A 55239-nucleotide genomic window follows, 5' to 3' on the forward strand; every position below is an offset into this window, starting at 1 on the left:
AGCAGCATCGGCAAAGTGGTGCTGGCGGGATTTTGAGCGGTGGCCCACGGACTGACTTTCGTACGTGAGTGGACGGCTCATGGGGAGGCCGGGGGCCGGGAAACCCAGGTCATTGAATGGGGAGTTCGGCAACTTCAACCTTTTCAACGCCTGGGTATTCGCGCGCGGCTGCCTGCCCTCAGTCCCACCTGAACGCGTAAGTCACCAGCTTGCCCTTTTTGGAGAACAGTTTGCAGCGGCCCTGCGCGATGAGGTGGGGGATGATCTCGCCGTAGAGGCGGGAGGCCGTGAGGGCTCCGGGGCGGCCAGGATTGGCGGCAAAGCGGCGGGTGAGCTCCGTCTTGGTGTACACGGCGCAGTGCGGTACGGGGCTGGCGTGGTGGTCGCTGGAAATCTGCGCCATCAGCCATTCGCCCGTGTCGTCCACCTGGGAGCGCCTGCCGACGCCTTCGATGTACACCATGGCATCCAGGCAGGAGTCCTGATGAGCCTCCGCCATGGCGAGGATGTCATCGGTGATGACAAAGGGGTCTTTGATGCTGCCCCTGGCCCACCTGCAGGCCTGGAAGATCACGGCCAGCTTCAGGCAGCGCACAGGGGATTCATTCAGGCTGGAGAGCAGGCTTTCATCCCCGTCGGTATATCCTGGTATGCTTTTGCAGCGGTGGCGGTTGCGCTTTTGCAGCATGACCCAGTAGCTCATGGCGTCACGCGTGAGGCTGGCCCTGCCCACGCTGCCTTTGAGCAGCGTCAGCTCCTGGAAAAGGTCGGCCAGGCGGTCGAGCTCCGCCCCCTGCAGGGTTTCCGGCCACCAGATGTCCCGTGCCTGCTCGGTGGCCACGTAAAAGCCAAAACGGCGGCGCAGCCCGCAGCCGGACTCCAGTTGCGAAAGCCTGGCCACCCCAAAGGTGGAGCCGATGCAGAGGCTCAGCGTGGCCTGCGGCAAGGAGCGCTCGGCCTTGCCGTCCTCATGGCCCTTGCATTCACGCCGGAAGTTCTGGTGCCATGGCGCACCATCATAAAGTTTCAGGTAGCGGGCGGAGACCTCGCGCCCGTAGGCGCTGGTTTCCCAGCTTCGCAGGATGGTGTTCCCCTCGTCCTCAAACTGCAGCCGGTGCGGCTGGCTTTCAAAGGTGTCAAACAGCGCGGAGTCGCTGGCATTTCCCGCGATGAGATCGTCACTCATGAGGATCTTCTGGGCGATCTTCTCCGCCGGCGCAAAAGTGGTGCTCTTGCGCAGCCCGGCGGGCGTGGCGATGTAGTTGTAAATCGTCAGCGGCTTCTGGCTGCCAAAATCCAGCGTGACATGCGGCGTCAGCAGCTTGCCGCACAGCGCCAGCGCGGGGGCCACGATCAGCGCATCCGGCAGCTCCGAGACCCCGCGCACAAAGTCGCGGTAGTCCGCCAGGATGGAATCCTGCGGGATGGGGTGCTCGCGCGAATACCCAGGCGTTGAAATAGTTGAACTTGTTGAAGCTGGCTCGCTGGGTGGCGGCGAGGCGGCCTGGTGGTGCTCAGGGGCGCTGCCGCCGGGGTTCGTGTCGTTGGAATTCATGTGAATAGATGGTAAGTTGTGGTATTCGGACTCGTTTGAGCGCAGGCGGTGGCGCAGGGGCGCGGAAAGGCGCGGCGGCGTGCCGGATGCGGGCGCAGGAACCGGCCGTCAGCAGTGCGCGGGCGGCGGTGGTGGTGTTGTTTGCAGATGATTACCAGACCGCCGGGCGTGCTGCCGGGGTGTCCTGCTGGTTGCAAAGGTCAGAGTTCTTCACTGCCTGCTTCGCTGTCCCTCCCAGGCTGACGAGTTCTCCACTGCGAACCACCCGGGGATGTCACCATAAGTGGCGAGAATTGGCGGAGAGTCAATACCAATTGCTGGTATGAAATTGTGGCCGGGGCTGCCTCGCCGGCGCGAGCGCGGAGCGTTTTGGAACCATAGCGAAGCGAAGGCAGACAGCCGTAGGCTGCCCGAAGGAGGAGCGCAGCTACCGCTTTCGCAGGCCGGACGGCGTGCGTGAACCAAGGGCCTGCCCAAAAGCACCCGCCCACATTCCGGACGGCAGCATAGGGCCGAAGATCATCCGACACCCCACGAAAGCGGTAGCTCCGATGCAGGCCTGCGCCCCGCATCTGCGCGACCGCAGTCCAAAAGCTGGCGAGCCAGTGAATGCGCCATAGGCACCTCGGCCCCAGCCTCTGAAGCGCCAACGGCGCGGCCTATCGCAGCCCAGGGCAACGCCCTGGGTATGGCCCGCAGTCCCGAACGACACCCAAGGTCGAGCCCTGAAAGGGCGGCCTAATTCATGCACATCCGACACCACCCGCGCGGGCCGCGTCAATCCCACACATACCGTTCATCAAACGGCATCTTGTGCCTCGCTAAAAACTCGCGGTACTCCTCCTGAAACGTCTTCACGCGGTGGTGTTCCTCCTGGTTGCGGATGTAGTTCGCCACCTTGGGAACGTTGGATTCGCTCACCGAGAACGCCCCGTATCCCGCCTGCCACGCAAATCCGGCCTGTGTCGCATCCTGCGTCTTGATCCATTTGGAGGACGACTTTTTCACGTCTTCCACCACCTGGGCCAGAGTGACGGTGCGGCCCATGTTGAAGAGCAGGTGCACGTGGTCGGCCACCGAGTTGATGAGCACCGCCGGGGAGTGCAGGTTGGCCAGCACCGTGGCCATGTAGGCATGGAGATCCGGGCGCACGGAAGGGGAGATGCAGGGAATCCGTTCTTTCGTGGAGAAGATCAGGTGGATGTAGAGGTTCGCGAGCGATTGCGGCATGGGCGGTGTCCGTGGCGATTGCGGGTGGAGGCGTGGCGGGAATGGAATGGCAGGCGTTAGGCCGCCCCTTCAGGGCTCCCGAATAAGAATCGGGAAACGGGGGCTGGCAAACCCAGGGCGCTGCCCTGGGCTGCGATAGGCCGCACCTTTGGTGCTGAAGAAGGGAGGCAACCGGTCTGTAATAGTGAAAAATGAGTGGCCATGACGCCCCCCTGAAACACGAAAAAACACCTTCCCGGTTTCGGAGAGGGCGTTTGTTGATTCCAGGTGTTGGTGTTTCAGATGAGCACGAAGAGGCAAATGCCCGGTGTCTTTTTTGTGTTTGGCAGCTGTTACTTTGCAGGATAGAGCAGAGCATCGCGAAGTGAAACGATGGAGTCGTCTGCGTGGGCACGCGGGAATGAGAGATCGACAAAATGCTTCCAGCGGTGGTGGAGCTGGTTATACGGTGTGCAGTCCCAAAGAAACTCGGGCGTGGCGTATCCAGGATGTTCGCAAGCTTCCGAAATAAGCTGTTCGCTGAGGCGGATGACATCAATGCCAGGAGCAGACCCCAGAAAGGCAAGCACGAGCTGTCCGAGTAACAGCAAGGGCGCCTCACCCGCAAACCACTCGGTTTTGACGGCCTGCTGATGCAGCTCGGCAAACACAGGCGGCAGGAGCTGGAGCAGATGAGAGTCCTGCAATGCATGCGCGTCATCGAGAAGGCTGATGCCGAAGTAGTTTGCGGGCATGTTTTCGTCCGGACCTTCGGGAAGGGCGGTCATGGCAACGCCAACGGAATTGGTAAACGTACGAAATCGGCGGAAGCGCATTGGATCTGACTCCCGATCTGGATCATGCCACCGGGTCAGGCCGATGGTTTCGGTGATGTCGAAATGCGCTGTGAGCGGAGGAGATCCGGAAGCGAGGATCTCCGTGAATTCTCGCACATAGTCTGCATAGCCCGGGTCGCTGGGACAGTAGTCTGAAATAGCCTCGGGCGTCACGTGTCGTGATGCGTAGTCAAAGAGGGCACGACAGGCGGGTGTCATGGATGGCGCTTTCGGTGACTTAAGCGGGTTGATGAGAAGTTGGGAGTCGTGGACCAGCGGTAACGATTCTGTGCTGGCGATGATCCCCTGCAACGCAAAAACGCCATCTCCCTCACAGGAGATGGCGTTTCCAAATCAGCTATGCGCAGTCCTCACAGCCCGGCAATCGGATGCAGGTTCTCCTTGCACCACTGGCCGTTCTGCTTGGTGACGCCATCGGGATCGTCCACGGCGCCGTGGGCTTCGTCTTCGCAGATGATCCAGCCGGAGTAGTTGCGGGCGACGAGCCACTCGGTGATCTTGTGGAAGTCGAGCTTGCCGGTGCCCATCTGGGCCCAGGGCTCGGCGCCGTTGCCGGAGAAGTCCTTGTAGTGAATGTGGTTCACCAGGTGCTGCCACTTGTTGAGGGTGGCGATGACGTCCATGCCGCCGCGGATGATGTGGCCGACGTCGGGGGTCCAGCCGGTGACTTTGGGGTCGAGGCTGCTGAGGACGACGTCGTAGTCTTCCTGGGTGCGGACGAGGGAGGCGGGCGGGGAGTTTGGGTGGTAGGAGCAGATGAGGCCGGCATCGTGCGCGCGCTGGGAGACGGCGTTGACGTTTTTGGCGACGTTGAGGCGGCGCTTCTGCAGGTCCTTGGTGCGGCCGGAGGGCAGGGTGACGGTGCCGAGCATGGCGCCGGGGAAGTGCTTCAGGTAGTTGATGGTGAAGTCAGCGGCTTCTTTTTCGTTGGGGGCTTCGGTTTCGCCGTCCCAGGCGCAGACGAGGGCCAGGCCGCAGAGCTTCATGTTGTGCTGCTGCAGGGTGTCCTTCATCTTGATGGGGTCGACCTGGGGGCCGAGCCAGTATTTGGAGCAGCCGAGGGCGCTCTGGGAGATCTCGAGCACCATGGGCTCGATGCCGGTGAAGCCTGCTTCTGCGGCGACCTTGATCATGTGGTCGAGCTTGTTGTCGTAACCTTTGCCGGTGCCCTGCATGAACCAGGTGTAGACCTCGGAGCCGAATTGGATTTTGCCCATGGATGGAGTGTGGTTGAACGTTTGCGTGTGGTAGAAAGCGCCCGCGGATGTGTGAGAGAGCCGTGGGCGCGGCATTGGAGACGAACGAGTGCGAACTGTCCAGCGGCAAAGTGCCGCGAAGGAGGAGGTTATGGCGCCTCCGGTGCAGGCGGGAGGCCGGCGGGGATGACGGGCTTGTCGCGATTCCGGATGTCGCGGGCGATCTCGGCGATGACGTTGGTGCTTTCGCGACGCCGGGTCTTGGTGAGAGCCAGCGGGATGCGGACGGTGCCGCGGGCGGGCCCGCTCCGGCGCATCACGGAGACCTCGGCCTCCAGGACAATGTGGCGCTGCTTTTTGGCATCGAGGGTGATGTGGGGGCCGAGGAGGAGGCTGGCGCGAGTGCGGCCGGGAGTTTGGGTGGGCTTGAACTCGGCGCGGCCTGTGAAGCCGCGGGCCTCCATGGGGGCCGCGACTTGGTTTGCTCCGCTGAGGCGGAGGCTTTTGATTTCAAACCACTCCTGGTCGTCCGGCTGGCCGAAGGCATGCAGGCGCATCTGGTAGGGCCCCACCTCGGACACCAGGGCTCCGCCCACCACCATGGCGCTGAGGGCGAAGCCTGATTCAGTGCCTTTGGGGATGAACTCCGCACGGAAGGCCGCGCCACCCACGGAGGGAGCGGGGGCGGTGGCCTGGTAATCGTAATGCGTGGTGAAGGTGTGGACACAGGAGGGCAGGCAGAGGAGAGCCAGCAGGGAAAGGAGGGGACGCATGGAAGGGAGAGTGGGGGGGAGGCGGGGGGAAGCGAGCGTGAAGTGAAGAGGAGGAAAAGCTTCAGGGAAGGAAAACAATCGCTTTCGTTGACAGTATCTATTATATTTAATATAATTACAATAACATGCCGCTTTCCCGTTTTTTCATCCTGCTTGCCGCCTTGGTCCTGCCGTTTGGCACGGTGCAGGGGCTGACGTGGGATGAATCGGTGAACGGAGATCTGTCGGATGACGGGGCGGCGCCGACGCTGCTGGGGACTTTGTCTTTGGGGAGCAATCTGATCTCGGGGACGATGGGCTCTCTCGGGGGAACGGGGCCGCTGGATGCGGACGTGTGGAATTTTACGGTGGACTCGGGGTATTACCTCACGGGGATCAATCTGGTGGGGTACTCGTCCACAAACACGGGGAATCAGTCGTTCATGGCGATCGCCAACGGCGGATCGATCGACATGAGCGACCCGTCGCTGCATCTGAGCAATGCGCTTTGGGGTTATGCGCAGGATGGTTTTGGCAACACGTACAATGACCTGCTGGGGCTGCTGGATGCGGGGCCGGAGTTTGGCGGCATCGGCTTTGACGGGCCGCTGCCAGCGGGGAACTACACCTTCTGGATTCAGGAGGGGTCAGATCAGATCGGGTACAGCATTGATTTTGTGACCTCGCCCACGACACCGGTGCCGGAGCCGGGCGGGCTGGTGCTGCTGGGGGTGGCCGGGCTGTGGCTGCTGCGCCGGCGGCGGTGAGAGGGGGGGATGCTAGATGCTAGATGCTGGATGCTAGATGCTGGATGCTGGATGCTGGATGCTGGATCCAGAATGACGAAACCAGAATGAGGAATGACGAAGGTGGGGCGGGGGATGGAGAGATGAGGGAGATGGGGAGAGGGTTTGCAATGGGGGGGAGGCGCGGCTAAGGCGGCGGGCACATGATTCGGAATCTTTTGCTCGACTGGTCCGGGACGCTGGTGGATGACCTGCCAGGAGTGCTGCGCGCAGTGAACGGGATGCTGCGCACCGCGGGCGTGGCGGAGCTGACACGCGCGGAGTTTCAGGCGCGCTTCCGCCTGCCGTACACGGAGTTTTTTGAAGAGATGCTGCCCGGGCTGGCGCTGGAGCGGGTGCAGGAGCTCTACCTGGAGCATTTTCCCAGGGAGCCGGAGGTGGTGACGCTGCTGCCGCATGCGCGGGAGTTCCTGCAGTCTGCCCTGGCCACGGGCCGGCGCCTGGTGGTGCTGAGCAGCGCGCCGCTGGCGCATGTGACGGCGCAGGCGGAGGCGCTGGGGGTGCGGGATGCCTTTGAGGTCATGCGCTGCGGCGTCATCGACAAACGCAGGGAGATTCATGGGCTGCTGGCGGAGCTGGACATGGCGGCTGGGGAGACGGCGTTCATCGGCGACATGCGGCATGACATCGAGGCAGGGCATGCCGCCGGGGTGGTGACGGTGGCCACATGCACGGGCTACGAGAGCGCCGAGACGCTGCTGACGGCAAAGCCGGACGTGATGGTGAGGGATCTGGCGCGGCTGCCGGCGATGCTGGGGCCGCTGAGCGGGGGAGACGGGGCCTATCCGGTGGCCACGGTGGGGGCGCTGATTTTAAACGCCAGGAATGAGATGCTCATCATCCGCACGCACAAGTGGAGCCACCGCTGGGGCATCCCGGGGGGGAAGATCAAACGCGGGGAGACCTGCGAGGAGGCTCTGGTGCGGGAGATCGCGGAGGAAACGGCGCTCACGCTGCGGGACATCGAATTTGTGATGGTGCAGGACTGCATCGAGCCGGTGGAGTTTCAGCGTTCCGCGCACTTTCTGCTGCTGAACTACACCGCCCGCTGTGTGGAGGAGCCGCCGCAGGTGGTGCTGAACGAGGAGGCGCAGGCCTTTCAATGGCTGCCGCTGGCGGAGGTGCGGCAGATGGAGCTGAACATTCCCACCCAAATCCTGCTGGACGAATGCGTGCGGCGGGGGCTTGTGTCCTGAACTGCCCATGAACCCGCCCGACGAAATCCGCATCTCCGCGCTGCGCCTGACCACGCACATCGGCGTGCCTGAGGAGGAGCGGGCGGAGAGCCAGGTGCTGGAGGCGGACATCACGCTGCGGATCGCGGCGCGCTTTGAGGAGATGGAGGATGAACTGGCGGCCACGATCGACTACGCGGCGGTGGCGGCGCGGCTGCAGGCGCTGGCGGCAGAGCGGCCGAGGAGGCTCATCGAGACGCTGGCGGCGGAGATGGCGGCGTGCGTGCTGGGGGAGTTTAAGGCGGCGGGGGTGAGCATCGAACTGCGGAAGCGGATTCTGCCGGACACGGACCATGTGGCGGTGCGTCTGGAACGCGGAGAGTGAACGAAACGGAAGCGGGGAGGTCGAAGGCCTCCGACTTTCGCGCACCCGGGATTGTCCCCCCTGTGCCGCGAACGGTCCAAATTCCAATTCATTGAGTCCCACCATGAGAACTCTACGCCACCTCCTCCTCGCCGTTGTGCCAGTCTCCGCCCTGCTCGTTTCCTGCGAGCCCTATGCTGACTCCCGCCGGCCCACGGTATCCCAGCAGGATGCGTATGATGTGAGCTGGGGCCTGCCCCCGCGCAAAGTGCGGGGCAACCCGAAGATGCGCTATCAGTACAATTCGAGGGCGGAGCAGACCGCCGCGCCTGTGAGTCCGGAGCCGGAGGCTGCTGCTGCAACTCCTGCGCCGGTGCTGGCAACTGAGCCGGCACGGGCGGCAGCGCCCAGGGCCACCACGGTGCCGCCGGCTCTGCGGTAGCGGAAGCTGGCGCAAGAGGGTGATGGAGGCCTTGAGCGGGGTCTGGGTGTGGACGAACGCCCTGAACCGCACTCGGAGGAGAGTGCGGTCCCCTTCGCGATGGGCCTTGAGTCATTGTCGCCTGGTCGCTGAACAAAGATGGAGGGGAGGCGTCGAAGACTTTCGATCTTGCCAGTGACAGCCACCGCGCCTAGTATCGTTACTCATTAAGAATTCAATTTTGCTGAACAATGACATCCCTGCGTTTCATCTTTGCCACTCTGCTTGCCTCGACCCTGCTGACCTCGTGCGGTTCCTTTGAGCATTTTGACTCCAAGTACCCGACGGTGTCCCAGCAGGACGCGTATGACGTGAGCTGGGGCCTGCCGCCGCGCAAAGTGCGGGGCAACCCGAAGATGCGCTATCAGTACAATGCGCGGGCGGAGCAGCAGCAGTCCGCGGCTCCGATGAGCCTGGAGCCGGCAGCACCCGCGGCCGCTCCGAGCCTGCCACCTGCCGCCGCACCCAGCCGTGCCCCCAGCAGCCCGACGATCCCCAGCAATCTGCGCTAGCCAGAGCTGATTTTTTTATTTCCTGTTTTAACTGCACGCCACGTGAAGACCCCGTTTCTGACCTGCCTGCTGGCCTTTGGCTGCCATGCCGCACTGACCGCCCAGCAGCCGAAGGCTCCTGAGACACTCCGGCCCAGCCTGGCCCCGGTGGAGACTCCGGCGGCGGCGCCTGCGAAGACGCCCGCCAAGACACCGTCCACCACGGAAATCGACAAGCTGGCTGAGGAAGCGCAGAAGGCGCTGTTTCAATCCGTGGACAAAGCCGGAGGCGGAAAGGCGGGCACAACGAAAACGACGGAAGGTGGTTATGCCCCTTATGCCTCATCATCCGCGCCGATGCGGCTGCCGGCGCAGCGGATGGAGGATCCTTCGCAGTGGGCCAAAGACTCCGTGCGCAAGCTGGCGGTGATGGAGGTGGCGTTTGGCGGAGCGCGTGAGACGGTGATGATCGAGCTGTTTCCGAATGATGCGCCGCAGACGGTGAACAATTTCATCGACCACTGTGACAGCGGCTTTTACAACGGTCTGGCGTTTCACCGGGCGATCGAAGGGTTCCTGGTCCAGACGGGTGATCCGCTGACTTCGGATGAGTCGGCGCGTCTGAAATGGGGGACGGGAGGCGAGGACAAAACGATTCCGGCGGAGATCAAGCTGCCGCACCGCGTGGGAGCCGTGGCGATGGCGCGGCGTTCCGACAAGGTGAACCCTGAGCGCCGCTCCAATGGTTCGCAGTTTTACATCACCCTGGGGAACTACGGCTCGATCGACGGCAAGTACACCGTGTTTGGGCAGGTGGTGTCCGGGCTGGAGACGATCAAGCGCATCTCCATCATGCCGGTGGATGCCAACGACTGCCCTGTGGCGCGCATTGAGATCAAATCCATGAAGGTCATCACGCAGAAGGGGCCGATGCAACTGCCTTCGATGTCCAGCGGCGGCGGGCTGCGCTACATCAAGCCGGATGCGGCGCGGAGTTTTGTGGGGCGGGTGTTCCGCCATATCTGGTGAGGAGGGCGGCCGGGGGGATGAGAGGTATTTCTGCGCGCTCAGAGACGGGTGGAGTTTTCCAGCGTGGAACGGTGTGAGGGGGAGAGGGTGAGTGCTGGGGGACGTTCGAGGGCGGCGCTGAAGCGCCGCAGTCCGGGGACGCTGGCGCGCTTGCGATGAATCCCTTTTACTTGTCGGAGAGTTCGAAGCAGATGGCTTCGTGGTCGTTGCGGACGAGGAGCATGCGTCCGGCGAGGGTGGGCGGGTTCCAGGTTTTGGTGTGGAGGGCTTCGATGCGGGATACTTCCTCGAGGTGCTGCGGATTGTCTCTGACGAGGGCGACGAAGCCTTTTTCTGCCTGGATGAGCATGAGGTGCTCGCCCAGGCGCACCTGCTGGCCGAAGCCGTAGCGGCCTTCGCGCCAGACGCGCTCGCCGGTGGTGAGGTCGGCACAGCAGAAGGTGCCCTCATCCATGGCGTAGGCGTGCGTGCCGAAGACGCTGGCGCTGCTGAATTTCGTGCGTGGCGCGCTGGCGGCCACGATGGAGGTGACGGCCATCTTGCCATCGGGCCCTGCTTTGACCTCCAGGACATGGCTCTTCAGGCCGTAGCTGGTGGTGACGAGAAAACGGTCCGCCGTGACCTGGACGGGCTGGCAGACCTTGGGAAACATACCGGGCCAGTCGAACTTCCACAGCAGGGTGCCGCTGGCGGGATCGTGACCGGTCACGGAGTTGTTGTTCACGCTGAGGAGCTGCTCACGCCCTGCCAGGGTCATGAGAACGGGGGAGCTGTAGCTGCCGCCATCGTCGCCTGCCTTCCAGGCCATCTGGCCGTCGCCGCAGCGGTAGGCGATGAGGGAGGCGCCGTTTTCGCCGCCGCTGCAGACGATGTTTTCACCGACGACCAGCGGGGATGAGCTCTTGCCCCACTGGGGGCTTTTGGAGGCGCCGCCGTCCTTCAGCACGTCCTTGCTCCAGCGGAGTTTTCCGGTGGTGAGGTCCAGGCAGTTGAGGAGGCCTTTGGCTCCCATGGTGAAGACGGTGTTCTGCGCCGCATCAATCGTCGGCGTGGCACGCGGGCCGATGCCGCCCATGGCTTCATCGAAGCGGGTCTCGTCGGCATGGGACCAGAGCAGCTTGCCGGTGGCGAGGTCGTAGCAGGTGACGTATTCCTCGGCGCCGCGCTGCTCCTGGGTGAGGGCACGGCCGCCAGCGACGGCAAAGCCAGACCAGCCGTCTCCCACAGGGATGCGCCAGACTTCGCGTGGCGGGTGGGCTTTCCAGTCGGTCTGCCAGGTGGGTTCGGGGAGGATGCCGTCGCCTTTCACGCCGAGGAAGCGCGGCATGTCCGAGGCTCCTGGCGGCGGGGGCGAGGGGGCGGCGGCGGTGTCCGGTGTGGGGCGAAGCGGGGGAAGAGAGTGCGGCTTCTGCCAGCGCCAGGAAAAGCTGGGGAGGGCCGAGCCATCGGCGGAGCCTTCGTAGCGGAGCAAGGAGCGAAACGCCATCACGATGGCGGCAACGCCGAGCACAAAGAGGCCGAGCCGTTTCAGCCGCACACCGCGGCGATGCAGCGCCCACCAGAGGCCGAGGAGCAGCAGCCAGAGAGGGATGAGAAACATCACGCCGGCGGCGCGGAAGGTGTGGGCCGTGGCCCAGAGCCCGGCCAGCAAACCGCCGGCCAGCAAGGTGAGGATGAGGGGGAACTTCGGGATCATGGGCGCGTCATTCTACGTCTGGTGCGGGGCAAAGGAAATGGCTGGCGTTATTCTGCGTATGTCTCATCCTCGCCCGTTTTCACCCAACCATCATGAAACATTTGCTTCTCTCCCTGCTTGCCGCGTCCAGCCTGTGCGCCGCCGACCATGTCGTGTATGAACCCGCCGGTGCGGCCAAAGGAAAGCACATCGTGCTGCTTTCGGGCGACGAGGAGTACCGCAGCGAGGAGTCGATGCCGATGCTGGGGAAGATCCTCAGCCAGCGCCACGGCTTCAAATGCACCGTGCTCTTCAGCCTGGGAACGGACGGGACGATTGACCCCACGGCAGGGGGCAGCCTGAGCCACCCGGAGGCGCTGGATTCCGCCGACGCCATCGTGATGCTGCTGCGCTTCCGCCACTGGGACGAGGCGACGACGAGGAAGTTTGAAGCGGCGGTGAAGCGCGGCGTGCCGATCGTGGCGCTGCGCACGAGCACGCATGCGTTTGCCGGATATGCCAAGGGCAGCCCGTTTGAATCATGGAACTGGAACAAAGACGGCGGCTGGGGCCGCAAGGTGCTGGGAGAGACGTGGGTGAGCCACTGGGGCAAGCACAAGGTGGAGGCGACGAAGGGGATCATCGAAGCCGCGAACGCGAACCACCCGGTGCTGCGCGGGGTGAGCGATCTGTTTGGAAACACGGATGTGTATGAGGCCGCTCCGCCGGCGGATGCGGTCGTGCTGGTGCGCGGCCAGGTGCTGCAGGGCATGACGGTGGACACCGCCCCGGCCAGCTACACAAAGCCCACCGCCGCCAAGGTGGAGCAGGACGTGAACACGCCCATGATGCCCGTGGCCTGGGTGCGCGTGGTGAAGAACGACGCGGGAAGTGAAAACAAGATCCTGGCCACGACGATGGGAGCGGCGACCGACCTGACCAATGAAGGCCTGCGCCGCATGGTGGTAAACGGTGTGTTCTGGGGCCTCGGCCTGGAGGTGCCGGAGAAGGCGGATGTGAGCATCGTGGGAGAGTATCAGCCGACGATGTATGGCTTTGGCGGGTTTCAGAAGGGGCTGAAACCGGAGGGGTTTGAGCTGAAAAAATAAGATCACACTTTCCTTCGCGCCTTCCGTGCCACGAAAAATTCGTCAGCTTATCAGTGACCTGAGGCAGGCTGGTTTTGAACTGGACCGGCAGAAAGGGTCACACAGGCAGTTCAAACATTCTGCATTCGCGGGAGTGCTTTCTTTGAGCGGAGCCGAGGGCGATGATGCGCAGCGTTATCAGGAGAAACAGGTGGCGCAGGCGATTGCGCAAACCCTTAAAAAGTGATTTATTACGCCTCATGAGAGCCGAAGACCGCTATCATCATTTCGTCCGCTGGTCGGAAGAGGATCAGCTTTATGTGGGCTACTGCCCAGATTTGTATGTAGGCGGCGTCTGCCACGGTGCCAATGACGAGCAGGTCTATGCCGAGCTGTGTGGAATCCTGCGTGATGAAGTGGCGCACCGGCAGGCGCGTGGGGAGATTTTGCCCACGCCTTCGGTTCGCGTTACGCGGGATGTGGAGCTGGTTTCAGTTTGATTGCGGCGTTTGCTCCCGGCACTACTTTTTCAGCTCAAACACAAACGGCAGGTTCTGCGCGGTCATCATGGCTTTTTCTTTGGCCATGAAGCGGTCGGCGAGTTTGGTGAAGCTGCCGTCGGTCTGCATGCGGGAGATGACGGCGTTGACCTTGGTCCTGAGCTCATCGCTGCCCTGCTTCAGGCCGATGGCCCAGACCTCCTCACGCAGAGGTGCGAGAAGGGCGCGGGTCTTTTCAGGGTGCCTGGCGTGGTGGTTCATGATGGAGACCTGGTCGTAGATCCAGGCATCGACGCTGGCATTCACCACTTCCATCACGCAGGAGACGTCGGCATCCAGGGCGATGATTTTGGCGTCCTTGAGGTTTTCGCGGGCCCAGCTTTCGCCGGTGGTGCCGAGGCGCACGACGACTTTGCGGCCGGGGGCCTTGAGATCGGCGGCGCTTTGCACGGTGGAGTCTTTGGAGACGAGCACCGCGAGACCGGTTTTCACATAGGGCTCGGAGAAGTCGATGGATTTGCGGCGTTCGGGCGTGATGGACAGGGCGGAGATGACGAGGTCGATGGAGCCGGTGCGCAGCGCGGTGATGAGGCCGTCGAAGTTGATGTTGCGGAACTCCACCTCCTTTCCGAGGGACCTGGCGATCTCGCGGCCCACCTCGATGTCCACGCCGGTGATCTGGCCGTGTTCGTCCTTGAACTCAAAGGGCGGGTAGGTGGCGTCTGTGCCGATGATGAGCTTGTTGCTGCGGGAGCAGCCGCACAGAAGGAGAAGCAGGGTGAGGGCGAGATGGCGGAGCATGGATGAAGGAAGGGTCAGGAGTTTAAATCACCGGCGTAGTCGCTGGGCATGCGCCAGTCGCCACGCGGAGAGAGGGCGACGGAGCCGACCTTCGGGCCGTCGGGGACGCTGGAGCGCTTGAACTGGTTTTGGGCGAAGCGTTTGAAGAAAAGGCCCAGCCAGCGGGCGATGGTCTCGTCATCGTAGCTGCCGGCGAAGGCCTGGGCGGCGAGCCAGCGGATTTTTTCCGCGCTGCTGCCGTGGCGTACAAAGTGGAAGAGGAAGAAGTCGTGCAGCTCGTAGGGGCCCACGGTGTCCTCGGTCTTTTGCTGGAGCGACTCGTCCGCGGCGAGAGGGAGGAGCTCCGGAGTGATGGGAGTGTCCGCGATATCGAGGAGAATGGGGCCGGCCTTTTCAGCAAAGGGGCCGGCGGCACACCATTCGATGAGGTAGCGCACGAGGGTCTTGGGCACGCCGGAGTTCACATGGTACATGGACATGTGGTCACCGTTGAAGGTGCACCAGCCGAGGGCGGCCTCGGAGAGGTCTCCGGTGCCCACGAGGATGCCGCCGGTTTTGTTGGCGATGTCCATGAGGATCTGGGTGCGCTCCCGTGCCTGCGAGTTTTCATAGGTGGTGTCGTGCTGATGCTCGGAGTGGCCGATGTCCGCGAAGTGCTGGTGCACGGCATCATGGATGGAGATGGTGCGCAGCTCCACGTTCAGGGCCTCGGCGAGTTTTTCGGCATTGCCGCGGGTGCGGGTGGTGGTGCCGAAGCCGGGCATGGTGATGGTGAGCGCGGCAGAAGGCGGCATGCCCGCACGTTTGAGCGCCTCCAGCATGACCAGCAGCGCCAGGGTGGAGTCCAGCCCGCCGGAAAGGCCGAGCACGGCGGTTTTCGCACGAGCCTGCTTCAGGCGGCGGGCGAGGCCGGTGGCCTGGATGGCGAAGATTTCCTCGCAGACGGCGGCGCGGTCCACCTTGGCCGAAGGCACGAAGGGATGGGGGGAAAGAGGGCGCAGCAGCTTGTCATCGCCCACAGGGGCGCAGCCGAGACTGAAGGCGACGCGACGAACGCCGATGCTGCCGGCCTCATCGCGGAAGGCGGAGCTTTTGATGCGATCATGCGCGAGCTGCTGCAGATCCACATCGGTGAGCACGGCGCGGGTGTCGAAGCAGAAGCGTTCGGTTTCGCCGAGGAGGACGCCGTTTTCCGCGACGAGGCCGTGGCCGGAGTACACGACATCGGTGCTGGATTCGCCGGGGCCCGCACCGGCGTAGATGTAGGCGGCGAGGCAGCGCGCGGCCTGCTGGGCCACGAGGTGGCGGCGGTAGGGGGCTTTGCCGAGGACTTCGGTGCTGGCGGAGGGATTGGCGAGGAGGAGAGCACCCGCGAGGGCGAGATGGCAGGAGGGAGGAATGACCGTCCAGAGGTCCTCACAAATCTCCACGCCGAGGACGAAGCCGGGGATATCCAGGGCCTCGAACAGGAGATCCGTGCCGACGGGCACGTCCTGATCATTCAGGCGCAGCATGGAGACATTCAGGGTATGCGCTGGGGAGAACCAGCGGCGCTCGTAAAATTCGGCGGAGTTTGGCAGAAAGCTCTTCGGCACCAGGCCGAGCAGGCGGCCCTTGGCGAGGACGGCAGCCATGTTGTAGAGGCGGTCCTGAATACGGAGTGGCAGGCCGACGACGAGCACGCAGGTGAGGTCCTGCGTGGCGTCCACCAGCGCGGCGAGACCTCTGACAGCGGCATCCAGCAGGGCGGTGGTGTGAAACAGGTCCGCGCAGGAGTAGCCGGTGAGACTGAGCTCTGGAAACACCGCCAGGCGGCAGCCGCGCTGCGCGAGGGTGCGCGCCTCGCGGCCGATGATGGCGACGTTTTTGGCCACATCCCCAAGGACCAATTCCGGAGACACGGCGGCGACCCGAACAAAACCCAGACGTTCACGAACGGCGGCGGCGGTGGTCGGGGTGGGGGCTGCTTGCGGCATGGGAGAACCTAGCACGCGGAGGCTGGGATGCGCGAGGAGTAAGTACGCCGGCACTGCGAGGGCGTCATCCGCGATGAGGGCGCTGATCGACGGTCAGGAGTGACCATCTTACGACTCAATCACGCGTGCCTTCAATTCTTTCGTCGGCATCATGCACGCATCATCCTTGCCAAACCAGCGATAGCGGTTCCGGGCGATGAAATAGTAAGCGGTGTCGCGTAGCGCGCGGGGCAGGGGTTTGAAGATGAGGGCGAGCTTCCAGAAACCGCCGAGGGTGCGGGCGATTTCGAGGGCGGCATCGCTGGCCTGGAAGGCTCCGCGGGGAGTGATGAAGAGCATGGCATTGGGGGCGGCGGGATCGAGGCCATGCTGGGTGTAGAGCCGGCTGCCGAGAGGGCTCTGGATGGGGGCGAATTTGATTTTGCCCATGGGATCGTGCCGGATGATGAAGCGCACGCTGGCATCGCAGAGATGGCAGACGCCATCAAAGAGCAGCAGGTGATCATGGCTGGGATTGTAGGCGGGCATGGGGGGAGTGACGAGGGGCAGGGCTCCTTGGCAATCTTTCTCCTCCTCTTACTCCTACTCCTCCTCCCGGAAGTCCGGAACCAGAAGGGGGAGGAAGAGGAGGAGTAGGAGGAAGAGGAAGATTTACTCGGACTTACGGCTCTCGGCTGCGGCAGGTGCGGAGGAAAACCAGAAGAGGTAGGCGAGGATGAGCAGGGTGCCGAAGCCGAGGGTGAAGCCCCAGGTGCGGGTGTGGGCGAGGGGATGGAGGATGTAAGAGGCGATGCGGCTGAGCAGTGAGACAGGACGATGGACGAGGTCCCAACTGTTCCAGCGGTCAAAGCGGCCGAGGTAAACGCCGAAGCCGCTGAGGCCGAGCGAGCCGAGGGAGACGCACCAGGCGGTGGTGTGGGAGAACTTCCGCGCGAACCAGTGCTGCACGATGTGCAGGGACTGAAAGCCATACCAGAGCGAGACCAGGGCAAAGGAGAGCAGCATGAGGAGGTCCAGCCACACGGGGCCCCAGGGATTTTTGTGAAGGTGCATGAGGTCCGTGAGGACGTAGGGGGCATTGGGGAAGAAGAGCAGCCACATGCCCAGCAGGGGCAGGGCGGGCAGCAGCCGGTTCATCCGCCGCAGGGCGAGGCTGAGGCCCAGAGGAATGGCGGCGAGAAAAAGATTCCACACCATGAAGGTGTAGTAGTCGTGGCCTACGATGAAACTGCGCATTTTCAGCACGAGGAAGCACCACAGGCAGGCGAGGAGGTTCAGCAGGAAAACGCGGCTCTTCATAACAGAGATAGAATACGCCTGCGAGAGGGGGGAGGCAAGCCTCCGGCGGGTGCGTGAAGATGAATTCACGCGGGGTTCATGGGGAGTTCATGGAGGAGTAAGGAGTGACGGAAGGGGCAAAAACGAGTTGATGCTGCCAAGGATGGGAGGCTTACTAGCGGACATGGTTCCCATGCAGGACATCAAGCGCTATTGCGATGCCATTGCTGCGGCGTTCAAGCCGAGGCGGATCATTTTGTTTGGTTCCCATGCGTATGGCAGGCCCAACGAAGACTCAGATGTGGACGTGCTGGTGGTGATGCCAAAATCACGCCGGGCAGGGACACAGACAGCCATCAAAATTCGTGAACAGGTAGGGGCGGATTTTCCTGTGGATGTGCTCGTGCGCGGAGAAAACGAGGTGGAGCGACGCGTGCGCGAAAGCGACCTCTTCATGACCCAGATCACCCGTGAAGGACGAATCATGTATGAAGCCGTCAACGCGTGAGTGGATCAAAAAGGCGGAATCCGACTATCTGGCGGCGCAGGCCTTGTCGAGGCGGCGTAAAACCCCGTTTCACGACGAGGTGTGCTTCCACTTCCAGCAGTGTGCCGAAAAATACCTGAAAGCCCGGCTCGAAGAGGCGGGCATTGCCTCTCCCAAAACGCATGATCTGATACGGCTGCTCAATCTGGCGCTGGCAGTGGAACCTCTTTGGTCGGCGCTGCGGCATGCGGTGGCCAGCCTGAGTGTTTATGCTGTCGAATTTCGTTATCCAGGAAATGAAGCAACAGCCCAGAATGCCCTGGATGCCAAGCTGCATGCAAAGGCTGTTCGAAAAGAAGCGCGTCTGGCATTGGGGCTGAAGGCCTGAAAGTGAAGGTCATCACGCCGCTTTGCGCCGCTCTCTCTTCGCTGCTTTGAGCTGGCCGCAGCCGGCGGCGACGTCGATGCCGCGGCGCTGGCGGATGGTGCAGGGGAATCCGGCGTCCTGGAGGATGCGGTGGAAGGCGTCTGCGGCGGCGTCGCTGCTCTCGGTGCCGCTGTAGCCGTCGGTGCGGTTGAGGGGGATGAGATTGATGTGGGCGTCGAGGCCGTGGAGGAGCTCTGCGATGCGGCGTGCGTGCTCCGGGGTGTCATTCACGCCTTCGATCAAGGTCCAGGCGAAGAAGATGCGGCGTCCGGTCTGCGCATTGTAGCTGCGGCAGGCGGCCATGAGATCGGTGAGCGGCCAGCGCTGATTGGCGGGGATGAGCTTTGCGCGCTCCTCCTCCGTGGCGGCGTGCAGGCTGACGGCGAGATTGTAGGGGCGGTTTTCCGCCGCCATGCGCAGGATGCCGGGGACGACGCCCACGGTGGAAACGCTGATCTTGCTGGGGCCGATGTTCAGGCCGCGGGTGTCGCAGATGATGTCCAGCGCGGTCATCACGGAGTCGTAGTTGTGGAGGGGCTCGCCCATGCCCATGAAGACGAGATTGCGCAGGCCTTTTTCGCCTTTCGCCCGCACAGCGCGCTGGGCGTGGAGGACCTGGGCGACGATCTCGCCGGGGCGGAGGTGGCGCACGAAACCCATCTGGCCGGTGGCGCAGAAGACGCAGCCCATGGCGCAGCCGGCCTGGGTGCTGATGCAGGCGGTGTGGCGGCCGGTGTAGCCCATGATGACGGTCTCTATCTCCTGCGCATCGGCCATGCGGAGGAGGAACTTGTGCGTGAGGCCGTCGCTGCTCGGGGTGTCCACGGAGACTGGGGGGACATCGAGGGCCCAGGAGCCATCACCGAGCACCTGGGCGAGCCATTTGCGCAGGGGCGGTGCCAGGTCCTCACGTGCGAGGGGATCCGGCATGGCGCGGAAGTGCAGGGTGTTCCACAGGGTGCCGGCATGAGCCGGACGCAGACCGGCGGCCACGATCACCTCGCGGAGCTGGTCAAAGGTCAGGTCATGGAAGGATCGTGGCATCAGGGAGCGGTCAGTGGAAGCAGGGATTTTCGCGGCGTTCGCGGCCGATGGTGGTGTCATCGCCGTGGCCGGGAAATACGCGGGTGGCATCCGGCAGGACGAAGAGCTTTTCCTCGATGCCGCTGAGGAGCTGGCGCAGGGAGCAGCCGGGGAAGTCGGTGCGGCAGACGCCGTCCAGGAGAAGCACATCGCCGTCAAAGAGGAGGTTTTGGCCAGGAAGGTGGAAGCAGAGACTGTCAGGGGAATGGCCGGGAACGTGGTAGAGCTTCCAGGTCTCGCCGAGGGCATCGATCTGGCTTTTGCCTTCGAGAACTTCATCGACGGTGAAGGGGGGGACGGAAAAGGGGCTGCCCATGACGGCGCCGAAGAGGATCTCCAGCGTGAGATCGCGGGAATAGGGGGCAAAGGCATAGACCCGGCAGCCGTGCTCCGCCTGGATCTCTGCGGCATCCAGGACGTGGTCAAAGTGCTGATGGGTCAGGAAGAGGGCGTCCACCTTAAGATTTTGCTGTCTCAGCCAGGCGGCGACGCCCTCCGGGGCGTCCACCAGGAGGTTCCCGCCGGGAAGGGAGAGGAGGTAGCCGTTGGTGACGGCGATGCCGCCGGTGTAGATCAGGGGTTCAGGCATGGGGGGGGAATGGCGAAAGACGGGAAAGAGTTGGACTTTTCAACATGGAAAAGGCAAAATCTCCAAGCAATTCCAGCCCCGAGGCTCGTTATAGATCAGGACACCCCCATGAATCGATTCCTTCTCACCCCCGTCGCGGCAGCGGCCACCGCCCTCGCGCTCCTCGTTCCATCAGCGCAAGCGGAAACCAACTTTGGTCAGGTGGCCATGCATGTGGCCTACATGCTGCAGAACCACCATTACTCGAAGCAGGACTTTGATGACAAGGTGTCCGGGGAGATGCTGCACAACTACCTGAACATGCTGGACTTCAAGCACATCTTCTTCACGGAGCAGGATGTCTCGACCTTCAAGGACAAGTACGAAACCACCCTGGATGACCATGTGCTGATGCGGAACATCAGCCCGGCGATCGAGATCTACGACATCTACAAGGAGCGGGTGAAGGAGCGGGTGAACTTCCTGAAGAAGGCGCTGGACACCCACAAGTTCACCTTTGAGTCGCACCGGACGATCGAGATCAAGCGTGACAAGGCCCCATGGCCGAAGGACAAGGCCGCGCAGGACAAGCTGTGGCTCGACATCATTGAAGACAACCTGCTGGCGGAACGCATCGCCGATGAAACGCGTGAGCGTGATGAGAAGAAGAAGGCGGAAAAGGCCGCCGCCAAGAAAGCCAGCGGTGCCGACGCCACCAAGCCAGACGCCACCAAGCCCGACCCCGCCACGGCGGATGGAACGACCGCGCCAGACGAGAGAAAAGTGATTGAAGCCCCCAAGCCGACCGGCAATGACACCGGAGCCACGCCGAAGGTCGCGGTCAAAAAGGAAAAGGGGGACAAGGAAAAGGAGCTGACGCCGAAGGAGCGCGTGCTGAAGGACTACACCCGGCTGCTGGAAAGCATCGAGGAGAACGACACGAAGGACGTGGTGAACTTCTTCCTCTCCAGCCTGGCCACCGCGTATGACCCGCACACGGAGTACATGAGCACGGACGAGAGCGACAACTTCAAGATCCACATGCAGCATCAGCTTGTGGGCATCGGCGCGCTGCTGGGGCAGAAGGACGACGGTGCGGAGATCCAGGGCATCGTGGTGGGCGGCCCGGCGGACAAGCAGGGGGAGCTGAAGCTCAATGACCGCATCATCGCCGTGGCGCAGGGAGACGACGAGTTTGTGGATGTGAAGTATCTGAAGCTGCAGAAGATCGTGGACATGATCCGCGGCGAGGTGAACACCACCGTGCGCATCAAGATCGTGCCGGCGGATGATCCTTCCGGGAACAAGATCATCTCCATCGTGCGCGATAAGGTGCCGCTGAAGGAGAAGCTGGCGAACGCGGAGCTGCTGGTGACGCCGCCAGACCTGGGCAAGACGCTCAAGGTGGGCTGGATCAACCTTTCCAACTTCTACGCCGACATGGAAAACGGCACGGTGAGCACGAGCGTGGACGTGGAGCGCCTGCTGCGCCGTTTGATGAAGGAGAAGATCGACGGACTGGTGCTGGATCTGCGCGACAACGGCGGCGGCTCCCTGGATGAGGCCATCAAGCTCACGGGCCTGTTCATTCCCGCCGGCCCGGTGGTGCAGGCGAAGGACTGGCGCGGCAGCATCACCTGGCGCGACTGCGAAAACGAGAAGCCGGTGTATGACGGCCCGATGATTGTCCTCATCAACAAGGCCAGCGCCTCGGCCTCTGAAATTCTCGCCGCCGCGCTGCAGGACTACCGCCGCGCGCTGATCGTGGGAGACAAGGCGAGCTTTGGCAAGGGCACGGTGCAGACCATCCTGCCGGTGGAGCGCTACATGCCCTTTTTCAGCGACAAGAAAGGCGCCGGCGAGCTGAAGGTGACGATCCAGAAGTTCTACCGCATCGCCGGTGGGTCCACCCAGCTCAAGGGGGTGGAGTCTGACATTCCGCTGCCTTCGATCCGCGACGTGCTCGACATCGGCGAAGCCTCCGCTGAGAATCCGCTGCCGTATGACACCATCCCGGCGCGCAAGTACCCGCTCTTCCGCAAGGATCCCTTCCCGACTGACGAAATCAATGCACGGGTGAAGAGCCGCATCGCTGCGAATCCCGAATTCCAGAACATCGTGGAAGAGTCCAAGCGGCTGAAGGACAAGATCGACCGTAACACGGTGTCCCTGAACCTGCAGGATCGTGAGAAGGAGCGCCTGGACACGGAGGCGCGCCGAGACAAGCAGATCGAGGAACGTGCCAAACGCGCCAAGGAAGTGGCGGACCGCATCAAGGACAACGGCTTCAAGACCTACCATCTGACGCTGGACAACGTGGACAAGCCCGAGCTGGTGCCGGAGTCCGCCTTCAGCAAGGAAATGAACACGGGCATGCGCACGGCCTCCAAGGATGACGACGGCGGCAGTGACGAGTCCAAGTTCCCGTATGGGGTGGAGCCGGTGAAGATGGAGACCATTCACATCCTGCGTGATCTGCTGGAGCTGGACCACAAGCCGACGACGGCATCCAAAACGGGTGACAAGTCCCAGGCCAGCACGAAGCCGCAGGGACAGCAGTAAGCCGGGTCTGGCTGGAACTGGAAATTCACTTTCTCATCTCATTCTTTAACTGGCACGGCGCTCGAATGCAGGTCGGCATCATCACTGTTTCGGACCGTGCCAGCGAGGGCGTGTACCAGGATCTGGGCGGGCCCGCGCTGAGGCAGGCGGCGGAGGGCTACGGCTGGGTGGTGGCCGCGGAGGCGATCGTGCCCGATGATCTGGAGCGAATCCAGGAGGCGGTGCGCTCGTTTTCAGCCCAGGGCTGCGCGCTGATTTTGACCACGGGGGGGACGGGCATCGCCGATCGCGATGTGACGCCAGAGGCGATACGCGGGATCATGCGGGTGGAAATTCCAGGCTTTGGGGAGCTGATGCGGATGAAGTCGCTGGACCTGACACCCAATGCGATCCTCTCGCGCAGTCTTGCGGCGGTGGTGGAGCGCAGCCTGGTCATCGCCCTGCCTGGCAAACCTCAAGGCGCTGTGGATTGCCTCGGTTTCGTCATCGGCGCCATTCCCCACACGGTGAAGCTGGCGCAGCGGGTGCCGACGAGCTGCTGAAAGTACGATGGGGGCTCTCTCCCGCCGCCCAGCGTTCCCGCTGGGTAGATGCCCTCACTCAGTGGTCGATGAAACGAGGGCGATGGAGGTGGCGGAAGCGCTGATCGGCATACAGGAGTTCCATCGTACCTGGCTGTGAAGGGGCGGGTGTGCATTTGCGGCTGGACTTGAGGATGCACCCTCGGTTACAAGTCTGCGGTCAGCCCATCACCACCATGAAACGCATCCCTGTTTCCTCCCGCCGTCAGTTCCTCGCGAAATCTGCCACCGCCATCGGCTTTCCCACCATCATTCCGGCCAGCGTGCTGGGACAGAATGCGCCCTCCAGCAAGATCACCATGGCGGTCTTCGGCTGGGGCATGATGGGGCCGGGCAACACGAACAAATTTCTGCAGGAGCAGGACTGCCAGATCGTGGCTGCATGCGATGTGGATCAAAAGCATCTGGAGTCCGCGCTGAACACCATCAACGGGGCTTACAAGAACAAGGACTGCAAGCCCTACAAAGACTACCGCGAGGTGATGGCGCGCAAGGACATCGACACAGTGATGCTGGCGCTGCCGGACAACTGGCATGCGCTGACGGCCATCGAGGCGGCGAAAAACGGCAAGGACATCTACGGTGAAAAGCCGCTGGCGCGCACCATTGCCGAACAACAGGCGATTGTGAAGGCGGTGCAGAAGCACGGGCGCATCTGGCAGACGGGCTCGTGGCAGCGCAGCGAGGACAACTTCCGCATCGGCGCGGAAGTCGTGCGCAACGGCCTGATCGGGAAACTGAAGGAGGTGCATGTGGGCCTGCCCAGCGGGCACAATGACTTTGCGGGCACCAAGGACAAGCGCAGCGTGACCCCGCCGCCCGCGGAACTGGATTACGACCTGTGGATCGGCCCGGCGACGATGCAGGACTACATCGAATGCCGTGTGCACAAGAACTGGCGCTGGGACTACAACATCGGCGGCGGGCAGCTTCTGGACTGGATCGGTCACCACTGCGACATCGCGCACTGGGGCATGGGCATGGACCACAGCGGGCCGAACGAAGTGAGCCCGATTCAGGTGGACATGCCGCCGCGCACGGACATCTGGAACACGGCCACGAGGTACCGTGCCGAGGCGAAGTATGCGGGCGATATTGTGATGACCATCGCGGGCGGCCATGATGACATCAAGATGGGCACGAAGTGGATCGGCACGGACGGCTGGGTCTATGTCAACCGTGGCGGGGCCTACGACTGCTCCAATCCGGCCTTGAAGCAGATGGTCAAAAAGCGGAAGGACGAAAAGGACCCGAAGAGCGAGATCATCGAAGTGGCCAAGGCGCCGAAGCTGGGGGACGACGTGATCAAGACGCGCCTTTATGAGACGAAGGGGCATCATCGCAACTTCCTCGACTGCGTGAAGAGCCGACAGCCCACGGTGACGCCGGTGGAAACCGCGCACCACAGCGCCACTCCCGGCCACCTCGCCCTCATCTCCTTCCTCGTGAACCGTTCTATCAAGTGGGACCCCGTGAAAGAAGAAATCCTGGGTGATGCGGATGCCGCGAAGCTGCTGGGGCGTGAGTATCGCGGTCCTTGGAAGCTGGAAGTATAAACGAACGCGGAACGCAGGCAAAACCCGGCGGGAGGGGCGGTGCATCTCGATACGCCGCTCCTGCCTCTCTTTTCAGGCGGCGCGGGCTCAGCGTGTGATGATGTGCTGTCCCAGCGGCAGCACCTCTCCGAGCTGCTCTGCCTGCGCAACTGTCACGACCTATTTGGTGCTGATGAAGGCCAGGACGTCGGCCACATCCTGCGCGCTGAGCACGCTTTCCAGGCCTTCGGGCATGATGGAGGTGGTGAGGGTCTTGAGCTCGCGGATGTCGCTGCGCAGCACCACGATCTCCGCGCCACCGGGCATGCGGAGGGTGATGTTGCCAGGGGTTTCGGCGGCGAGCTGGCCCATGAGGAGAGACTGGTCCTTCTTCGTCACCTGCGTGGCGGCATTGCGCTGCTCCACGGCGCGGTTTGGATCAAAGATGGCCTCGATGAGCTGCTCGCGCGGCTTGGTGGCCACGGTGGTCAGGTCGGGGCCCACCTCAACGCCGAGCTCACGCACCTTGTGGCAGACCATGCAGACTTTCTGAAACACGGCGGCGCCGCGTCTGGCATCGCCACTCAGTCCGGCGGCATCCGCCACGTATTTGGCCACGACTTTCTGCCGGTTGGGATTGTTGTTGGTGATGGCGGGCATCGCGACCACGGGCGTTTTAGCAGGGGCTTTCTGAGCGGCCTGCTTCAGCAGCGCTCTTTCCGCCTCGCTGAAGACGCCCTCAGATTGCGAGCCCGAGGCCGTCAGGGCGGTGGCACGTACCTGGGGCGAAAGAGGACGGATGAGGGCGAACACGTCATCCGCGCTCATGCCGCCGAGCTGCATGAGTGTAAACGCTGCCTGGATGCGTACGGCGGGCGCCGCGCCCAGGAGCTTCTTCAATTCAGGGACTGCAGCGGTTTCATTTCGCTCGATCAACAAGCGCTGTGCTGTGTCGCGCATCCAGCCGTTGGATGAGGCCATCGCTTCAGTCGGATTGGGTATTGCAGCTCCGCTTTTAGGCGATCCGGTTTTTGCAATGCGATAAATCCGTCCGAGATCTTCACCCGCCCGCAGATCAAGTCCGTGGGCGATCTCCGCAGGGATCCATTCCGGGTGCTCGAGCACGAGGCGGTACATGTCCACGACATAAAGCGCGCCGTCCGGACCAGTGCGCGCCATGCTGGGGCGGAACCAGTTGTCCTCGCTGGCGATGAACTCGCTCTCCGCATCGCCGGGATGGCGTTTGCTGGTGATGGTGCCGCCGCTGTAGTCCAGCACTTCGCGGTGCACGAGGTTGTTGGCAGGTTCGCAGATGAACATGACGTTTTCGCCATCGCTGCCGAAGGTGGTATCGCGAAAAGGCATGGGGGAGCAGCCGGAGGTGAGGGTATTGACGGCGCTGCCCTGATTGAAGCGGCGCACGGGCGGGCTGGCGGGGAAGACGCGCTTTTCACCATTCATGTCGCTGCGCACCGACTTTGCCACCACCTCGGGATGGCGCTCCAGGTAGCGAAAGGGCAGCCAGTAGTGCCAGCCGATGGTGCTGTTGTTGTTGCCGAACCAGTTGCCGTAGTCATCGCGCCATTTGCCGTACTGGCTGCGGCCGCCTTCCAGGGCGAACCCGCCGGTGCGCGGATCAAAGCGGAAGTCACTGGTGCCGAGCGCGATCTTCTTTCCGTCCTTCACACAGGTGATGTCGCCGCCGCTGTCGCCATTCGCGCCGTAGAGCCAGCCGTCCAGGCCCCAGCAGAAGCCATTCACGAGGTGCTGCGGATTGCCGGCGGTGAAGCCGGTGTACCAGGTCTCGCGCTTGTCGCATCTGCCGTCGCCATCGGTGTCTTCCGCGTAGAAGATGTCGGGGATGTTGGCAATGAAGACGCCGTTTTTCCAGAAGGCGAGGCCAGTGGGATGCTTCAGGCCGTCGAGGAACAAGGAGGCCTTGTCGTAGATGCCGTCGCCATTGGTGTCTTCCAGGATCTTCACGCGGCCTGCCTGCAGTTCGGAAACCTTCTCCTGTCCCACGCTGCCGTCCTTCGTCTTTTCACCGGGAGCAAAGGGGTAGTCGCCCATTTCGACGACCCACATGCGGCCCTTTGCATCCCAGTCGATGAAGACGGGGTCCTGCACCAGGGGCTCGGCGGCCACCAGCGTGGCTTGGTAGCCGGGTTTCAGATGCAAAGCTTTGAGCGAATCCTGCGGCGACTTCGGCGCAGGGCCGGGGACTTTGAGCAACTCCGCGAAAGGAATGCGCTGATTGCTGGAGGCGGCCCACATGGCGCCGTCGTGAAAGGTGACGCCGTTGTCGCTGCCATCGGCGCGGACGATGAGAGGGAGGCTGTTGGCATCGCCGGCCCTGCCCTCGCGCATCACCTGGGACCAGCCCTCATCCCACTGCAGGTTTTTTTTGGCCCGCTCTTTGGGAACGAAAAGGAAGACGCCGTACTCGCGCGCATTGGAGAGCACGATGTCTTCATGGCCGTCGCCATTGAGATCCACAAAACGCACGCCGTTGTCATGGCCCTGGGCATCCTGAAGTTTGGCGGCGTCTGGCAGGGGGTGGCCGCGCAGCGCGGGCGGCACTTCGGCGGCCTTCAGAAGGCTGCAAAGGAGGAGAGGCAGGATGAATCTGGGCATGGAAGGTGAAGTGAGAAACCAACGCTGATGGCGGGCTCGTTCCTTTGCCGCGGGTGCGAATTTGTGGAATGCGTTTTCACCATCATTTCATCCCTGGTTCATCAAGGTTTCATGGCGCTTTTGAGCTTGGGCGGCGTGAAACCACTTCTCATCCTCTTGCTGTCCGCCAGCGGTTTGCTGGCTCAATCCTCCAAGGCTGTCACCACCGCCACGCTTGATGAAAGCGAGGTGCGCATCACCTACGGCGAACTCAAGCGCCTGGTGGCCGCCACGCTGCCGAAGGAGCCGCCTGCGCCACCTCCGCCCGCAGCCAAAGCGCCTCCACCTATGCCGGCGGCGCTGCTGTCCGCGCTTTATCATCTCGATCCGCAGGCCGGCGTGATCACCGCGGACATGCAGGTGGAGAATTTCGATGGCGAGTGGCATACGGTGCCGCTCGCAGGCGCTGGTGCCGGAGTGCTCACCGTGGAGCCGAAGAATGCGCGCCTCATTGTGGCGGAGAACCAGCTCTGCCTCATCACCGACAAGGAGGGCGCGCAGACGATCAAGCTGACCTTTGCACTCGGGAAGGGAGGGCAGGGGACCACGCTGCACCTCGCGGCCTCACCCGTCGCATCGCTTGAGGTCGAAGAACTTCCCGCGGGCAAGGTGCTGCGGCTGCAACATGCGGCCACCACGCAGATGCTCACGGGCGCGGGGCTGGCCGCGCTGCCGGCCACGGGCGGCGATGTCACGTTCACGCTTGAAGACGAGCGCAAGGCGGCCCAGGCACCGCTGGCCACCCTCACGGATGATGCCGTCGTCTCGATGGCGACCTATACCACGCAGGTCGTGCGTGATGGCTCCGCGCTGACGGAAGGTGTGGTGACCGTACGGCATGATCATCCGGCCAGGCTCATCCTGCAGCTTCCTGAGGCGGGCAAGCTGCTGCAGTGTCATGTGAACGGGGAGCCCGTGCGGCCCGCCGTGGGTGAGACGAACCGGGTGGAGATACCGCTGGATGACCCAGCCACTGATGGCGCGGAGTCAGAGGTGAAGCTTTCCTTCACCGCCGCACTCGCCGCTTTGCAGGCGGCCGAGGGGGAGTTGGAGCTCGCGCTGCCGCAGATGCCGCTCTTTGCGAAGCAGATCGACTGGAATGTGCAGCTTCCGGCCGCCTATGACCTCAGCTTCAGCGGGAACGTGGATCCAGTGACGGACGAGACCACCGCTCCCGGACTGCACCTGCGGAAATCTCTCTGCCGCGACCAGCAGCCGCAGGCCCGCATCATCTACCGCAAGCGCAGCAGCAACTGATCCCCTCGTCATTCCACACAACAACACAACCGCATCTCAATACCGCCATGAAACTCACGCATCTCACCACCATCGCCATCATCTTTGTCTGCACCACCATTGCCTGGTGGCTGCTGGGCGGCGTCATCACCCAGCGCACGGCCCAGGTGGGCTATCAAACCGGGGACGATGTCAGCGGGCGCTGGGGGCCGCAGTTGATCCAAAAGCATCCGGTGGCGCGCTACACCTCCTCCAATGGATCGAGCATGGTGCTGCAGCCGGCGAAGAGCGACGTGAAGGTGCAACTGGCGTATCAGCCGGTGAAAATGGGGCTGCTCTGGCACCGCACCTATGGTGTGAAGTTTGAAGGGGCCTACACTTTCACGAACACCACAGCCATCACGCAGATGCTCAATGTGGGATTTGATCTTCCCGCGGGAAAAACCCTGCTCGACAAGGTCCACTTCACGCTTGGCGAGGGCGCCACGGCACGCCACGCTGTGGCCGCGCCGCAGGAAGGAATGATTTCGGACAGTGTCCAGCTCGCTCCGGGGGAAAGCCTGCCGATCAAAGTCAGCTATGAGTGCCGGGGCATGAATTTCTGGGCCTACACCTTCTCTGACACCAGCCGCATTCGTGACTTCAATCTCACCCTGAACACCGACTTTCAGGATGTGAATTTTCCAGTGAGTTCGCCGACTGACCGCAGGGCGACGGACAAAGGGATGGAGCTCGTGTGGAAGTACGAGGACGCCATTTCCGCGCCTGGGATCAGCCTGGAAATGCCGCGTGAGATCAATGCCGGACCGGTGGCGGCGCAGATCTCCTTTTACGCGCCGCTGTCTCTGCTGCTGTTCTTTGTGGTGATCCTCATAACCGCGATTTCGCGTGGTGTTTCGCTGCATCCGGTGAACTACTTCTTCATGGCCGCGGGGTTCTTCGCCTTCCCTCTCCTGTTCTCCTACATGCTGGATGTGGTGCCGGTGCATTTGAGTTTTGTCATCGCCGCCGTCACCTCGCTGCTGCTGGTGTGCGGCTATCTGCGTGCGGCCGCCGGGCTGTTTCTGTTCCGTGTCGCCGTGGTGGCGCAGACGGCCTACATGGTGCTCTTCAGCTACAGCTTCTTCTTCAAGGGACTGACGGGACTGACGCTGACCCTGGGCGGCATCGTGACGCTGGGAGTCCTGATGGCGCTGACGGCCAAGGTGGACTGGAGCCAGAAGCTGGGGGCGGTCTCGCCACGGCTGGCGTGAGCTTCCGCGTCCAAACCGCAGACAGATTCTGAACAAGGATCTTGTCAGCATCGCGTCAGCGGTTCAAACATTCACCCCAGACCAAAAATGCCTGCCAAAATTCTCATTGTCGAAGACGAGCCCTCCATCTGTGAAAACGTGGTGTATGCGCTGGAGGCCGACGGCTTTGCCGTGACGACGGCCGCCACCGGGCAGGCGGCGCTGGAGCAGGTGAAGCAGCAGGACTTCAGCCTCATCATTCTCGATGTGGGGCTGCCAGACATGACGGGCTTTGAGGTGTGCAAAACGATCCGCAAGACGCAGACGGTGCCGGTGCTCTTTCTCACCGCGCGCTCCAGCGAGGTGGACCGCGTGGTGGGGCTGGAGATCGGCGGGGATGACTACGTGGTGAAGCCCTTCAGCCCGCGGGAGCTGGTGGCGCGCGTGCGGGCGATCCTGCGGCGCGTGTCTTCGGTGGCACTGCCACAGAGGCCGGACACCTCCGTGCCGCTGGTGATTGATGACACGCGCTGCCAGGCCATCTATTTTGGCACGGCGCTGAATCTCTCGCGCTATGAGTTTCGCATGCTGAAGGCTTTTGCAGCGCATCCAGGGCGCGTCTTCAGCCGGGAGCAGCTCATGGACCATGCGTCCGAGGAGCCGGACGCCTCGATGGAGCGCACGGTGGACACGCATGTGAAGACGCTGCGCGCGCGCATGCGCGGCGTGCGCGAGGGGCTGGACCCCATCGTGACGCATCGCGGGATGGGCTACTCTTTGCTGGAAACCTGGCCTGACTGACGCATGAGCCTCACCACGCGCTTTCTGCTGGGCTTTGCCGTGGTGGCGACGGTGGGTTTGTCATTGCTCTTCACGCAGCTTATTCATCGCGTGGAGCGGCAGTATTTTGAAGCGGTGGAAGAACCGATGGTGGATGTGGCGAACATTCTGGCGGAGGTGATCGCCGCGGATGCGGAGGATGACCGGATCAATCCGCAGGTGGTGGAGAAGGCGGTGCGCGCCGCGCAGGCGCGCGAGCTGAACGCGCAGATCTACAACCTGCACAAGACGCGCGTGGACATGCAGGTGTATGTGACGAACGCCTATGGCCAGGTGCTGTTTGACTCAGCGGGGATCGAGAGGCCGGGGATGGCCTCGAATCATCGCGATGTGAATCTGACGCTGATGGGGGAGTATGGGGCGCGATCCAGCCGTGCGAGCCCGCGGGACCCGCTCTCCATCGTGATGTATGTGGGCGCGCCGATCCGGCGCGGCGGCAGGATCATCGGCATGGTCAGCGTGGCGAAGCCTCAGCGCGGCGTGCTGGGCTTTGTGTGGGAGACGGAGCGCTGGCTGAAGTGGTCCATCATCACCACCGTGATGCTGATGCTGCTGGGCATCTACATGGCGGCGCGCTGGGCCACCCGGCCGCTGGAGGTGCTGACGCAGCATGCGCTGGCGGTGAGCCGCGGGGAGCGCTCCACCCCGCCGCACATGCCGGGGCGCCAGATGAAGACGCTGGCCAAGGCGCTGGAAGACATGCGCGATGCGCTGGAGGGGCGCGAATACGTGGAGCACTACGTGCAGAGCCTCACGCATGAGCTGAAGAGCCCCGTGGCGGCGATCCTGGGCGCGGGCGAGATTCTGCAGGGAGACGTGCCGGAGCCGAAGCGCGCGCGCTTTTTGCAGAACATCCGCAATGAGGCCGCGCGCCTGCGGGATCTGCTGGAGCGCCTGCTGCATCTGGCGGCGATCGAGAAACAGAAGAAGCTGGAGGCGAAGGAGGCGGTGGATCTGGCGGTCGTGCTGGACCGCGCGTGGGACCATCTGGCGCTGGTGGCCCTGGCCAAGGAAGTGCGGCTGGAGCGGGAGGTGAAGGGAGAGCTGGTGGTGCAGGGAGACCCCTGGCTGCTGGAACTGGCTGTGGGCAACCTGCTGCAAAACGCGATCGACTTTGCGCCGAAGGGCAGCGCCATCACGGTGCGCCTCTACCGCTTTGACACGAAGGTGGTGTGCGAGATCGACGACGCGGGACCGGGCATTCCGGAGTATGCGCGCGAGCGTGTGTTTGAACGCTTTTACTCGCTGCCGCGGCCGGACAGCGGCAAGAAGAGCACGGGGCTGGGCCTCTGCTTTGTCAAAGAAGTGGCGCTGCTGCATGGCGGCAGCGCGGAACTGGCGAACCGTGAAGGCGCGGCGGGCGCGAGGGCCATGCTGATTCTCCCGGGGTGAAACAGGGCAGGTTTGACAATGACAAAGCCGCCTTCTAGGCTTGCCCTCATGAGCACTCCTGAAGCCGGAAAGCCTGTTTACAACGTCAAGAATCCCTGCATCGCCAAGGTGAAGAAGATGTACAACCTCTCCGGACCGGAGGCGCCCAAGCACACCGCGCATTATGAGATCGATCTCGCGGGCTCAGGGCTTGAATACACGCCGGGTGACTCGCTGGCGGTGCAGCCCACGAATGATCCTGCACTGGTGGAGGACACACTGACGGCGCTGGGTTTCTCCGGCACGGAGATCGTGAAGCATCCAAAGACGGGGGCGGATGTGCCGATTCGCCAGGCGCTGATCGAAGGCGCGCTGATCACGGAGATCGACAACAAGCTCATCAAGGCCATCGTGGAAAAAACGGCGGGAGACACGCTGCTGGCGGAGCTGAGCACGCCGGAGAAGAAAGATGCGCTCAAAGAGTACCTGTGGGGCCGCTTTGTGGTGGACCTGCTGCTGGAGAATCCACTGGCGAAGTTCACGCCGGAGGAGTTCATGGCCACGCAGAAGAAGCTGAACATCCGCCTGTATTCCATCAGCAGCAGCCAGAAGGCGCACCCGGATGAGGTACACCTGACGGTGGCGACGGTGCGCTACACCAGCCACAGCCGCGCGCGCGGCGGTGTGTGCTCCACTTTCCTGGCGGAGCGTGTGACGCCGAATGAGACGCTCATTCCCTGCTTTGTGAATCATGGCAAGGGCTTCCGCCTGCCAGAGCCGCAGGAGGAAACGCCCATCATCATGTGCGGGCCGGGCACGGGCATCGCGCCGTTTCGCGCGTTTCTTGAAGAGCGCAAGGCGACGGGGGCGAAGGGCAAGGCCTGGTTGTTTTTTGGTGAGGTGAGCTCGAAGTCCTGCTTCTTTTACAAGGAGGAGTTTGAGGGCTATCTGGCCGAAGGCACGCTGACCAAGCTCAGCACCGCCTGGAGCCGTGATCAGGCGGAGAAGATCTATGTGCAGAACCGCATGCTGGAAAACAGCGCCGAATTTTGGGCCTGGCTGGAGCAGGGGGCGATCTTCTATGTGTGCGGTGATGCCGCACGCATGGCAAGCGATGTGGACAAGGCGCTGCATACCATCGTGGAGCAGGAGGGTGGCAAGACGGTGGAGGAAGCCGCCGCGTATGTGCACGCGATGAAGGAGGCGAAGAGGTACCGGAGGGATGTGTATTGAGACAAGGTGCGTGGGCTGACAGCGCGTTTCACGTTGCTGGTGGCGTAGACCAAGAGCGCTCCATGGCTGATGAAACAAACGGGGCGAAAGGGGCTCACCCATTGGGGTGCTGCAGATCTGCCTCGTATAAAAGCTGGATCCTGTGCTCCACCTCCGGCCGTTGCAGCCAGGTAACGATCCGGGCATGAGTGGCGGTCGAACGATCCCAAAAAGCATTGGAAAGCCTGTTTTTTTCCAGGGATTCGCGATTTGCCTCGTGGAAATCCATAAGGTTTTTGTTCGCGGCATCAGAGCCAGACATGAGTACCTCCAGACGCAGGTCGAGGTCAGGAAGGCAGCATGACAGGGCGCAAACTTGCACGTTGATGTCACACAGGGTGCTCGCCCAGGACGCGACCATCGCTTCGAGATAAGCCTGAAAGGCCTGCCGGCGGTCTTTCCGCCATTTATCCGGCCAGCCGGCCATGACCGGTTTTTGGAAAACGACTTCGACTTGAAGCGGTGAAAAAGGCTCGGAGGCCAGCTCGATGATGCGGGGAAAAAAGTATTCAAACTCCGCGATGTCCCCCACCGTCAAAAACAGGGAGAATGAGAACTGCCAGAGCTGTTCTGCCGTGAGCTCGCGCAAGGGTGTCGTCAGCAACGATGCGAAGTCCTCCGGATCCTTGACCGGCGACATCACGATGCTGGCTGGACGCTTGGCACCAGCGAAGGTGGCGTAAAGGTCCTCGATGGCGCGATGTACTTCGGGAGTCATGCTACCTCGCCAGCCACAGAATCCCGGTCGCGGTCACCTGAATGTTCTTCTTCTGGGGGCTGAGCTTGAAGGTCTCAAAGGCGAGGGTTGCAGGATCGTACTGGTCGCGGATTTTCTGCGTGTCGTCGGCGATCTGTTTTTCGAGCTCGGTGATGTCGGCCTTGAGGGAGTCGAGCTCGTTTTGCGCGGCTTTCACGTCCGCACCTTCCTTCCAGGCGCGGGAGGCGCTGTTGATGGTGCTGGCTTTGACGACGCTGGTCTTGCGGCCAAAGATGGCGCCGAGGATGCTGCCGCCGATCTGCACGGCGGTGCTCAGCTTGGCGCTGCTGGCCTGGGCCTGCTGCACATCCACCTTGCCGGCGGCTTTTTCGGCCTTGTCCTGCAGGGACTTCATGGCCTTCGCGGTTTTGGTGCGCAGTTCCTCGATGGCGGCATCGCGCTGCTCGCGGGTGGTCTGCGTGATGCGGGCCTTGAACTCGTCCTGCTTCTCGCCGGGGTTGGAGTATACCTCCAGCAGCGGGCTGTGGAAGACCTCGAGGCTGTGATTGGCAAAGACCCAGTCGGTGAAGTCTTTTTTGATGCTGGTGTAGGTGGTGGACTTCAGCGCGGGACCGGGGAGATCGGCGTAGGCGGCGTTTTCCTTGGGTTCGCTTTCGTACTTGGAGAGGTCGTCGTCCTTCGGGACATCCACAAACTTATCCCACAGCACCTTCTGTTTTTCGATGTCGATCTCGTTCACGAGCGTGACGACGCTGCGGCCGCTGATCTTGCGCTTGGCATCGTCGAACACGATGGTGGCGCTGCGCAGGATGGCGGGCGTGTAGGTGATGCGCTCGCCATCGTCATCGCTGGACTGAAAGAGTTCGGTCGCGGTCTCGGGCAGTTTCGGGCGGAGTGTGTTGCGGTCTGCCGAGGCGGCGGCAGCACCGGGAGGGGCAAAGCCGTCGTCTTCCGCTGCGGTCGCAGCGGCTGCCTTTGCATTCGCCTTCGGACGCAGCGGGTCCATGAGAGCCTTGATCTGCGGGCGTGAGAGCGGGCCGCTGAGATAGCTCATGAGCCAGCGCACGGTGAAGACCACCGGATGGTCTTCGTGTACGTTGTTCATGAGGAAGACGCGGTTGCCCAGTCCGGCGAGGGTCTGCTCCATCTGCTGGCGGTCGAATTTGCCACCGGCAGTGTTGGCCGCGCCTTCCAGGCCTTCGAGCACGCGCATCTTATCGCGCTCCGTTTGCAGGCGGCCCAGCCACCAGGTGCCGATGTTGGCGAGCGCCTTGTAGTCCAGGTCGGCTGGGTTTTGCGTGGCAAGCAGGATGCCGAGGCCGAAGGCGCGCGCCTGCTTCAGCAAAATCATGAGCGGCTTCTTGGAGGGCGGCATGGCCGTGGGCGGCAGGTAGCCGTAGATCTCGTCCATGTAGAAGATGGCGCGCAGAGAGGTCGTGCCCTGCTGCGTGCGCATCCAGCCCAGGAGCTGGTTCATGAGCAGCGAGACGAAAAACATGCGCTCCGTATCGCTGAGATGGGCGATGCAGAAAATGGTGATGCGCGGCCTGCCCTCAGGCGTGTAATACATGCGCTGGATGTCCAGCGGCTCGCCCTCCAGCCAGGTGCTGAAGCCGGGAGAGGCGAGGAGGTTGTTCAGCTTCATGGCCAGCGCGGTGCGTTTGGACTCGGGCAGGAAACTGTCAAGATCCACCACGCCGATCTTGCGGATGGGCGGCTGCTGGATCTGACGCACGAGATTTTCGAGGGTGATGTTCTGCCCCTTTTTCCAGCGGAAGCCAACGATGTTGCTGAGCAGGATGTGCTCTGGCGACTGCACGGGGTCGGCATCCACACCGATGAGGCCGAGCATGGAGGACACGGTGCTCTCGATGCGGTCGGCCAGGGCTTCGCCATCGTCCATCACCTCGGCGGGCGGGCAGTTCAGCGAGCTGAGAATGGAAACGGGCAGGCCCGCATTGCTGCCCGGCGTGTAGATGGCCATGTCCACCGTGGCGCGCAGCTTCTGGATGCGCTCGGCACTTTGCCCCCACTCGCCCAGGCCCTTCTGCCACAGCGCGGACTGCGCGGCGGCGTAGTCATCCGGCGACTGACCTTTGCGCCGCGCCTCGTCCTCATTGATCCACGGGCGGAACTCCTGGGCGGAGAGATGCGGGAAGGTGAGCAGCGCATTGCCGATGTCTCCTTTGGGATCGATGGCGATGACGGGCACGCCATCCATCGCGGCCTCTTCCAGCAGGGCCAGGCACAGCCCCGTCTTGCCGCTGCCCGTCATGCCCAGCACCACGCCGTGCGTGACGAGGTCCTTGGAATCGTACAGAATGAGATCGTCTTTGACCTGCTTGGCCTCCAGATCGTACTCGCGGCCGAGGTAGAAGGTGCCGAGCTTTTCGTATTGGTCAGGGGAGATTGGCATGGTAAGAAAACGGTGTGACGATTCGGAACTGCCGGTGGTGAATTTAGCGTGGGCGGGGGCAGTAGGATTGCAAAGCGGAAAATGACGGGTAGAATCCGGAGTTATGATCGCTGTCGCACGCACGCCAAAAAAGAAGGCCCGCCTCAGCCAGGTGCTGAGCCGGCGCCTGCGCAAGCCTGCGCCTCCGGCGGTAAGATCCTGGCTGCAGGAACATCTGCGCATGCCAGAGTCCGACCTGAAACGGATGAAGAGGCTTTATGACAAGGTCATGAATGAAACCATTTCGGGCGCGGAGAGCGTGGAGCTGGATGAACTGATGGAAGCCAGCGCCGCCATGGATGTGCTGCGCGCGCGGATTCTGCTGGGAGACAAGGCGGGAAAGACGCGCGCGGCACCTGGCGCATGAGCCGTGTGCCTGCCAGCCTCGCCGCCAGGGTGCGCACCCGCGCCGCGCATCGGTGTGAGTACTGCCGGCTGCCGCGGGCGGCAACGCAGGCCCCGTTTGAAGTGGAGCATATCATTCCTCTCAAGCACGAAGGACCGACGACCCTGGAGAACCTGGCTTTTGCATGCTTTCACTGCAACCGGCACAAAGGTGTGAACCTCTGCGGCCTGCATCCACGCACGGGAAAGCTGATCCGGTTGTTTGATCCGCGACGTGATGAATGGACCCGGCATTTCCGGCTGACGGACGGGCGGCTTGCGGGGAAAACGGACATCGGCAAGGCCACGGTGCAGGTGCTGCACATGAACAAGCTGGAGCAGGTGCAGCTTCGTCGGTTGTGGCTGGCCTGACGGCTGCATCGCCAGCGGTGAAGGTTTGCAAATCGCGAAGCGCCTGACACGGTGCCCCATGCGTATCGCATTTCTGCTCCTCATGACGACCACCGCCTCCGCATTGTCCGCCGAACTTTTGCTCTATCCCCAGACGCGAAAGGAGAATGTGGTGGACACACACCACGGTATGAAAATAGAGGATCCCTACCGCTGGCTGGAGGACGACAACTCCGAGGAGACCAAGGCCTGGGTGAAGGCGGAGAATGAGGTGACCTTCAAGTATCTGGAAAAACTGCCGCGGCGCGAGGAGATCAAGGCGCGGCTGCAGAAGCTCTGGAACTACGAGCGCGTGGGGCAGCCTTTTGAGCGCGGCGGGCGCTGGTTTTTCACGCATAACTCAGGGCTGCAAAACCAGGCGGTGCTGATGACGGCGGACACGCTGGAAGGAAAACCACGTGTGCTGCTGGACCCCAATGCGATGTCGAAGGACGGCACCACGTCACTGACGGATTACGACGCCACGGAGGACGGGAAACTCATCGCCTACGGTGTGTCTGAGGCGGGGAGCGACTGGACGACGCTGCGCGTGCGCGAGATCGCCACGGGGCGGGATCTGGAGGATGTGGTGAAGTGGGTGAAGTTCAGCGGCGTCTCCTGGCTGCAAGACGGCAGCGGCTTCTTTTACTCCCGCTACGACGAGCCCAAGGCCGGCGCGGCGCTGACGCAGAAAAACGAATACCACAAGCTCTACTTCCACGCGCTGGGAAAACCGCAGAGCGAGGACCAGCTCATCTACGAGCGCAAGGACGAGCCGAAGTGGGGCTTTGGCGGTCACGTCACGGAGGATGGGGAATATTTGGTCATCTCCGTCTGGCTGGGCACGGAGCCGAAGAACCGCGTCTTTTACAAGAAGACCGCACCTGGCTCCCCGGTGGTGGAGCTGCTGAATGAAAATGATGCGCGCTATGACTTCATCGACAACGAGGGCTCCGTCTTCTACTTCCGCACGGACCTGAATGCACCGTGCTACCAGGTCATCGCCATCGACGTGCGCAAGCCGGAGCGCGGCAGTTGGAAAGTGGTGGTGCCGGAAGTGCCAAAGGTCCTGCTGGAAGGCGTCAGCACCGTGGGCGGCCAGATGTTCTGCGAGTACCTGCGCGATGCGAAGACCGAGGTGAAAAACTACGACCTCGACGGCAAGCTGATCCGCGAGGTGAAGCTGCCCGGCATCGGCAGCGCGGGCGGTTTCGGCGGGCACCGGCATGACACCTCCACCTTCTACAGCTACACCGGCTTCACCGAGCCGGGCGCCATCTACCGCATGGATCTGAAAACCGGAGAGAGCACTCTCTGGCGGAAGCCGCAGGTGGACTTTGACGGCAGCGCCTTTGAGACGAAGCAGGTCTTCTACCACAGCAAGGACGGCACGAAGGTGCCCATGTTCATCGTGCACAAGAAAGGGCTCAAGCTTGATGGCTCAAACCCCACGCTGCTCTACGGCTACGGCGGCTTCAATATCAACCTCACGCCCGGCTTTTCCGTCTCCCGCGCGGTGTGGCTGGAGATGGGCGGCGTCTTCGCCATGCCCAATCTGCGCGGTGGCGGCGAATACGGCCGCCAGTGGCATCAGGCCGGAATCAAGCTGGGGAAACAGAACGTGTTTGATGACTTCATCGCCGCGGCGGAGTGGCTCATCAAAAACAAATACACCACGAGTGCCAGGCTTGCGATCCAGGGCGGCAGCAATGGCGGCCTCCTCGTCGGCGCCTGCATGACGCAGCGGCCGGAGCTGTATGGGGCGGCGCTGCCCGCCGTGGGAGTGATGGACATGCTGCGCTTCGAGAAATTCACCATCGGCTGGGGCTGGAAGAGTGACTACGGCAGCGTGGAGAATCCCGCGGAGTTCAATGCCCTGCGGAGTTATTCGCCTTATCACAATCTGAGACCCGGCACGCGCTACCCCGCCACGCTGGTGCTGACAAGTGATCATGACGACCGCGTGGTGCCCGCGCACAGCTTCAAGTTTGCCGCGCGCCTGCAGGAGTGCCAGGCGAAGACGCAGGACGCACCGCCCGTGCTGATCCGCATCGAAACCAGCGCCGGACACGGCGCAGGCACCGCGCTGAACAAGACCATCGAAAAAACTGCGGACGAGTGGGCCTTTCTGGTGCAGGCACTAGGAATGTAATCGACACGATGGTCATTCCTGACCGCTGGTCAGCGCCCACTCCCCACCCCGGGCACCGGGGATCAAGGCGCCTCGCACCTCAGCGTGGCAGCAGACTCACAATCTGCGCTGCCACCTGCGGAGAAGCAGCGCGGCCACCCACAGCGCAATCGAGATCCTCGCATACCACCACACGGTGGCCCATTCCGGATGACTCCTGTGCAGATATGTCCACGCCAGCAACGCCATGCTGAACAAAAGAGCGATGCCGCCCATGACCAGAGACCGGCTCAAGTCATCTGTGGCGCGGCTGTAACGCCCGCCCATGCATCCAATCGCCGTGATCAAAAGCATGATCGCGTAAAAGCCATTGATGCCCCACCAGATGAGGCCTTCGAAAAGCCCCGTGTAATCCGACGCGAGGATGACGTGGAATGAACTCATGAGTCATTCGCGCATCACTCCCTCACAAAGAAATTCGCAAACGTCACCGGCTTCCCGAGATCCGCCACACCCACCGGGCCTTTCGCGGAGGCTTCGAGCGTTCCCTCCTGCACCTGCGGATTGGCATCCTGCGGTTCCGTCAGCGTGGCGGTGGCCTTGCTGCCTTCCAGCTTGAGACGGACGCGGTACCATTTGCCGGGCTTCACTTTGTCGGCTCCGAAGACGATCGGCGCCTTGCCCGCACCGATGAGCACGGCGGGACTCTTCTGACCACGCACGCATAGCCCGGCGCAGGCCTGCGCCAGGTCCGCTCCTTTCGGCAGTTGGAAGTCGGCAATGAATTCGCCGTTGGCGATCTCGGCTTCACTCCACAGCGGTGCGGCTTCCTGACCATCGCTGGCTTCGAGCTTAAGGTTCCAGTTGGAGGGCTTCCAGCGTGCTTCGGAGCCCGGTGCCACTTTCCAGCCACGGAGGTCGAGGCCGTTGTAGAGGTGCTTCCAGCCTTGATCCAGCGGGGCGGAGTCAGCCTCCGTGGCACCGCTGCTGGGTAGCTCCCGGATGCGCACATTGCGAAACTCCACCGGTGCGCCTTCGGATTCCAGGGCCAGGTAGCCTTTGCGCCAGACACACTGGTCACCACCACTGACGAACTTGCCATTCACGGCGAGCGCGAGGGCGCCGTTGATGCCGGTGATGCGATAGTGGTTCCACTCAGGGGAGGGTTTGCTGCGCTCCTCGCTGGGGAAGCTGCGCTGACCATTGTGGTCGCCATGGGGGCGCATGGAGGCGCCGTGGATGGGGAAGACATCGCCATGGGTGGTGAACCAGCGCGGCTTTTTCGGGTCGGCGTGCTTCATGTAGCCGTGGTCGAGCACCTGGACCTCGATGCCGCGGAGGAAGGGCACGCCCGGGGCGGAGATGGGGCTGCCCCAGATGAAGACGCCGGAATTTCCGCCGCTGGTCAGGTGCCGCCACTCGCACTCGAGGATGAAGTTTTCATACTGCTTCTCGGTGCGTAGCGCGCCGGTGGGGACGCCGGTGCAACGCACCACGCCATCTTTGATGCTCCACGTTTCGGGAGCGCAGTTGGCATTCACCCACCCGCTGAGGTCTTTGCCATTGAACATGGGGACGAAACCGAAGTCCTCCGCATGAGCGAGGGGGACGGTGGTGGAAAGAGCGAGAGCGCAGACAAGCGTGGTGAGTTTCATGCGCCGAAGAATACGGCGGCGAAAGCCACGGCTTCGCATTCAATTCAAAGTGTTGAGGAGGGCGGCCGGCAGTCGTTTGCATTTAGCCAAACAAGGCCGCCACCGGCTTGCCACCATCGGTGATCGGCACGGGGCGCGTGCCGTCCATGAGCTCCTTGCCGGGGTCGATGCCCATGGCGGCGTGGATCGTCGCGTGGAAGTCCACCAGTGGCACGGGATTCTCGACGGGCTTCTTGGAAAGCTCGTCGGAGGTGCCATACGCGCCACAGTGGTTCAGGCCACCACCGGCGAGGACCATGGAGAAGGTGGTGCCCTGGTGCCCGCGTCCGCCGCGGCCGTCAAACTCCGGCGGGCGGCCGAACTCGGTGCCGACGACGATGAGCGTCTTGTCGAGAAGCTTCTTGTCCTTCAGGTCGCGGATCAGCGCGGCGAGGGCGGTGTCCAGCTCCTGAATGAGGAGATGCTGGTTTTTGTAGCCTTCATTGTGAATGTCCCAGCCGGTGCCGTTCATGAAGTTCAGGTTGTGGGAGACCTCGATGAATCGCACGCCCGCCTGGACCAGGCGGCGGGAAAGCAGGCAGCGCTGGCCGAACTCGCCGCCGTAGGCATTGCGAAGTGCGGCGGGCTCTTCCTTGAGATTGAAATGGCGCATGAACTGCGGGCCGGAAAGGTTCAGCGCCTGCTCCTGCGCGGCCTTATAGTCGGAGATGGCGGACTCCCTGGGCGCGCGGGACATCAGCGGGGCCAGAAGCTGCTCGCGGGTGAGCGCGCGTTTTTCATCCACAAAGTCCGGACGGGTGAATCCAGCGGGGCCGGTGTTGGTGTCGGTGAGGTAAACGTAGCCCGCCTTCGCACCGAGGAAGCCGGGGCCGCGGCTCACATTCGGATAACCGATCAGGATGTAGGGAGGCATGCCATCACCCGCAGCCCCGCGCTCATGCGCAATGATGGAGCCGATGCTCGGATAGACCACGTTGCCGGAGATCATGCGCCCGGTGTGCACAATGTTCGTGGCAAAGGCGTGCTCGTCGATGACGTGGTGGTTCACGGTGCGCATCACCGTCACGTGCTCCATGACCTTGGCGGTCTTGCCCAGGTGCTCCGTCACCTGCACGCCGGGGACGGCGGTGTCGATGGCCTTGTAGAGGGAGCCAGCCACCTTGGTCTTGTCCGTGTTGTTGCCGATCTTCTTCGGGTCAAAGGTGTCGATCTGTGCCATGCCGCCGCCCAGCCAGATGAAGATGCAGTGCTCCGCCTTGCCCTTCGGCGTGTGGACAGGCGTGTTGTTCGCAAACAACGGCGCCGCGCCAAAAGCGGCGGCGGAGGTGAGGAAGGAGCGGCGTTTCATGGAATGTATGAGCTATAAACGCAGAATCAGGCCGGTTTTCACTTCCCGGGGCACCTCACTTTCGTGGGGTGGCGGAAATCGTCTTTGATGGCGATGGATTTGCGGTATTGATCCCGGCTATGAATCCAAAAGTGATCATGGCGGTGGCATGGTATCGTGCTGAAGACTGGCAAAGATGGCAGGCCATCTCTGTCGACAAGATGGAGGACACTTATGAAGAATGGCTGAAAGAGGCGCAGCGGTTTGTTCTAGAATTCACCCGGCAGGGAAACGAGATTCAGCGTGTGGTGATTGAGCCGGATGAATTTCTAAAATGGGCCGGAAACAGCGGCAAGCAGGTGAGTGGCAGCTCCCGAAGCGAGTATGCGGCTTTACAGCTCAGGACAAAGAGTGAGCAACCCCGCTGGTATCGCAAAGAACAGTAGTGTCTGCAATTCGAAGCGTCTTACTTGATTTTGGGAGGAGTTTGGGCCGGTCGTTTTCTGCGTTGGCTGAGGCGCGCCTGACGGCTGAACGCAGCGCGAATGGAGTCGAGGACATCGTCGGCAGCCACAAAACCTTTTTTTGGCGAGCGGGACCAGTCGATGCGTGATGCCTGCACTTCGGCCTCTGCTTCAGCACGATGTTTGGCCCGCAGTGCATCCATTCTGGCTTTCATCTCTTCTCCTGAGATCCACTTGGCCTTGCCGGAGTCAGCCTCTTTGAGTCTGCGCTTCAATTCCGCCATCTGCTGCTTCGTCGGAGGTGGCGGTTCTCTCGAAGGCAGGGATTCATCGAGGCGCCACCCGATCTCGAAACGCAGGCCGTTGCTCATGAGCAGAATCTCCTGGAAGAGTTTTTCCACAGGGGAGTCCGTCGGATGGTTCAGGATGGAAAGAATGTCCGCCAGAAACCGACGCTCTTTGGGTTTAAGAGCCAGGCTGCGTTTCAGCAGCTTGCGGTCTGCCGCTGTCATTCGTTTGTCGGACCTCAGGCCGCGCTTCAAATAGGCTGCGATATCCAGCCGGTCTTGCATCGGAAGCGAGTGGAGCAGCGGCAGTACGGATTTCGCGGCGGAGGTCATGGCTCATCCCACTCTAAGGGAGCCGGCCTGACATACTCAAGGGCTAAACTCCCACTCCGGCGCGTTCAGCAGCGCCCACAGCACGTCTTCCATCTGGCTTCTCCACTGGGCATTCAGCTTTTGCGTGGGGGGATCCCCTGCGCGCGCCGCTGCTTCCTGGGCCATGCGCACCGTCGTGGCCTCACCGTCCAGGTGGTTCGACCAGCTCACGTATTTTTCACGGCTGCGCGTTTCCCCAGGCACGTTGCGAATCTCAGACTGCGGCACGATGCGCTTCTCAAATCCGGCGCTCAGGTGCTTCGTGTAAAGCGCGCGCTCCTCCGCAGTGGGGTGGCGGGTCAGCAGCTTCAGGAAAAGCTGGTCGATGAACTGGTCGAGCGACTCATCCTGCAACGCCAGCGCGGTGATGCCGTGGTCATCGCTCAGGCGCGTGAGCCACACGCCCACGGTGCCGTTGCTCAGGATGGCGGGCTGCAGCACGTTGGGGTCGGCATCGCGCTTGCTCACTGGGTCCTGGCGGGAGCCGCGCCAGCCGAAGGCGCTGAGGACGTCGGTGACAGCCTGGATGCGCGGCAGGGCGAGGCTGGGGCGGTCGCGCTCGTTGCTTGTGCTGGTGAGCATCCAGCTATGGTGAGGCTTGCCCATGTGGATGGCGTTCTTCAGATCGCGCGTGTTGTCGATGTCCAGGCACACCTCCTCAGTATGGAAAGGCTTGCCCGTGGCGGAGAAAAGCGAGTCCACAATCTGCTCCGCCTGCAGCCGGCGCGGTGCCGGGCTGGTGAAGAGCGGGCTCGTCTGCTTCAGCGTCGGATCCGTCGCACGCTGGTAGGCCTGGCTGTTCAGAATCAGGCGGGCCAGGTGCTTCACATCATACCCGCCGCTCACCAGTTCGCGGCCCAGCCACTTCAGCATCTCCGGGTGGGAGGGCTTGCCCTTTTCCCAGTCTTCGATCGGCTCCACAATGCCGCGCCCCATGAAGCGCGCCCACACACGGTTCGCGATCACCTGCGCAAAGCGCTCGTTCTGCGGCGCGGTGATCATGGCGGCCAGCACGTCGCGGCTGTCCTTCGGGTCTTCCGCCAGCTTCGCCGCCGCTTCATCGCAAAACTCCGCAAAGGGCCACTTCGGCTGCACCTTGGTGCCCGGCTGCAGCGTCACCTGGATCAGCGGCTTGCGGCCTCCGGCGTGGATCTTGTCCATCGGCACGCTGCTCGTCTTCGGCACTTCGATCTCCTTCGTGCCCAGCATGGCCGCCAGCTCAAACAGATCCTGCTGCAAAGACTTCCCGGTGGGCGAATCATGGCAGCGCGCGCACTTCATCTCCACGCCAAGGAAGGCCGTGCTCACGATCGTGCCCTTCGCCGCCATCGGCACATCGTTCTGAGAGGCCGTGCCAAATCCGGCCGGGCCGCCCAGGCGCTCGCTGCCGCGCATGCGCAGCAGCTCGGTCACAAAGAAGTCCATCGGCTTGTTGTCCTGCAGGGACTCATACAGCCACCAGCGGAAGGGCCCCGTGTTGTTCAGCGTGGGGTTCAGGATGTTCGGGTTCTCCGCCAGCACGTCCTGCCAGTAGCCCATCCAGTTGTCCGCCCAGCGCGGGTCTTGCAGCAGTTGGTCGATCACGGCCTTGCGGTCCGGGTTCTTCTGAAACGCGGCGATCTCCTCCAGCGAAGGCGGCACGCCAATCGCATCCACATACACCCGGCGCAGGAAGGTGAGGTCATCCGTCAAAGGCGTCAGCGTCAGGTGGTCCGCGCGGATCTCCGGCCAGTGCGCACCTTCCTTGATCCAGGTGGTCAGCAGGGAAATCTCCTCCTTCGTCAAAGGCTTGCCCTTCGGCGGCATGATCTCGTCTTCATCGCTCGAGGTGATGCGCGCGATGAGGGAGCTGTGGTCCGGCTTGCCGGGATCCACCGCCGCGCCGTCAGACTTGCCGCCCTTCATCGCATCCGCCAGCGAGTCGAGATGCAGCCCGCCCTTCGCCTTCACGCCGCGGTGGCATTCCGTGCACTTGGCTTCGAGAATGGGCTGGATGTCCTTGAAGTAGTCGATGCTGCCTTTGTGCGCGTCCTGCGACTTCACGCTCTCGATCTTCGCGGCGATGAAGCCATCAATGCTGCCCTCGCCCGCGGGATTCTTCGCCAGCCACGCCTCGGCGGCCTTGCGGCGCGTGGCCCAGTAGGGCGCGGACTGCGCGCGCAGCTCGGCGCGCTTCTTCGCATTCATGTCCGCGTAGTGCGCATTGCGCTCCTTTTCATAGGCGGCCCAGCCGGCGTCATTGTACGGCACCTCGCGCTTGCCCGGGGTGATGAGCTTCCACGTCTCGCTGCCCTGCGGGCTCCACGCCACCACCGTCTCGCCCAGCTCCGGACGGCGCACGCTCTTGCCGGCAAAGCTGCCCACCACCGTCTCCATCACGATGAACTGCGGCTTGCCCGTGCCTTCAAACTCGCACCAGGATTCACGGTTCCCCGGCGGCACAAAACGGAAATCGGGGCCCAGGTTCAGGTACTCGTGCTGGTCCGCTACCAGATGATGGCCGTCGCTGTCATTCGGCGGAAAAGGCGCCGTCAGGATCGTCTTGTTGTCGATGTAGAGGTTCGTGGCACCCCGCGCACGCAGCAGCAGGCGGTGCTTGCCTTTGGGGAAGGTCACACTCGCCGCCGCACGCAGGAGAAAGGGCACATGGCGCTCTCCGCGCACTCCCGTGTCCACATACTTCTGCGGCACGTCGAAAAAGCCAAACACATCCTCCGTGTAGCTCTCGCCCACCTTCGGGTGTTCGCTGGGCCAGGCATTCGCATCAGGCATGCCTTCCTCCGCCAGTTGCACCAGCACCCGGCCGGCGGGCACCTGCTTCTTCGCCACCGGCGGCGGTGGCGGCACAAACTGATACTTCGCCTTCAGCGCGGGCACATCCAGCGGGCCGCGGTAGATGGCCACGTCATCCAGCCAGCCGTTCAGGGAATGAGAAGCCGCCAGCGTGGACCCGCTGCCGATCACCACCGAGTCACCATCCGCCACCGGCGCACGGTCCGTCTCGCCGCCCATGTCCCACACGCCGTCGGTTTCACGCCCGTCGATGAATCCTTTGATGCTCTTCAGTTTGCCAAAAGTGTACGTCACCGCGATGTGGTGCCAGCCAGAGCTGGAAAGCGTGTCCTTCGACCACCAGCGGTGCCAGTCGCCCTTCTTGCCGGGAACATTCGCGCTGTGAAAAAGAAAGCCGATCTGCGCGCCACCCTTGGCCGTCTGCAGGCGCAGCGCGTAGTTTTGGTTCTCCGTGCCAAACTCCTTCGTGCCCAGCCGCCCTTTGCCGATGATGTAAGGCGTGCCGCCCATGGCCGCGGGCTTCACCCAGGCCTCCAGCGTGATCGTCTCATTCAGCCGGAAGCGCAGCTCTTCGCTGTCAGGAACGGTCAGCGCGGACTTTTTGCCATCGCCCGTGAAGCGCTGCGCGGTGTTGTCCTTCGTGAAGGTGGGAAAGGTGGGCGCACGCGGCCCGGCCTCCTTCGCACCGTCAAAACGCCACTGCATCACCGGTTTGGCCACGGGCTTGTCCGTTGTATCATTGCCGCCGCTGTCATTCTGGGCGGAGGCGGCAAGGGCGGTGAGCAGGAGGGTGGGGAGGACGTAGCGCGTCATGCCCCTATCAACGCAAGATCCGCGCTCCTTTCAGCATTCAGGGCACCCCACTTTCGTGTGGGGGCTCCAGCCAGACGCACTGGAAAAATCCACTTGTAAAACCACGGATGCATAACATGTTACCACATGACTTACTCAATGACCCGAACCAGCATGGCGCTGGATCAGATGACCATCGGTTTTCTCGATCTGCTCGCCAAGAAATGGGGCGTCCCCAAATCGGAGGTCATGCGCCGCGCGGTCAAACGCATCAAGGAGGAAGAAGACATGAAAGACCAATGCCCCAAACCTCTCAAAGCTCTGGACTGGCTGCAAAACGGCGGCGGCATGACCGTGCAGGAGGCCGAGGCCTTCCGGGATGAAGTACGCGCTGAGCGCGAAGGCAAACGCTACTGGTGGGAAGCATGATTCATCTCGACACGAATCTCCTGATTGATCTCGTCACCATCGGGTCACCGCACATCGCGGTGATCCGCCAGTGGCTTGAGGCAGGGGAGGAGCTGGCAGTCTCCGCCATCGCGTGGTCGGAGTTTTTAAACGGGCCGCACACCAAAGCGCAGAAGGACGCCGTGCACGCCATCGTGGAGGGACACGTCTTGGATTTCACGGCCAAAGAGGCAGAGCAGGCCTCCCGCCTGTTTCATTACACCGGCCGCAAACGCGGCAGCCACGCCGACTGCATGATCGCCGCCTGCGCGATGACGCGGAGCACCCGGGTGGCCACGCGCAACATCGCTGACTTTGACAAGTTTGTCCCGCACGGCCTTTTGCTGCTGCCGGTGGCCACGGTGGAGGTGTGAGCCGACCCGACTTGGAAGTTCCGGTTTACACCCGCACCAGTCCGCGCCGGATGGCCTCCGCCGTCGCCTGCGCACGGTCGTTCACCTTCAGCTTCATCAAAATGCGGCTTACGTGCTGCTTCACCGTGTCCTCGCCGATGCCCAGAATCGCCGCGATCTCCTTGTTCGCCTTGCCCTGCGTCACCAGCGCCAGGATCTCACGTTCCCTCGGCGTGATCTCCGGCTCCGCCAGGCGGTCCTTGAGCCGCTGCGCGATGTCCTCCGGCAGGCTGCGCCCGCCTTTGGCCACGGTGCGGATCGCCGCCAGCAGATCCTCCCTTGAAGAGGATTTTTGCAGGTAACCCAGCGCCCCCGCCTTCAGCGCGGCCTGAATTTCATCATCGCGCGCGAAGGTGGAAAAGATGAGTACACGCGCATCCGCATGCTCCCGCAGCAGCGCCGCCGTGGCCTCGATGCCGCTGATGCCGGGCAGTTGCAGATCCATGAGCACCACGTCGGGCCGCTTCTGCGCAAAGAGCGCCGGGGCGTTTTCGCCGCGGTCCGTTTCACCCACCACCTTGAAGTCGTCCTCCAGCTCCAGTGAGGCGACGAGGCCGCTGCGGACGACGAAGTGGTCATCGATCAGGAGTAGGGAGATCATTGGAAAAAAGAAAGCGGGCAAATAACGAAACCAGAATGAGGAATGACGAATCAATGCCGAAGCACCAAGTCTAACGAGGAGTCATGAATTTTGATATTGGGATTTGGAACTTCATTCGTCATTACTCATTCTGGTTTCGTCATTCTGCATGGTCATTCTCCCACCGGCAGCGAAATCCTCACAACCGTTCCTTCTCCACAACCACTCTCCCACGCCACTTCCGCCCCGATCTTCCTCGCGCGTTCGCGGATGCCCATGCAGCCAAAGTGGCCGGGTTTGCCGTTGGTTTCGGCGCTGGAGGTGAAGCCGCGTCCGTTGTCGCGGATGCTCAGCGTGAGCTCGTTTGCGGTGGCGGAGAGGTGCAGCGTGATCTCCGTGGCCTGCGCGTGTTTAAGCGCGTTCGTCACGGCCTCCTGGGCGATCATGCGCAGGTGGTGGGAGACGGGGCCGGGCACGGGGGGGATGGGCTGCAGGTCCAGCTTCAGCGCAGGACCGTCGGGCGGCATGCGGGACTGCAGTTCGCGCAGGGCGCTGGGGAGGTCGTGCAGTTGCGCGGTGTCGCGCAGGTCGGCCACCAGATTGCGCGCCTCGCTTTGAATGCGGGACACCAGGCTGCGGGAGGTGTCGATGAGCGTGCGCGCCTTTTCCTCCAGCGGGCGCGTGGTGGCAGCGTCCAGACGCAGGGACAGGCCGGTGAGCTCCTGCTCCAGCGTGTCGTGGAATTCGCGCGCGATGCGCTGGCGCTCATCCAGCGTCGCCTGCTGCACAATGCGGCTGCTCAGCGCGCTGATCTGCCGCCTTTGAGCAGCGATCCAGATGAAGGCCAGCAGCACCACGCCCGCGAGAAGACTGCTGGCGATGACGAGGCGCCCCGCGGTCCAGAACGGTGCTGAATGGACGAGCTGCATGTCATCCATCGAGCGCAGCAGCAGCGACGCGCGCTCGGCCTGGGAGCGGAAGCCTTTGTCCCTGGAAGACTCGACCAGGCAGATGCCGGCAAGGTCCACAGTCGCGCCGATTTCGAGCGTGGGCGGAGACGACTGCAAAAGAAAGGCCCGCAGCGGCGTGCCGCCGGAGGTCAGACGAAATTCGAAGCCGTCCACCGTGCGGAAAAAATCATTGAGCACCGCGGGCGTGGTGAGATGAACAAAGTCCGCATCATGGGAGCCCAGTTGAAACTCGGTGAGTGAGATGTCCGTCGCCGAGGGAGGTTCGCCCGGTTCCGCGGTGAGCACGAGAGCATCTGCCAGCGAGGCGCTGAAACCGGCCATGATGGGGAAACCGATGATTTCAGCGTGCTGGCCCGGCTGGAGATTTTCCGGGGACGTGAGACGAATGGCAATGGATGGCGAATGAGGTGCACTGGGGGGGGCATCCTTCGGCGTTTCGCGCGGCGGGGGCGGCGGTGTGGCATCGCGCAAAAACACGCGGCCGTCGGGGAAGGCGGCCAGCACGGTGCCGCGGATGCGGGCGCGGTGGTGGGGCTCATCCGCCACGCCAAACTGCAGCAGGGTGACCACGGAGGTGATGGGCAGGGCCGTGGGGTTGGGCGTGGCTGTGGTGACCGCCACATCATGCCAGTCGGTGACACGGATGTAGGGAAAGACGAGCTGGCGGCGGTCATTGATGCCGCCGGCGGCAAGCGCGGTGATGCGCAGCCGGGCATCGATGAGTTCAGGCGCTGTTTCCAGAGGCGCATCCACGCGGACCTCCAGCACGCGGCTGCCGATGGCGAGGCGCAGCAACGAGCGGTTCTCATCCAGCGGTGTCAGGGTGCGGCCCAGTCCTTCGACAATGACGCGCTGGTAATGAAAGCGGCCGGTGGCGAGATCGTCATAGCTGGCGGGCACCGCCGCCGGAGGGGCCTCATGGCCGAGAATTTGCAATTCGGAGACATCCACACCCGGCAGATAAAGGCCCGCGGTCGTGGTGCCCTGAATGCGCACGTGATCGCCCACGCGCAGATCGTTGCGCGCGGGTTTGAAGTGCAGGTGTGTTCCCGCAGTGTCATCCTGAACAAAGACGGTGCCGCCATTTTCGACAAAGCCGACAGTGGCGGTGAGATCGACGGGGAGTTTTTCCAGACTGCGCTCATATGGCAGCGTGCGGATGTCGATGGCGCGCGTGAGCGGAGCGCCTGCGGCGAATGACGAAACCAGAATGAGGAATGACGAAGAAATGACGAATGCCCAAGCCGCAACAAAGCGCCCTGCATGACATGCAACGCCACGCTGCATGTTCTTCGTCATTGGACCTTCATTCGTCATTCCTTATTCTGGTTTCGTCATTGTGCAGCCACAGTACTGCCTTTTGCCTTGTCAGTCATCCGTGGGATCCACGCCGCGCTGCAGCTTGCGCACGAGATCTTTCACTACATGGGCGCGGCGGAGGTCTTTGAATTGTACTTCGATGCCGGCATTGGCGGCGGTGGAGAAGTCGATGGTGCCGAGGCCGAGCATGCCTTTGAGACCGCTTTCGTAAACGTCGATGCTGCGGATGTCGCAGATGCGCGCCTCTTTGGAGCTGCGGCCGATGATGCCCCAGATGAGCTCCACGCGCTCACGCGTGACGATGTAGTCGCGCGAGTAACGCGCGATGCCCACGGCGATGAGCGTGGAGGAGGCGCACAGCAGGGCGATGATGGCGTACTCAAACTGGATCAGGAAAAGCAGTGCGCCGGCGATGGTGAGCAGCAGGCAGAGGATCAGCGCCTTGGTGTAGCCCAGCCAGGAGGGATGTGCGTGGTGCAGGATGGTCTCGCCACTGGGGGAGAGATCCCGGTCATCGTTTTTCTTTGCGTCAGTTTCGTCCTGTTCTTCCTCGGATTCTGCAGCCGCATCATCATCATCATCATCTTCTTCTTCTTCTTCTTCTTCTTCTTCCAGCACCGCGGGCTCGTCCATGTCGGGGCTGATCTCCCGATACATGGGACGGGCGATGCGTGACTGGCCGCTGCTGGCGCTGGGCGGGCGCATGCCGCTGACGACTTCGCCCACGGTGTGCGTGTGGCCGGTGTCTTCATCCACGCACATCTCACCGCGGGCCAGGGAACCGCGGGCCACGAGCGTGTACAGATCCTCCCTGGACAGCGGAGCGCTGAAAGCCGGATGCTGCTGGAGGGTGTAGCGGGCGGGCATGAGGGAGGGCCAGTTCGCGGCCACAAAAGCACAGGCGGGCGGCCCGTGTCACGTCCAATCACTCGGCGTGAGGCAAGGGCGTGCGCAAAGTGCGACTGACACCGCCCTTCGGAGAGGGGTGCCCTCGGCATGTTTGTTCATTGATGAACTCAATGAGTGCGCTGGGTGAGTGCGCTGGGGCATTGCTTTGCTGTGGCGGCGGGGCAGGCTGATGTGCAAGCCGTGGGTTTTGGCGGGAGCGCTGATCGACAGGCAGGAGTGCCCATCGTACTATTCGGCCTCGGGCACGGGCGGCAGCAAATCCTCGCGCTTCATCAGGTCGGCCACTTTGAGCAGCAGCAGCTCGCCTTTGGGGGTCTTGAGGACCTCGCCGAGGAAGGGGGTGAGGCGGTCCATCTCCGCCACGGCGGAATGCACCAAACTGGCGATGATGCGCGAGTCATGGCGGTTCGGCGGGAAGACATTGGTGACGCGAAACATCACCTGGCCGCTGTCCCATTCGAGCTCGAAGTTGCCGAGGTTCAGGTCCTTGTTCGTGCGCATCAGCAGCTCGCACACCGGCAGCCGGTGGGTGGGCGGCACCTGCAGCGTGGAGTTTGAGACCACCGTCAGGATGTGCGTCTCCCCAAAGACCTGCACATGCAGCGGCACCTTGGTGTGGTGCGCCTCAAAGTCAGTCTCGATGACGGAATGCTCGGGTACTTCGCGGTAGTGCCAGCCCATCTCCTTGAAGGTGTTCAGGGTGGTGGCGTAAAGGGCGGACATGCGGCGGAATGGAAATCTGAGATCTGAAATTTCAGATGGTCGGGGCGGCGAGATTCGAACTCACGACTTCTTGCTCCCAAAGCAAGCGCTCTACCAGGCTGAGCTACGCCCCGAAGGTGATCCCCTCAATCGGAACGAACGAGGGGGCGCGATAGTGCCGCAGGATGGGAAGGACGCAAGGAGAATGTCGAATGACGAATGCGGAATGACGAATGGGTCATCTCCCCGCAGCCTTCAGTGACATGGTGCCACTGAAGCTGCCGGCCGCTTCGCGTTCCCACCAGTCGCCGGTGGCTTTGCGCACTTCCGGGGTGGTGAAGTGGTAGCGGAAGAGGCGGGCGCGGATGTGGGTGATTTTTTCGCGGGGGAAGGGCGGGGGCTCCAGCAGATCCCACACGGGCTGCTTGTGCTGGAGCAGGGCGGTGCAGAACTGGCCAAACCAGTGCATGGGGGAGGCGGGATTCGCATCGCGCTGCGGGTCGTAGTTCGGATACAGCGCGGCAAACCACATCTGCCAGTCCAGACGGGGCTGATGCGGCGCGATGAAAGAGGGGCGGCGCTTGGGATCGCCCGGCTTGTACTTGAACTCCAGCGGCAGAAAGAGCGCACCGTCATCGCTCACTTCCAGAATGATCTCGGGCCGCTCCTCGGTCATGTCTTGAAACAGGCCGTAGGCATTGAAGCTGCGCGTGCGGGCCACGGGGGCGTCGAGTGTCTCGTGCAGCGCGGTGGGAAGCATGGACTTGTAGTTGCGGATGCGCCCGGAGAGGAAGGAATCCGCCGCCAGCAGGGTGAAGAGCACCACGGGCAGCACGGCGGCCAGCGCAGGCCACTGCGTCCAGCGTTTGAAGGAGGGGCGCGGTGTCCCGGCTTCGATGCGCAGCCAGGTACGCAGGCGGGCGGGAAACCAGCGGTCGTCCAGCAGCGTGATCGCGAGCGCGGCGGTGAGGAGGTCAAAGAAATTGTAGTTCCCCGTGGCGGAGATCATTGCCATCAGCACCAGGAAACCCAGCGCCGCAGCCAGGCGGCCCCAGCGGCCGAGAAAAATGGCGAAAGGCAGGCCGAGCTCAATGCCATACATGATCCAGCAGCTCGCCACATGAAACCAGCGGGGCGCGTTGTGAGCGAACCAGGAGAGGCCATTCGGCAGCGGCTGCGTCTCGTAGTGGTAGAGCAGCGCCGTCATGTCATGCCATGGCAGGTCCCCGCCGCCGATCTTCACATAGCCGGAGAGAAACATGAGGCGGAAGAGCAGCCAGTGCAGCAGGAAGATGGAGCCACGCGGCGGCTCCGTGGGGCCACGCCAGGACCACAGGTGCCAGGGCGCGACGAAGAGGGCGAGAAGCCCCGCCTCCAGCAGCAGCGCATCCCACTGGTAGCCCATGAAAATCTCTCCCGTGGTGGCAAAGGAGAGATACCCAAACCACAGCAGCGCCAGCAGCGGCCCCTGTGCCACGCCCGCCATCACCAGCAGCGCCAGCACGCAGCAGGTGAGGAGCACGCCATGCGCAAAGGCATCGCTGTAATGCCAGTGAAACACGGTGGGAAGCTGCCAGAACAAGGTGTGGTGCTCCCGCGCTTCAAAGGCGTGCACGTTTTCCAGCAGCGTCTTTGCCGGCAGAATGCCGTTTTCCCCCACCAGCCCGTCATACTGCACGCCCCAGGACGCAAACGCGATGAGGTAAATGCCCGCCAGCATCCGTGGGAAAAGCCAGCGGACAAAGGTGTGGCGTCCGCGGTGTTGGTCGAGCCAGAGGAGGGGATTCATGGCGCGGGTCTAGTGGCACCGGAAATCATCATTGGCGTGGTATGAGCGCATGGCACAGACAAGGTAAAGTGTTGCGGCGGAATAGGACTCGGCTGTGAGCCCCCACACTTCGGAATGATCAAAATCATAGGGCAGCCAGATTGAGGCAAAGGAGTTTTTATCCTTCAGAATGGTGATGTCCCAGTCTTCATTCTCGCCCGACATGGGATTTTGAAACTGGCGGCCTTTGTAGTGCTGCAGGATTGCGTCTGCGGAGCTTTGGCTGCGATAAACTGCCCCGGCGAAGAAATCGCAATGGTTGCCATTGCCCTGCAGCAAGCCCACGGCGGAGTTAGTCGAGATCCGCATTGTGTTGGGAGGCTGAGGCAGCGAGTCCAGCTGTTTTGTGAGCTCCCAAAGCCGGAGGTCGTTGATGATGGCATCCTTGCAGAAAGAATACAATACGGCAAGGATGGGCAAGACGACCAGGAGCGCAAAGATGACTCGTTTGATGCTGAGCTTGCGTGCGGGCATGCGCTGATACTGGCCTTTAAATCTAATCAGGCAATGATGGCCTTTGCGAGCGAGCCAGGTGGGTGCCTAGCTCTCGATCGCCTTCCTCGGATTCACATCCAGCACGCGCGTCAGGTCGCGTTCGGTCATCCCGAGCTGCTCGTATGCGTTGGTCTTGATCCTGGGCACGGTCACTGTGCTGCCCACAAAATGGGTGCCGTCCGGAGAGCGGGCCACGAGGTCTTCGCCGATGAGGATGTCCCATCCGGCGAGGGTGTAGCGGCCGGGACCGAGGCGGGCGGCGGAGATGGCGTCGGTGACGAAGATGGTGCGCTCCAGGCCGATGCTGGCCAGCCAGTTTTTCAGCACAAAGAAGGGGACGTGCACGCCATCCGGGATGAAGCAGAGCCAGAGGCGCTCATGCAGGCTGAGGGCGCGCTGGATGATGTTGTCATGGCGGTGCATCTGGATGGGGCAGCCATTGCCGAGATGGGTGAACATGCTCAGGCCGGCGTCGCAGGCGGCGCGGAGCTGGTCCAGCGAGGGATCGCAATGTCCGGCAGCGACGGTGACCCCCTGCGAGACAAGAAAGGACGTCGTTTTGCTGCCTTCATCATGCTCAGGGGCGAGGGTGACGAGCTTCGCCAGACCGGCGCAGGCGGCGAGCAGGCGCTGGGCGTCGTCCACATTGGCGGGCTTCACGGCAGCGGGCGGGTGCGCGCCGACGTAGCCTTTGATGGGATTGATG

The 55239-nt window shown here is 62.6% G+C and carries 53 protein-coding genes and 1 tRNA gene (2 of these 54 only partly in view); 26 read left to right on the top strand and 28 right to left on the bottom strand.

Annotated features, from left to right (window positions below; all coding sequences use genetic code 11):
• Positions 1-36, top strand: the final stretch of a protein-coding gene (locus ACILSQ_RS23980; protein WP_395746206.1) for a zinc-binding alcohol dehydrogenase family protein. 987 nt of this gene lie to the left of the window's left edge; the window shows 36 of its 1023 coding nt (coding positions 988-1023); its start codon lies off the left edge, out of view; its stop codon occupies positions 34-36.
• A 142-nt stretch (positions 37-178) separates the two neighbouring features.
• Here the strand turns inward: ACILSQ_RS23980 and ACILSQ_RS23985 are convergent, their stop codons facing one another.
• From ACILSQ_RS23985 to ACILSQ_RS24005, 5 genes are all read right to left on the bottom strand, one after another.
• Positions 179-1555, bottom strand: a complete 1377-nt coding sequence (locus tag ACILSQ_RS23985; protein WP_395746207.1) for a DUF3987 domain-containing protein — start codon at positions 1553-1555, stop codon at positions 179-181.
• A gap of 777 nt (positions 1556-2332) precedes the next feature.
• A complete protein-coding gene (gene tnpA, locus ACILSQ_RS23990) occupies positions 2333-2785 on the bottom strand; it encodes an IS200/IS605 family transposase (protein ID WP_395746208.1) in 453 nt (150 codons plus the stop codon).
• A gap of 332 nt (positions 2786-3117) precedes the next feature.
• On the bottom strand, positions 3118-3819 hold the full coding sequence (locus ACILSQ_RS23995) for a hypothetical protein (RefSeq protein WP_395746209.1): 702 nt from the start codon (positions 3817-3819) through the stop codon (positions 3118-3120).
• A gap of 152 nt (positions 3820-3971) precedes the next feature.
• On the bottom strand, positions 3972-4838 hold the full coding sequence (locus tag ACILSQ_RS24000; RefSeq protein ID WP_395746210.1) for a sugar phosphate isomerase/epimerase family protein: 867 nt from the start codon (positions 4836-4838) through the stop codon (positions 3972-3974).
• Between the two features lie 128 nt (positions 4839-4966).
• Positions 4967-5590, bottom strand: a complete 624-nt coding sequence (locus tag ACILSQ_RS24005; RefSeq protein WP_395746211.1) for a hypothetical protein — start codon at positions 5588-5590, stop codon at positions 4967-4969.
• Positions 5591-5715: 125 nt separating this feature from the next.
• Between ACILSQ_RS24005 and ACILSQ_RS24010 the strand changes: the two genes are divergently transcribed.
• The 6 genes from ACILSQ_RS24010 to ACILSQ_RS24035 all read left to right on the top strand — a co-directional run bounded on the left by ACILSQ_RS24010 (position 5716) and on the right by ACILSQ_RS24035 (position 9915).
• Positions 5716-6336, top strand: a complete 621-nt coding sequence (locus tag ACILSQ_RS24010) for an MYXO-CTERM sorting domain-containing protein (RefSeq protein WP_395746212.1) — start codon at positions 5716-5718, stop codon at positions 6334-6336.
• A gap of 182 nt (positions 6337-6518) precedes the next feature.
• Entirely contained in the window at positions 6519-7571 is a 1053-nt protein-coding gene (locus tag ACILSQ_RS24015) for an NUDIX domain-containing protein (protein ID WP_395746213.1), read from the top strand.
• A 7-nt stretch (positions 7572-7578) separates the two neighbouring features.
• The gene (locus tag ACILSQ_RS24020) at positions 7579-7935 is read left to right on the top strand and encodes a dihydroneopterin aldolase (protein ID WP_395746214.1); all 357 of its coding nucleotides are present in this window, start codon (positions 7579-7581) and stop codon (positions 7933-7935) included.
• 103 nt (positions 7936-8038) lie between these two features.
• Entirely contained in the window at positions 8039-8356 is a 318-nt protein-coding gene (locus ACILSQ_RS24025) for a hypothetical protein (protein WP_395746215.1), read from the top strand.
• A gap of 230 nt (positions 8357-8586) precedes the next feature.
• On the top strand, positions 8587-8907 hold the full coding sequence (locus tag ACILSQ_RS24030; RefSeq protein WP_395746216.1) for a hypothetical protein: 321 nt from the start codon (positions 8587-8589) through the stop codon (positions 8905-8907).
• A gap of 42 nt (positions 8908-8949) precedes the next feature.
• Complete coding sequence (locus tag ACILSQ_RS24035; RefSeq protein WP_395746217.1) at positions 8950-9915, top strand: peptidylprolyl isomerase; 966 nt, start codon at positions 8950-8952, stop codon at positions 9913-9915.
• 166 nt (positions 9916-10081) lie between these two features.
• On the opposite strand, the gene ACILSQ_RS24040 is transcribed toward ACILSQ_RS24035, so the two are convergent.
• Positions 10082-11611, bottom strand: a complete 1530-nt coding sequence (locus ACILSQ_RS24040) for a PQQ-binding-like beta-propeller repeat protein (RefSeq protein WP_395746218.1) — start codon at positions 11609-11611, stop codon at positions 10082-10084.
• A 92-nt stretch (positions 11612-11703) separates the two neighbouring features.
• On the opposite strand from ACILSQ_RS24040, the gene ACILSQ_RS24045 reads away from it, so the two are divergent.
• From ACILSQ_RS24045 to ACILSQ_RS24055, 3 genes are read left to right on the top strand one after another with little or no spacing between them, the layout of a single operon-like run.
• On the top strand, positions 11704-12699 hold the full coding sequence (locus ACILSQ_RS24045; protein ID WP_395746219.1) for a ThuA domain-containing protein: 996 nt from the start codon (positions 11704-11706) through the stop codon (positions 12697-12699).
• A 25-nt stretch (positions 12700-12724) separates the two neighbouring features.
• Positions 12725-12925: a type II toxin-antitoxin system HicA family toxin gene (locus ACILSQ_RS24050; RefSeq protein WP_395746220.1), complete on the top strand. Its 201-nt coding sequence runs from the start codon at positions 12725-12727 to the stop codon at positions 12923-12925.
• Between the two features lie 13 nt (positions 12926-12938).
• Entirely contained in the window at positions 12939-13178 is a 240-nt protein-coding gene (locus tag ACILSQ_RS24055; protein WP_395746221.1) for a pilus assembly protein HicB, read from the top strand.
• A gap of 21 nt (positions 13179-13199) precedes the next feature.
• Here ACILSQ_RS24055 and ACILSQ_RS24060 read toward each other — a convergent pair whose 3' ends face one another.
• From ACILSQ_RS24060 to ACILSQ_RS24075, 4 genes are all read right to left on the bottom strand, one after another.
• Positions 13200-13979: a transporter substrate-binding domain-containing protein gene (locus ACILSQ_RS24060; RefSeq protein ID WP_395746222.1), complete on the bottom strand. Its 780-nt coding sequence runs from the start codon at positions 13977-13979 to the stop codon at positions 13200-13202.
• Between the two features lie 14 nt (positions 13980-13993).
• Positions 13994-15955, bottom strand: coding sequence for an NAD(+) synthase (locus ACILSQ_RS24065; protein ID WP_395746223.1), 1962 nt, complete (start codon positions 15953-15955; stop codon positions 13994-13996).
• A gap of 108 nt (positions 15956-16063) precedes the next feature.
• Positions 16064-16483 carry a thiol-disulfide oxidoreductase DCC family protein gene (locus tag ACILSQ_RS24070; protein ID WP_395746224.1) on the bottom strand — a complete coding sequence of 140 codons (420 nt, stop codon included), beginning with the start codon at positions 16481-16483 and terminating at the stop codon, positions 16064-16066.
• 123 nt (positions 16484-16606) lie between these two features.
• The gene (locus tag ACILSQ_RS24075) at positions 16607-17254 is read right to left on the bottom strand and encodes a DUF1361 domain-containing protein (protein ID WP_395746225.1); all 648 of its coding nucleotides are present in this window, start codon (positions 17252-17254) and stop codon (positions 16607-16609) included.
• Positions 17255-17426: 172 nt separating this feature from the next.
• Here ACILSQ_RS24075 and ACILSQ_RS24080 point away from each other — a divergent pair, with 172 nt between their 5' ends.
• Both ACILSQ_RS24080 and ACILSQ_RS24085 read left to right on the top strand, forming a co-directional pair.
• Positions 17427-17741, top strand: a complete 315-nt coding sequence (locus ACILSQ_RS24080) for a nucleotidyltransferase domain-containing protein (protein WP_395746226.1) — start codon at positions 17427-17429, stop codon at positions 17739-17741.
• Positions 17704-18108 carry a HEPN domain-containing protein gene (locus tag ACILSQ_RS24085; protein WP_395746227.1) on the top strand — a complete coding sequence of 135 codons (405 nt, stop codon included), beginning with the start codon at positions 17704-17706 and terminating at the stop codon, positions 18106-18108. The genes ACILSQ_RS24080 and ACILSQ_RS24085 overlap by 38 nt, the downstream gene beginning before the upstream one ends.
• Positions 18109-18120: 12 nt before the next feature.
• Here ACILSQ_RS24085 and rlmN read toward each other — a convergent pair whose 3' ends face one another.
• Both rlmN and ACILSQ_RS24095 read right to left on the bottom strand, forming a co-directional pair.
• The gene (rlmN, locus tag ACILSQ_RS24090) at positions 18121-19191 is read right to left on the bottom strand and encodes a 23S rRNA (adenine(2503)-C(2))-methyltransferase RlmN (protein WP_395746228.1); all 1071 of its coding nucleotides are present in this window, start codon (positions 19189-19191) and stop codon (positions 18121-18123) included.
• Positions 19192-19201: 10 nt separating this feature from the next.
• On the bottom strand, positions 19202-19819 hold the full coding sequence (locus ACILSQ_RS24095; RefSeq protein WP_395746229.1) for an MBL fold metallo-hydrolase: 618 nt from the start codon (positions 19817-19819) through the stop codon (positions 19202-19204).
• 108 nt (positions 19820-19927) lie between these two features.
• On the opposite strand from ACILSQ_RS24095, the gene ACILSQ_RS24100 reads away from it, so the two are divergent.
• The 3 genes from ACILSQ_RS24100 (at position 19928) to ACILSQ_RS24110 (ending at position 24497) form a co-directional block, all read left to right on the top strand.
• Entirely contained in the window at positions 19928-22360 is a 2433-nt protein-coding gene (locus ACILSQ_RS24100) for a carboxy terminal-processing peptidase (protein ID WP_395746230.1), read from the top strand.
• Between the two features lie 65 nt (positions 22361-22425).
• Complete coding sequence (locus tag ACILSQ_RS24105; RefSeq protein ID WP_395746231.1) at positions 22426-22902, top strand: molybdenum cofactor biosynthesis protein B; 477 nt, start codon at positions 22426-22428, stop codon at positions 22900-22902.
• A gap of 215 nt (positions 22903-23117) precedes the next feature.
• Positions 23118-24497: a Gfo/Idh/MocA family protein gene (locus ACILSQ_RS24110; RefSeq protein ID WP_395746232.1), complete on the top strand. Its 1380-nt coding sequence runs from the start codon at positions 23118-23120 to the stop codon at positions 24495-24497.
• A gap of 159 nt (positions 24498-24656) precedes the next feature.
• Here the strand turns inward: ACILSQ_RS24110 and ACILSQ_RS24115 are convergent, their stop codons facing one another.
• A complete protein-coding gene (locus ACILSQ_RS24115) occupies positions 24657-27110 on the bottom strand; it encodes a PVC-type heme-binding CxxCH protein (protein WP_395746233.1) in 2454 nt (817 codons plus the stop codon).
• 135 nt (positions 27111-27245) lie between these two features.
• Here ACILSQ_RS24115 and ACILSQ_RS24120 point away from each other — a divergent pair, with 135 nt between their 5' ends.
• The 5 genes from ACILSQ_RS24120 (at position 27246) to ACILSQ_RS24140 (ending at position 33061) form a co-directional block, all read left to right on the top strand.
• On the top strand, positions 27246-28406 hold the full coding sequence (locus tag ACILSQ_RS24120; RefSeq protein ID WP_395746234.1) for a hypothetical protein: 1161 nt from the start codon (positions 27246-27248) through the stop codon (positions 28404-28406).
• 47 nt (positions 28407-28453) lie between these two features.
• Positions 28454-29638, top strand: a complete 1185-nt coding sequence (locus tag ACILSQ_RS24125; RefSeq protein ID WP_395746235.1) for an inner membrane CreD family protein — start codon at positions 28454-28456, stop codon at positions 29636-29638.
• 87 nt (positions 29639-29725) lie between these two features.
• The gene (gene creB, locus ACILSQ_RS24130; RefSeq protein ID WP_395746236.1) at positions 29726-30418 is read left to right on the top strand and encodes a two-component system response regulator CreB; all 693 of its coding nucleotides are present in this window, start codon (positions 29726-29728) and stop codon (positions 30416-30418) included.
• Between the two features lie 3 nt (positions 30419-30421).
• Positions 30422-31849, top strand: a complete 1428-nt coding sequence (creC, locus tag ACILSQ_RS24135; protein WP_395746237.1) for a two-component system sensor histidine kinase CreC — start codon at positions 30422-30424, stop codon at positions 31847-31849.
• A gap of 48 nt (positions 31850-31897) precedes the next feature.
• On the top strand, positions 31898-33061 hold the full coding sequence (locus ACILSQ_RS24140; protein ID WP_395746238.1) for a sulfite reductase flavoprotein subunit alpha: 1164 nt from the start codon (positions 31898-31900) through the stop codon (positions 33059-33061).
• A gap of 94 nt (positions 33062-33155) precedes the next feature.
• Here ACILSQ_RS24140 and ACILSQ_RS24145 read toward each other — a convergent pair whose 3' ends face one another.
• The gene (locus ACILSQ_RS24145; protein ID WP_395746239.1) at positions 33156-33818 is read right to left on the bottom strand and encodes a hypothetical protein; all 663 of its coding nucleotides are present in this window, start codon (positions 33816-33818) and stop codon (positions 33156-33158) included.
• Position 33819: 1 nt separating this feature from the next.
• Positions 33820-36234, bottom strand: coding sequence for a helicase HerA domain-containing protein (locus ACILSQ_RS24150; RefSeq protein WP_395746240.1), 2415 nt, complete (start codon positions 36232-36234; stop codon positions 33820-33822).
• Positions 36235-36337: 103 nt separating this feature from the next.
• On the opposite strand from ACILSQ_RS24150, the gene ACILSQ_RS24155 reads away from it, so the two are divergent.
• Genes ACILSQ_RS24155 through ACILSQ_RS24165 form a run of 3 tightly spaced genes read left to right on the top strand, consistent with a single transcriptional unit; the run spans position 36338 to position 39199 of the window.
• Positions 36338-36640, top strand: a complete 303-nt coding sequence (locus ACILSQ_RS24155; protein ID WP_395746241.1) for a hypothetical protein — start codon at positions 36338-36340, stop codon at positions 36638-36640.
• Positions 36637-37029 carry an HNH endonuclease gene (locus ACILSQ_RS24160; protein ID WP_395746242.1) on the top strand — a complete coding sequence of 131 codons (393 nt, stop codon included), beginning with the start codon at positions 36637-36639 and terminating at the stop codon, positions 37027-37029. The genes ACILSQ_RS24155 and ACILSQ_RS24160 overlap by 4 nt, the downstream gene beginning before the upstream one ends.
• A gap of 58 nt (positions 37030-37087) precedes the next feature.
• Complete coding sequence (locus ACILSQ_RS24165; RefSeq protein ID WP_395746243.1) at positions 37088-39199, top strand: prolyl oligopeptidase family protein; 2112 nt, start codon at positions 37088-37090, stop codon at positions 39197-39199.
• A 96-nt stretch (positions 39200-39295) separates the two neighbouring features.
• On the opposite strand, the gene ACILSQ_RS24170 is transcribed toward ACILSQ_RS24165, so the two are convergent.
• The 3 genes from ACILSQ_RS24170 to ACILSQ_RS24180 form a co-directional block, all read right to left on the bottom strand.
• Entirely contained in the window at positions 39296-39622 is a 327-nt protein-coding gene (locus ACILSQ_RS24170; protein WP_395746244.1) for a hypothetical protein, read from the bottom strand.
• 14 nt (positions 39623-39636) lie between these two features.
• A complete protein-coding gene (locus ACILSQ_RS24175; protein ID WP_395746245.1) occupies positions 39637-40833 on the bottom strand; it encodes a family 16 glycoside hydrolase in 1197 nt (398 codons plus the stop codon).
• A gap of 82 nt (positions 40834-40915) precedes the next feature.
• Complete coding sequence (locus ACILSQ_RS24180; protein WP_395746246.1) at positions 40916-42181, bottom strand: DUF1501 domain-containing protein; 1266 nt, start codon at positions 42179-42181, stop codon at positions 40916-40918.
• A 68-nt stretch (positions 42182-42249) separates the two neighbouring features.
• Here ACILSQ_RS24180 and ACILSQ_RS24185 point away from each other — a divergent pair, with 68 nt between their 5' ends.
• Positions 42250-42606, top strand: a complete 357-nt coding sequence (locus ACILSQ_RS24185) for a hypothetical protein (RefSeq protein WP_395746247.1) — start codon at positions 42250-42252, stop codon at positions 42604-42606.
• 20 nt (positions 42607-42626) lie between these two features.
• Here the strand turns inward: ACILSQ_RS24185 and ACILSQ_RS24190 are convergent, their stop codons facing one another.
• Together ACILSQ_RS24190 and ACILSQ_RS24195 are read right to left on the bottom strand one after the other, a co-directional pair.
• The gene (locus ACILSQ_RS24190) at positions 42627-43244 is read right to left on the bottom strand and encodes an addiction module protein (RefSeq protein ID WP_395746248.1); all 618 of its coding nucleotides are present in this window, start codon (positions 43242-43244) and stop codon (positions 42627-42629) included.
• A gap of 36 nt (positions 43245-43280) precedes the next feature.
• Entirely contained in the window at positions 43281-46889 is a 3609-nt protein-coding gene (locus ACILSQ_RS24195; RefSeq protein ID WP_395746249.1) for a DUF1553 domain-containing protein, read from the bottom strand.
• 138 nt (positions 46890-47027) lie between these two features.
• Between ACILSQ_RS24195 and ACILSQ_RS24200 the strand changes: the two genes are divergently transcribed.
• Both ACILSQ_RS24200 and ACILSQ_RS24205 read left to right on the top strand, forming a co-directional pair.
• Positions 47028-47297: a ribbon-helix-helix protein, CopG family gene (locus ACILSQ_RS24200; RefSeq protein WP_395746250.1), complete on the top strand. Its 270-nt coding sequence runs from the start codon at positions 47028-47030 to the stop codon at positions 47295-47297.
• The gene (locus ACILSQ_RS24205) at positions 47294-47689 is read left to right on the top strand and encodes a type II toxin-antitoxin system VapC family toxin (protein ID WP_395746251.1); all 396 of its coding nucleotides are present in this window, start codon (positions 47294-47296) and stop codon (positions 47687-47689) included. The genes ACILSQ_RS24200 and ACILSQ_RS24205 overlap by 4 nt, the downstream gene beginning before the upstream one ends.
• Positions 47690-47714: 25 nt before the next feature.
• On the opposite strand, the gene ACILSQ_RS24210 is transcribed toward ACILSQ_RS24205, so the two are convergent.
• The 8 genes from ACILSQ_RS24210 to ACILSQ_RS24245 form a co-directional block, all read right to left on the bottom strand.
• A complete protein-coding gene (locus ACILSQ_RS24210) occupies positions 47715-48329 on the bottom strand; it encodes a response regulator (protein ID WP_395746252.1) in 615 nt (204 codons plus the stop codon).
• Positions 48330-48481: 152 nt separating this feature from the next.
• Complete coding sequence (locus tag ACILSQ_RS24215; RefSeq protein ID WP_395746253.1) at positions 48482-50596, bottom strand: sensor histidine kinase; 2115 nt, start codon at positions 50594-50596, stop codon at positions 48482-48484.
• A gap of 51 nt (positions 50597-50647) precedes the next feature.
• Positions 50648-51466 (bottom strand): PH domain-containing protein, encoded by an 819-nt coding sequence (locus ACILSQ_RS24220; RefSeq protein ID WP_395746254.1) that lies wholly within the window; start codon positions 51464-51466, stop codon positions 50648-50650.
• A gap of 270 nt (positions 51467-51736) precedes the next feature.
• The gene (locus tag ACILSQ_RS24225) at positions 51737-52231 is read right to left on the bottom strand and encodes a YbjN domain-containing protein (RefSeq protein ID WP_395746255.1); all 495 of its coding nucleotides are present in this window, start codon (positions 52229-52231) and stop codon (positions 51737-51739) included.
• Positions 52232-52267: 36 nt separating this feature from the next.
• Positions 52268-52344 (bottom strand) — tRNA-Pro (locus tag ACILSQ_RS24230).
• 104 nt (positions 52345-52448) lie between these two features.
• Positions 52449-53999 carry a lipase maturation factor family protein gene (locus tag ACILSQ_RS24235; RefSeq protein WP_395746256.1) on the bottom strand — a complete coding sequence of 517 codons (1551 nt, stop codon included), beginning with the start codon at positions 53997-53999 and terminating at the stop codon, positions 52449-52451.
• 9 nt (positions 54000-54008) lie between these two features.
• Complete coding sequence (locus ACILSQ_RS24240) at positions 54009-54512, bottom strand: hypothetical protein (RefSeq protein WP_395746257.1); 504 nt, start codon at positions 54510-54512, stop codon at positions 54009-54011.
• A 66-nt stretch (positions 54513-54578) separates the two neighbouring features.
• Positions 54579-55239: the 3' portion of an N-acetylglucosamine-6-phosphate deacetylase gene (locus ACILSQ_RS24245; protein ID WP_395746258.1), read on the bottom strand. It continues 248 nt past the right edge of the window; 661 of the gene's 909 nt are visible here — the last part of the coding sequence; its start codon lies beyond the right edge, outside the window; the stop codon is at positions 54579-54581.

This window comes from Prosthecobacter sp. (assembly GCF_044227185.1).
Lineage (GTDB): Bacteria > Verrucomicrobiota > Verrucomicrobiia > Verrucomicrobiales > Verrucomicrobiaceae > Prosthecobacter.

Coding starts and splice junctions, on each gene's coding strand:
- ACILSQ_RS24070 (WP_395746224.1), bottom strand. CDS start 16,483: ATGCCCGCCTACAATCCCAGCCATGATCACCTGCTGCTCTTTGATGGC.
- ACILSQ_RS24040 (WP_395746218.1), bottom strand. CDS start 11,611: ATGATCCCGAAGTTCCCCCTCATCCTCACCTTGCTGGCCGGCGGTTTG.
- ACILSQ_RS24100 (WP_395746230.1), top strand. CDS start 19,928: ATGAATCGATTCCTTCTCACCCCCGTCGCGGCAGCGGCCACCGCCCTC.
- ACILSQ_RS24045 (WP_395746219.1), top strand. CDS start 11,704: ATGAAACATTTGCTTCTCTCCCTGCTTGCCGCGTCCAGCCTGTGCGCC.
- ACILSQ_RS24025 (WP_395746215.1), top strand. CDS start 8,039: ATGAGAACTCTACGCCACCTCCTCCTCGCCGTTGTGCCAGTCTCCGCC.
- ACILSQ_RS24225 (WP_395746255.1), bottom strand. CDS start 52,231: ATGTCCGCCCTTTACGCCACCACCCTGAACACCTTCAAGGAGATGGGC.
- ACILSQ_RS24010 (WP_395746212.1), top strand. CDS start 5,716: ATGCCGCTTTCCCGTTTTTTCATCCTGCTTGCCGCCTTGGTCCTGCCG.
- ACILSQ_RS24200 (WP_395746250.1), top strand. CDS start 47,028: ATGACCCGAACCAGCATGGCGCTGGATCAGATGACCATCGGTTTTCTC.
- ACILSQ_RS24060 (WP_395746222.1), bottom strand. CDS start 13,979: ATGCTCCGCCATCTCGCCCTCACCCTGCTTCTCCTTCTGTGCGGCTGC.
- ACILSQ_RS24055 (WP_395746221.1), top strand. CDS start 12,939: ATGAGAGCCGAAGACCGCTATCATCATTTCGTCCGCTGGTCGGAAGAG.
- ACILSQ_RS24000 (WP_395746210.1), bottom strand. CDS start 4,838: ATGGGCAAAATCCAATTCGGCTCCGAGGTCTACACCTGGTTCATGCAG.
- ACILSQ_RS24150 (WP_395746240.1), bottom strand. CDS start 36,234: ATGCCAATCTCCCCTGACCAATACGAAAAGCTCGGCACCTTCTACCTC.
- ACILSQ_RS23995 (WP_395746209.1), bottom strand. CDS start 3,819: ATGACACCCGCCTGTCGTGCCCTCTTTGACTACGCATCACGACACGTG.
- ACILSQ_RS24190 (WP_395746248.1), bottom strand. CDS start 43,244: ATGACCTCCGCCGCGAAATCCGTACTGCCGCTGCTCCACTCGCTTCCG.
- ACILSQ_RS24160 (WP_395746242.1), top strand. CDS start 36,637: ATGAGCCGTGTGCCTGCCAGCCTCGCCGCCAGGGTGCGCACCCGCGCC.
- ACILSQ_RS24155 (WP_395746241.1), top strand. CDS start 36,338: ATGATCGCTGTCGCACGCACGCCAAAAAAGAAGGCCCGCCTCAGCCAG.
- ACILSQ_RS24195 (WP_395746249.1), bottom strand. CDS start 46,889: ATGACGCGCTACGTCCTCCCCACCCTCCTGCTCACCGCCCTTGCCGCC.
- ACILSQ_RS24115 (WP_395746233.1), bottom strand. CDS start 27,110: ATGCCCAGATTCATCCTGCCTCTCCTCCTTTGCAGCCTTCTGAAGGCC.
- ACILSQ_RS24215 (WP_395746253.1), bottom strand. CDS start 50,596: ATGACGAATGAAGGTCCAATGACGAAGAACATGCAGCGTGGCGTTGCA.
- ACILSQ_RS24105 (WP_395746231.1), top strand. CDS start 22,426: ATGCAGGTCGGCATCATCACTGTTTCGGACCGTGCCAGCGAGGGCGTG.
- ACILSQ_RS24220 (WP_395746254.1), bottom strand. CDS start 51,466: ATGCCCGCCCGCTACACCCTCCAGCAGCATCCGGCTTTCAGCGCTCCG.
- ACILSQ_RS24170 (WP_395746244.1), bottom strand. CDS start 39,622: ATGAGTTCATTCCACGTCATCCTCGCGTCGGATTACACGGGGCTTTTC.
- ACILSQ_RS24235 (WP_395746256.1), bottom strand. CDS start 53,999: ATGAATCCCCTCCTCTGGCTCGACCAACACCGCGGACGCCACACCTTT.
- ACILSQ_RS24015 (WP_395746213.1), top strand. CDS start 6,519: ATGATTCGGAATCTTTTGCTCGACTGGTCCGGGACGCTGGTGGATGAC.
- ACILSQ_RS24210 (WP_395746252.1), bottom strand. CDS start 48,329: ATGATCTCCCTACTCCTGATCGATGACCACTTCGTCGTCCGCAGCGGC.
- ACILSQ_RS24080 (WP_395746226.1), top strand. CDS start 17,427: ATGCAGGACATCAAGCGCTATTGCGATGCCATTGCTGCGGCGTTCAAG.
- ACILSQ_RS24110 (WP_395746232.1), top strand. CDS start 23,118: ATGAAACGCATCCCTGTTTCCTCCCGCCGTCAGTTCCTCGCGAAATCT.
- ACILSQ_RS24240 (WP_395746257.1), bottom strand. CDS start 54,512: ATGCCCGCACGCAAGCTCAGCATCAAACGAGTCATCTTTGCGCTCCTG.
- tnpA (WP_395746208.1), bottom strand. CDS start 2,785: ATGCCGCAATCGCTCGCGAACCTCTACATCCACCTGATCTTCTCCACG.
- creB (WP_395746236.1), top strand. CDS start 29,726: ATGCCTGCCAAAATTCTCATTGTCGAAGACGAGCCCTCCATCTGTGAA.
- ACILSQ_RS24005 (WP_395746211.1), bottom strand. CDS start 5,590: ATGCGTCCCCTCCTTTCCCTGCTGGCTCTCCTCTGCCTGCCCTCCTGT.
- ACILSQ_RS24145 (WP_395746239.1), bottom strand. CDS start 33,818: ATGACTCCCGAAGTACATCGCGCCATCGAGGACCTTTACGCCACCTTC.
- ACILSQ_RS24180 (WP_395746246.1), bottom strand. CDS start 42,181: ATGAAACGCCGCTCCTTCCTCACCTCCGCCGCCGCTTTTGGCGCGGCG.
- ACILSQ_RS24020 (WP_395746214.1), top strand. CDS start 7,579: ATGAACCCGCCCGACGAAATCCGCATCTCCGCGCTGCGCCTGACCACG.
- creC (WP_395746237.1), top strand. CDS start 30,422: ATGAGCCTCACCACGCGCTTTCTGCTGGGCTTTGCCGTGGTGGCGACG.
- ACILSQ_RS24205 (WP_395746251.1), top strand. CDS start 47,294: ATGATTCATCTCGACACGAATCTCCTGATTGATCTCGTCACCATCGGG.
- ACILSQ_RS24125 (WP_395746235.1), top strand. CDS start 28,454: ATGAAACTCACGCATCTCACCACCATCGCCATCATCTTTGTCTGCACC.
- ACILSQ_RS24095 (WP_395746229.1), bottom strand. CDS start 19,819: ATGCCTGAACCCCTGATCTACACCGGCGGCATCGCCGTCACCAACGGC.
- ACILSQ_RS23985 (WP_395746207.1), bottom strand. CDS start 1,555: ATGAATTCCAACGACACGAACCCCGGCGGCAGCGCCCCTGAGCACCAC.
- ACILSQ_RS24030 (WP_395746216.1), top strand. CDS start 8,587: ATGACATCCCTGCGTTTCATCTTTGCCACTCTGCTTGCCTCGACCCTG.
- rlmN (WP_395746228.1), bottom strand. CDS start 19,191: ATGCCACGATCCTTCCATGACCTGACCTTTGACCAGCTCCGCGAGGTG.
- ACILSQ_RS24165 (WP_395746243.1), top strand. CDS start 37,088: ATGCGTATCGCATTTCTGCTCCTCATGACGACCACCGCCTCCGCATTG.
- ACILSQ_RS24065 (WP_395746223.1), bottom strand. CDS start 15,955: ATGCCGCAAGCAGCCCCCACCCCGACCACCGCCGCCGCCGTTCGTGAA.
- ACILSQ_RS24140 (WP_395746238.1), top strand. CDS start 31,898: ATGAGCACTCCTGAAGCCGGAAAGCCTGTTTACAACGTCAAGAATCCC.
- ACILSQ_RS24075 (WP_395746225.1), bottom strand. CDS start 17,254: ATGAAGAGCCGCGTTTTCCTGCTGAACCTCCTCGCCTGCCTGTGGTGC.
- ACILSQ_RS24175 (WP_395746245.1), bottom strand. CDS start 40,833: ATGAAACTCACCACGCTTGTCTGCGCTCTCGCTCTTTCCACCACCGTC.